The sequence below is a fragment of the Arthrobacter alpinus genome (assembly GCF_001445575.1).
GTDB lineage: Bacteria > Actinomycetota > Actinomycetes > Actinomycetales > Micrococcaceae > Specibacter > Specibacter alpinus_C.
This window is the reverse complement of sequence record NZ_CP013200.1, coordinates 2,133,191-2,190,861: the sequence shown is the minus strand read 5'-3', so window position 1 is coordinate 2,190,861 and position 57,671 is coordinate 2,133,191. Positions and strand designations below refer to the sequence as shown.

At 58.4% G+C, this 57,671-nt stretch carries 41 protein-coding genes and 2 pseudogenes (1 of these 43 cut by a window edge); 20 read left to right on the top strand and 23 right to left on the bottom strand.

Features of this window, described 5'->3' with window-relative positions; translation table 11 throughout:
• Positions 1-1,157: 1,157 nt before the first annotated feature.
• On the top strand, positions 1,158-3,005 hold the full coding sequence (locus tag AS189_RS09605; RefSeq protein WP_062288036.1) for a DUF262 domain-containing protein: 1,848 nt from the start codon (positions 1,158-1,160) through the stop codon (positions 3,003-3,005).
• Between the two features lie 313 nt (positions 3,006-3,318).
• On the opposite strand, the gene AS189_RS20710 is transcribed toward AS189_RS09605, so the two are convergent.
• The gene (locus tag AS189_RS20710; RefSeq protein WP_237759806.1) at positions 3,319-4,215 is read right to left on the bottom strand and encodes a zinc-ribbon domain-containing protein; all 897 of its coding nucleotides are present in this window, start codon (positions 4,213-4,215) and stop codon (positions 3,319-3,321) included.
• 15 nt (positions 4,216-4,230) lie between these two features.
• Positions 4,231-4,842 (bottom strand): annotated as a pseudogene (locus tag AS189_RS21230) (zinc-ribbon domain-containing protein); the annotation flags it as partial.
• Positions 4,843-4,972: 130 nt separating this feature from the next.
• Between AS189_RS21230 and AS189_RS09595 the strand changes: the two are divergent.
• Positions 4,973-6,337 (top strand): hypothetical protein, encoded by a 1,365-nt coding sequence (locus AS189_RS09595; protein WP_129587228.1) that lies wholly within the window; start codon positions 4,973-4,975, stop codon positions 6,335-6,337.
• 1,216 nt (positions 6,338-7,553) lie between these two features.
• On the opposite strand, the gene AS189_RS09590 is transcribed toward AS189_RS09595, so the two are convergent.
• From AS189_RS09590 to AS189_RS09565, 6 genes are all read right to left on the bottom strand, one after another.
• Positions 7,554-8,852, bottom strand: coding sequence for an ISL3 family transposase (locus AS189_RS09590; protein WP_062293345.1), 1,299 nt, complete (start codon positions 8,850-8,852; stop codon positions 7,554-7,556).
• 268 nt (positions 8,853-9,120) lie between these two features.
• Entirely contained in the window at positions 9,121-10,869 is a 1,749-nt protein-coding gene (locus AS189_RS09585) for an ATP-dependent nuclease (protein WP_272946751.1), read from the bottom strand.
• Between the two features lie 8 nt (positions 10,870-10,877).
• Complete coding sequence (locus AS189_RS09580) at positions 10,878-13,964, bottom strand: type III restriction-modification system endonuclease (RefSeq protein WP_062288026.1); 3,087 nt, start codon at positions 13,962-13,964, stop codon at positions 10,878-10,880.
• Positions 13,965-13,969: 5 nt separating this feature from the next.
• Complete coding sequence (locus AS189_RS09575) at positions 13,970-15,844, bottom strand: site-specific DNA-methyltransferase (protein WP_062288023.1); 1,875 nt, start codon at positions 15,842-15,844, stop codon at positions 13,970-13,972.
• Positions 15,845-15,847: 3 nt separating this feature from the next.
• On the bottom strand, positions 15,848-16,513 hold the full coding sequence (locus AS189_RS09570; protein WP_062288020.1) for a DUF4391 domain-containing protein: 666 nt from the start codon (positions 16,511-16,513) through the stop codon (positions 15,848-15,850).
• Positions 16,510-19,779 (bottom strand): helicase-related protein, encoded by a 3,270-nt coding sequence (locus AS189_RS09565; RefSeq protein WP_062293343.1) that lies wholly within the window; start codon positions 19,777-19,779, stop codon positions 16,510-16,512. The genes AS189_RS09570 and AS189_RS09565 overlap by 4 nt, the downstream gene beginning before the upstream one ends.
• Positions 19,780-20,536: 757 nt before the next feature.
• Between AS189_RS09565 and AS189_RS09560 the strand changes: the two genes are divergently transcribed.
• On the top strand, positions 20,537-21,559 hold the full coding sequence (locus tag AS189_RS09560; protein ID WP_062288017.1) for a DUF4192 domain-containing protein: 1,023 nt from the start codon (positions 20,537-20,539) through the stop codon (positions 21,557-21,559).
• 51 nt (positions 21,560-21,610) lie between these two features.
• Positions 21,611-21,847: a glutaredoxin family protein gene (locus AS189_RS09555; protein ID WP_062288015.1), complete on the top strand. Its 237-nt coding sequence runs from the start codon at positions 21,611-21,613 to the stop codon at positions 21,845-21,847.
• Between the two features lie 103 nt (positions 21,848-21,950).
• Here AS189_RS09555 and AS189_RS09550 read toward each other — a convergent pair.
• Positions 21,951-25,153 (bottom strand): annotated as a pseudogene (locus AS189_RS09550) (DNA polymerase III subunit alpha); the annotation flags it as partial.
• 972 nt (positions 25,154-26,125) lie between these two features.
• Here AS189_RS09550 and AS189_RS09545 point away from each other — a divergent pair.
• Both AS189_RS09545 and AS189_RS19375 read left to right on the top strand, forming a co-directional pair.
• Positions 26,126-27,148 (top strand): DUF4192 domain-containing protein, encoded by a 1,023-nt coding sequence (locus AS189_RS09545; protein WP_062288009.1) that lies wholly within the window; start codon positions 26,126-26,128, stop codon positions 27,146-27,148.
• Between the two features lie 50 nt (positions 27,149-27,198).
• Positions 27,199-27,366 carry a glutaredoxin domain-containing protein gene (locus AS189_RS19375; protein ID WP_082634200.1) on the top strand — a complete coding sequence of 56 codons (168 nt, stop codon included), beginning with the start codon at positions 27,199-27,201 and terminating at the stop codon, positions 27,364-27,366.
• 754 nt (positions 27,367-28,120) lie between these two features.
• Here the strand turns inward: AS189_RS19375 and AS189_RS09540 are convergent.
• The 7 genes from AS189_RS09540 to AS189_RS09510 all read right to left on the bottom strand — a co-directional run bounded on the left by AS189_RS09540 (position 28,121) and on the right by AS189_RS09510 (position 36,948).
• Positions 28,121-29,431: a sensor histidine kinase gene (locus AS189_RS09540; protein ID WP_160320815.1), complete on the bottom strand. Its 1,311-nt coding sequence runs from the start codon at positions 29,429-29,431 to the stop codon at positions 28,121-28,123.
• 17 nt (positions 29,432-29,448) lie between these two features.
• Entirely contained in the window at positions 29,449-30,111 is a 663-nt protein-coding gene (locus AS189_RS09535; protein WP_202814121.1) for a response regulator transcription factor, read from the bottom strand.
• A 111-nt stretch (positions 30,112-30,222) separates the two neighbouring features.
• Complete coding sequence (locus AS189_RS09530) at positions 30,223-31,467, bottom strand: hypothetical protein (RefSeq protein WP_082634198.1); 1,245 nt, start codon at positions 31,465-31,467, stop codon at positions 30,223-30,225.
• A 291-nt stretch (positions 31,468-31,758) separates the two neighbouring features.
• Entirely contained in the window at positions 31,759-33,255 is a 1,497-nt protein-coding gene (locus AS189_RS09525) for a GDSL-type esterase/lipase family protein (protein WP_062287995.1), read from the bottom strand.
• Between the two features lie 190 nt (positions 33,256-33,445).
• Complete coding sequence (locus AS189_RS20705; RefSeq protein WP_237760054.1) at positions 33,446-34,537, bottom strand: DUF2156 domain-containing protein; 1,092 nt, start codon at positions 34,535-34,537, stop codon at positions 33,446-33,448.
• 632 nt (positions 34,538-35,169) lie between these two features.
• Positions 35,170-36,108: a rhomboid family intramembrane serine protease gene (locus AS189_RS20700; RefSeq protein ID WP_062287989.1), complete on the bottom strand. Its 939-nt coding sequence runs from the start codon at positions 36,106-36,108 to the stop codon at positions 35,170-35,172.
• A 66-nt stretch (positions 36,109-36,174) separates the two neighbouring features.
• On the bottom strand, positions 36,175-36,948 hold the full coding sequence (locus AS189_RS09510) for a phosphatase PAP2 family protein (RefSeq protein WP_237760026.1): 774 nt from the start codon (positions 36,946-36,948) through the stop codon (positions 36,175-36,177).
• Between the two features lie 132 nt (positions 36,949-37,080).
• Between AS189_RS09510 and AS189_RS09505 the strand changes: the two genes are divergently transcribed.
• Positions 37,081-37,767: a response regulator transcription factor gene (locus AS189_RS09505; RefSeq protein WP_062287983.1), complete on the top strand. Its 687-nt coding sequence runs from the start codon at positions 37,081-37,083 to the stop codon at positions 37,765-37,767.
• Between the two features lie 53 nt (positions 37,768-37,820).
• Here the strand turns inward: AS189_RS09505 and AS189_RS09500 are convergent, their stop codons facing one another.
• A complete protein-coding gene (locus AS189_RS09500) occupies positions 37,821-39,233 on the bottom strand; it encodes a sensor histidine kinase (protein ID WP_082634197.1) in 1,413 nt (470 codons plus the stop codon).
• Between the two features lie 173 nt (positions 39,234-39,406).
• Between AS189_RS09500 and AS189_RS20225 the strand changes: the two genes are divergently transcribed.
• The gene (locus AS189_RS20225; protein WP_062287977.1) at positions 39,407-39,742 is read left to right on the top strand and encodes a hypothetical protein; all 336 of its coding nucleotides are present in this window, start codon (positions 39,407-39,409) and stop codon (positions 39,740-39,742) included.
• Between the two features lie 112 nt (positions 39,743-39,854).
• Here AS189_RS20225 and AS189_RS09490 read toward each other — a convergent pair whose 3' ends face one another.
• A complete protein-coding gene (locus tag AS189_RS09490; protein ID WP_062287975.1) occupies positions 39,855-41,051 on the bottom strand; it encodes an IS110 family transposase in 1,197 nt (398 codons plus the stop codon).
• Positions 41,052-41,441: 390 nt separating this feature from the next.
• On the opposite strand from AS189_RS09490, the gene AS189_RS09485 reads away from it, so the two are divergent.
• The 7 genes from AS189_RS09485 (at position 41,442) to AS189_RS09455 (ending at position 48,241) form a co-directional block, all read left to right on the top strand.
• Complete coding sequence (locus AS189_RS09485) at positions 41,442-42,758, top strand: alpha/beta hydrolase (RefSeq protein WP_062287971.1); 1,317 nt, start codon at positions 41,442-41,444, stop codon at positions 42,756-42,758.
• A gap of 99 nt (positions 42,759-42,857) precedes the next feature.
• Positions 42,858-43,595 (top strand): ABC transporter ATP-binding protein, encoded by a 738-nt coding sequence (locus AS189_RS09480; RefSeq protein WP_062287968.1) that lies wholly within the window; start codon positions 42,858-42,860, stop codon positions 43,593-43,595.
• Entirely contained in the window at positions 43,592-44,494 is a 903-nt protein-coding gene (locus tag AS189_RS09475; protein ID WP_062287965.1) for an ABC transporter permease, read from the top strand. The genes AS189_RS09480 and AS189_RS09475 overlap by 4 nt, the downstream gene beginning before the upstream one ends.
• Positions 44,487-45,458, top strand: coding sequence for an ABC transporter permease (locus AS189_RS09470; protein WP_062287962.1), 972 nt, complete (start codon positions 44,487-44,489; stop codon positions 45,456-45,458). Before AS189_RS09475 ends, AS189_RS09470 begins: the two co-directional genes overlap by 8 nt.
• 1 nt (position 45,459) lies before the next feature.
• Positions 45,460-46,020, top strand: a complete 561-nt coding sequence (locus AS189_RS09465) for a hypothetical protein (RefSeq protein WP_062287959.1) — start codon at positions 45,460-45,462, stop codon at positions 46,018-46,020.
• Positions 46,021-46,136: 116 nt separating this feature from the next.
• Positions 46,137-47,015, top strand: a complete 879-nt coding sequence (locus tag AS189_RS09460; protein ID WP_082634196.1) for a DedA family protein — start codon at positions 46,137-46,139, stop codon at positions 47,013-47,015.
• 713 nt (positions 47,016-47,728) lie between these two features.
• On the top strand, positions 47,729-48,241 hold the full coding sequence (locus tag AS189_RS09455) for a CPBP family intramembrane glutamic endopeptidase (RefSeq protein WP_160320814.1): 513 nt from the start codon (positions 47,729-47,731) through the stop codon (positions 48,239-48,241).
• Positions 48,242-48,455: 214 nt separating this feature from the next.
• Here the strand turns inward: AS189_RS09455 and AS189_RS09450 are convergent, their stop codons facing one another.
• The 4 genes from AS189_RS09450 to AS189_RS09430 form a co-directional block, all read right to left on the bottom strand.
• Complete coding sequence (locus tag AS189_RS09450) at positions 48,456-49,010, bottom strand: DUF6262 family protein (protein WP_129587224.1); 555 nt, start codon at positions 49,008-49,010, stop codon at positions 48,456-48,458.
• Positions 49,007-50,287 carry a tyrosine-type recombinase/integrase gene (locus AS189_RS09445; RefSeq protein ID WP_062287951.1) on the bottom strand — a complete coding sequence of 427 codons (1,281 nt, stop codon included), beginning with the start codon at positions 50,285-50,287 and terminating at the stop codon, positions 49,007-49,009. The genes AS189_RS09450 and AS189_RS09445 overlap by 4 nt, the downstream gene beginning before the upstream one ends.
• Positions 50,288-50,409: 122 nt before the next feature.
• Positions 50,410-51,051 (bottom strand): hypothetical protein, encoded by a 642-nt coding sequence (locus AS189_RS09440; protein ID WP_129587223.1) that lies wholly within the window; start codon positions 51,049-51,051, stop codon positions 50,410-50,412.
• A gap of 407 nt (positions 51,052-51,458) precedes the next feature.
• Positions 51,459-52,289: a tyrosine-type recombinase/integrase gene (locus AS189_RS09430; protein WP_160320813.1), complete on the bottom strand. Its 831-nt coding sequence runs from the start codon at positions 52,287-52,289 to the stop codon at positions 51,459-51,461.
• A 558-nt stretch (positions 52,290-52,847) separates the two neighbouring features.
• Here AS189_RS09430 and AS189_RS19890 point away from each other — a divergent pair.
• The 4 genes from AS189_RS19890 to AS189_RS09415 all read left to right on the top strand — a co-directional run bounded on the left by AS189_RS19890 (position 52,848) and on the right by AS189_RS09415 (position 55,597).
• A complete protein-coding gene (locus AS189_RS19890) occupies positions 52,848-53,087 on the top strand; it encodes a hypothetical protein (RefSeq protein ID WP_129587221.1) in 240 nt (79 codons plus the stop codon).
• Between the two features lie 188 nt (positions 53,088-53,275).
• Positions 53,276-53,497, top strand: a complete 222-nt coding sequence (locus AS189_RS09425) for a helix-turn-helix domain-containing protein (RefSeq protein WP_062287939.1) — start codon at positions 53,276-53,278, stop codon at positions 53,495-53,497.
• A 172-nt stretch (positions 53,498-53,669) separates the two neighbouring features.
• On the top strand, positions 53,670-54,659 hold the full coding sequence (locus tag AS189_RS09420; protein ID WP_160320812.1) for a tyrosine-type recombinase/integrase: 990 nt from the start codon (positions 53,670-53,672) through the stop codon (positions 54,657-54,659).
• 389 nt (positions 54,660-55,048) lie between these two features.
• Entirely contained in the window at positions 55,049-55,597 is a 549-nt protein-coding gene (locus AS189_RS09415) for a hypothetical protein (RefSeq protein ID WP_062287936.1), read from the top strand.
• Here AS189_RS09415 and AS189_RS20220 read toward each other — a convergent pair.
• Entirely contained in the window at positions 55,574-55,783 is a 210-nt protein-coding gene (locus tag AS189_RS20220) for a hypothetical protein (RefSeq protein WP_160320811.1), read from the bottom strand. The two genes, AS189_RS09415 and AS189_RS20220, sit on opposite strands and share 24 nt — an antisense overlap.
• Before the next feature lie 1,429 nt (positions 55,784-57,212).
• Between AS189_RS20220 and AS189_RS09400 the strand changes: the two genes are divergently transcribed.
• Positions 57,213-57,671, top strand: the beginning of a protein-coding gene (locus AS189_RS09400) for a PIN domain-containing protein (RefSeq protein ID WP_062287928.1). 648 nt of this gene lie beyond the right edge of the window; only the first 459 of its 1,107 coding nucleotides appear in the window; it begins with the start codon at positions 57,213-57,215; the stop codon falls past the right edge of the window.

Genomic DNA, 57,671 nt, shown 5'->3' with positions numbered 1-57,671 from the left:
GCAAACGGCCATCAAACAGCAACTCCAGCGCTGCACTGCAGGGCCTCGTCAAGTTTTACTCGCGTTTTTCAATGAAAACCCATGGCAATCCTTGGCATATCAAAGGAGCCCCATAGCCTCGCACTCCCCCGGAAACACGCGGTTTTTGACGTGAAACGATGACGGTTGGCATGAGAGTCTTGAGTTTCTCTTGGTCGCTGGTTCGATTCCAGTCCGGGGCACAAAAAGGGGCTCTGACCTGTGGTTTTACTGTTTCGGCCGGGTGCGCTAAGATGCCAGATCACGCTTAACTCACGTTATTGAACGAAAACCTGATCACGCTTTTGACATTTTCGGGGCGTATTTCGATTCCACTTGAGGTCACGTTTTTCAATTGGTGCGCATAAAAGTGGCGGAGATCCGCGGTTTTCCTAGGCACCAACGATCTACGACAGTGACTGCCAAATATTGGCCCTCCGATCGCCGCCCTCGCGGCATTGAAAGCGGCCGGTTAGCCACAGACTGCCCCGAAACTGCGATGCTGGATTGACCGGCCGATTCGTTCTTTCAGCTCCCGCAATGTGGCCATGGTGCGATGACTCCGCAGTCCGATGATGACCTGTGGCAAGTCCGTTCCCTCGAGCTTGTCTGTCTGTCCGAAAGATTCCCAAAGAAGTGGCGTAAAAGGAAACTTGCAGGGGACACTATCCACTTTGCTGTCCCCCAGCCGAACCCACTCTCCGCAACGAAATCCTGCAATTCTCTATGCAACGGGGCCGTGAAGCCGTTGGCCTCTTCGTGCGGATGCAACCAGAACCACATTTTCTCGTCGTACACGACGTCTCGGAGAAGCAAATCCTCACTGATGCTAGTTGTTTGCATGACTGGTTCGTCCTTGGTCGTCACCATATCCAGGTGCATGCGTTCGAGCTCATTTGGATTCAGAATTGCCTCAAGCGCTGGCCGTGCTGCGAACAAGATCTCGTCCACGATCATCATGTGAACATACTCGCAGCCAGCGAAGACCTGAGAAAGAGCGGCGTCTGCTCAGGGAACGCCGACCGACCGAGTTCGGACACCCAACCGACAGGCCTATAGGGTCCACCATCGATGCCGGTTCTGGTCGACTATCAGCGTTGGTGCGCAAAAGACCTGTCGATCTGATTTAGAGTACTCAAATGGGACATAAAGAACCGATGACTATCGCCAGTGCTTTGCGCCAGATCCAAGACCGAAAACTCATACTGCCTGCGATTCAGCGCGAGTATGTATGGAAACCATCACAGATTATTCGTGTGTTCGACTCTGTAATGCGCGGGTACCCCGTCGGCAGCTTTCTATCGTGGAAGGTGATGCCCGAGACGGTAAGTCAATTCAAGTTCTATGGATTTATGACGGAGTACAGCGCCTTCGACAACCGCCATAACCCGGTCATCGATATTCCCACCGACCGTGAGGTAGTCGCCATTCTTGACGGTCAGCAGCGATTAACCTCTCTCAATATCGGTCTCCGCGGGACATACGCCTACAAGAACCACGGCGGGTGGGCGAATAAGTCGTGGTCCTATCCGGAACGCCGCCTGCATCTGAACTTGGCCAGCGAGGCCCCGGAAAACGAACTTGGCCTTAAGTACCATTTTCAGTTCCTGACGAAAAAGGACGTTGACGCGTCGGCGGACGACGACAGTAAGAAATGGTTGCCTGTTTCCGAGATCTTTGACGCACCCGATACGGCAAAGTTGATACAGCTGCTGGCGAAGTACGAAGTCGGGAATGACCCGAAAGCTTCAGCATTGGTCAGCAAGCTCTGGGAGGCGGTCCATAAGACTGCCAGTCTTCATTTTTACGAAGAAGACGACCAGGACATTGAACGGGTGCTGGACATCTTCGTCCGGGTCAATTCCGGAGGCACCGTTCTGTCGTACAGTGACCTGCTTCTGTCAATCGCCACCGCACAGTGGGAAGGTGATGCTCGTGCCGCCGTTCACGGGCTGGTAGATGCCCTCAACCAGACCGGGAACGGATTCAACTTCTCCAGAGACACGATTCTGAAGTCAGGGCTGATGATGGCTGACGTCGGTGATATCGGCTTCAAGGTGAAGAACTTCACCACGGCGAACATGTCAAAGCTCGAGGCTAACTGGGACGCCATGAGCAAATCGCTCCAGATCGCTGTCGGCCTGCTCAGTGATTTCGGTCTATCAGATGGATCGCTCACCGCAGATAGCGTGTTGATCCCGGTAGCCTACTACGTCCACCACCGTGGGCTCGATCACTCCTACCGCCAATCGCCGAAATCTCGGGAAGACCGCGAAGCTCTCCGGTCATGGGTGTTGAGATCGCTGATCGTACGTGGTATTTGGGGCTCCGGCTTGGACACTTTGCTCCGTGACCTTCGCGAGGTCATTAAGAAGCAGGGCGCTTCCGCGTTCCCAGTTGTTGAGATCGAGCGGGCGATGTCTCTGCGTGGCAAGCCACTCGCTGTTACAGACGCCCTAGTCGACGACATCTTGAATCTGTCGTACGGCAAGGCCCGTACCTTCGCCGTACTCGCTGTGCTGTTCCCACATGTTGACACGCGCCATCAGTTCCACGTGGACCACGTCTTCCCTGCCTCATTGCTTGACAGAAAAGCGTTGCGTCGACAGAAAAACGAGGACGGTACGGCGAGATTGTCTCCTGAAGAGATCGATGACCTACTCGAGCTGAGAGACCGTCTCCCGAATTTGGAACTCCTCCCGGGTCTTGAGAACATCGGAAAGTCGGCCAAAATACCGGAGGAGTGGCTGGCTGCGGAATACCCGTCAGCACACGACCGCAGTGCCTTCCTGGAGCGCAACGCATTACCCCTGTCGCTCCCCCTCTCGGTAGATGAGTACAGGAAATTCTTCGGCGAGCGAAGTGCGAAACTGACTACGCGCATCCACAATTTGCTCAAATCCCAATCCCCAGACCCATCAAATACAAACGCATCAGAACTCGTTGATCTTGACGAGGAACTTTCTGAAGGCGACGATTCCGACTAACAAGCCTTCCCGATGGAATGAAAGACCAATTCATCTCAGATGGGTGTCACCCGCCTTCCAACACAAGGGACCCACACGTGAATAGATCGATTCAGGACTTTGATTGGCTGGCTGTCACATGGCCAATTCCCGTGCTTTCCTTAAAAAGATCGGGCCTCCTCCAAAGAGGCCCGGTTCAACTCTGAACAACGACGCTGGTGCACAAATTAGCCGGTCGGAACGGCCGATTAGATGAAACAACGGAGGTTACGGGGGATAGTTCGCCATGAACGCCCAGGTGCCACCGCGTGGCCCAAGCGAGAACCACCGCGCATTAATACACTGCCCTGCGGCGTGAATTCGGGCATTCCTGACAGACCAATCCATTGGTCCGGTCTCTCACCTTGTCCTGCGTGGCGTGTCCTTTAGCGCATAGCCACCAGCCGGTCACGCCAGAATGTGGCAAAACATCCTCCGGCGTCAACTCACCGTTGAGCGTGGGATGCCATTGACTGGCCAAGTCGGGGCGGATGACGGCAAGAGACGTTGCCGGGGTAACGTAGCGCCCGGAGCACCGTCCGCAACCGGTGCCATCACCTGTCGTCCTTTGCCCGATGACTGCTTCGTAAGCGTGGCCGACCGGGCAGAGCCACCATGCCGACTTCCCCGAGTGCGCCATCACGTTGGCTGGCGTTAGATCTCCGTTTAATTGTGGGTGCCACTCGCCTGCCACCGCGGGATACTTTTCGGCTAGCGACAGCTCCCCGTACTCCCGGAGCCGTAGCGCGGCAATGATCCGTCGTGCTTCGGTTTCAGCTACGGCGACTCCGTAGAAGATGTAACGCCGTGCGGACTCTGCTGCCTCGTCCTCAATTAGACAACATGCCAGCATCTTCTCGAGAGCTGCCGTCGCGACTTCATGTCCTGTAGGCGCCCGCCGCACCAGAGCATCCTGGGGGGAGAGAGCCTTCAGTGGGTGCTCGCGCACCCGGATGACCCGGTATCCAAGCTCCTGCAGCTGGCCGGTCTTGTCCTGGTCGCGGTCTTCCTTGCCTTCGTGCCAGTACGACCCGTCGAACTCGACGGCGATAGTGCCGACAATAACGTCGACCCGGACCTTCACCCCGCCGGCAGTTGCGATCCGACAGTCGTGTTGGACTGGGGCCAGGTGTTCTCCGAGGACTGCCTTGAGCTCGGCGTATAAGCCGATCTCGAGTTCGGAAAGACCCACTAGCTTGCACTTCTCGCAGGCGGCCCCACTGGATCGCTTGAACACCATCGCCCGCCACTCGTGCCCGCTGCTGCAAGTCCACCACACGTTTTTCCTGGCCCCAGACGTTACCTGGCTTGGGGTGACGTCTCCGTTCTTCGTGGGATGCCATTCTCTACTCAGCTCGGGGAAACGCGTGGCGAGGTCGTTGCCATAGCCCACCTTCTGGTTAGCGCAGTATGGGCATCCTGAACGGATCTTGTTCGTGCGGTTCGCCACCACCGCTTCCCATGGGTGGCCGCATGCACCCAGCCACCATGATTTCGAATTGGAGCGCGGCGCGACCTGATCGGGCGTTCGAGCGCCGTTCAAAGTAGGGTGCCAGGTCGCGGCGACCTCGGGGAACTGCGTCTCCAAGTCGTTGCCGAAGCCTACCCTCCTGTTCCCGCAGTATGGGCAGCCACTGCCTGCGGCACGACTGTAAACGACTGCGTCCCAATGATGACCACAGGCACCGAGCCACCACACCTTTTTCTTAGACCCACCAGTCACTTGCTCCGATGTGAGGTCCCCGTTAAGGTTCGGGTGCCACTCCTCGGCAAGTGCGGGAAACGCTTGGCAGAGGCTAACGAATGGCCGCTTAATCATGTCCATCGACACTACACGCCCTTTTCGAGCATGCCCCTCCGCTGGGGCATGCTCATACACCAACAGTCTCGCTCGATGGTTGCGGTGCTTGTGTCAACCACGATAAGCAAATCTCACGCATAATGTAGCCATGAGTTCTCCCTATTTGATCATCGGCGGTGTCACCAGTGCGATGGTGACCAAGATCGTAACCGCAGAGAAGACATATGATCGAAAACTTCTCGAGTCGAAGCCTGACAACTGGCGCAAAATCATTGACCTTCTACAAGAGCCCGATTTGATGGCGGTCATTGTTACCCTGACAGCCAAAAACTACGAGCAAATCGACTCCGAGGAATACGCGGCTGTAGCGTCGAAGCTGTTAGAAAAAGTCTCCTCTGTTCCTCACCTTGTTCTCATTCATGAAGCAGTCCTCGGCGGAGCACGTTCGATGACTGGAAGTGATGAAGAATCTTGGGACGGCGTAACCTGGAATGACACAGCAGCCAGACAACACTTCGGGGATATCGACGAAGCCCTGCGACTCAGAGTCAACAACCGGGTTACAGAGGCTGGCATTCGGCCCGTAACCTACAAGCGAAATCTGGACATATCCGCCCTGGCCTCCAACTTCCTCGACGACAGCCAGAACAACTTGATGTTTCGCATCTACATCCCCAGCGGGAAATTATTCGAAGAAGAATCCAGTGAAATCCTCTCCATGTTCCATAACTGGCTGTTGCAAGTACGCGGCAGGAATATCAGACGTGGTGGCTACCAAACGGCCAAGGGACGCGTAGTCGAGTTCTTCGCCGAAGACAACACCCAGCAACACACCTGGTCGGAAGAATTAGAAACGTTCACTCAGTTCATCTCAATAATCGACAACACCACAGCCGCGACCACGATGATCCAAGGGCTAGGTATCGATCAAGCCATGGCTTCCGCGCTCGTTTCCACGTACTCCAAAAAACTCAAAAGAATCCAACTTGACGCCAAACACGAACGCGAACAAGTAACCCAAAAGATAAATGCTTCCCTCAGAATGAACCAGCTTCAGACGCGGCAAGCCCTTGAATCTGACTTGCTGGAGTACGCTTCTGACGCCTCGTCTGACCTACTAGAAAGGATGCTTGATCAGCTGATCCCGGCCAGTCCTGAAGTGATCCCGCTCCCCGCTCGTTTATCGCAACCACATCAACTGCCGCTACAGATCAACCAACAATTCTTCAACAACGTTGAAGGCGTTGTTGCCCAACACATCAGTGGGAACATCACCAACAACGCTGTCCCAGCCGAGCTCATGTCCCTGATTCAACGATTCGGCAATGAAGAAGCTCAAGCTCTGACTGAAGCCACCCAGGAACTAGCAGATACGAACGCCCCGCCCAACAGACGAATCCAAGCAAAACAGTTCCTGAAAGCATTTACCATGAAGCTCGCCGATAAGGTCACCGATGTGGGAATAACGATCGCGCAGAAGTGGCTAGAGCAACAAACAGGAATCAGCAGCTAACTAGGCCTCTCGATCATCGATTTATTGAACCCACGGCAGGCGGAATGCTCGCACTATCTTGTCTCCGCCAGTCAGTTCAGGTTCGCAGTTTGGTTCACAAATTTATTCCAGATTCAGGCCGGCCGGGACGGCGAAATCGATAGCAAATAGACGTAACATTAGGTAAGTTTATGCTTCAATCCCCCAAAAAAAGTCGCCAAATTGCATCTTTCGCAGGGGCAATCGGCCGCCTGACAGACCGGACTAACCCGACGCCCTGAACAACACATGTCGTTGACGCACGACGGCCCGCTCTCGACAACCAGTGACATACCATCGATGATGCCGATGAACCTGCAAACGGCCATCAAGCAACAGCTCCGGCGCTACGTTACAGGGCCTCGTCACGTTTTACTCACGTTTTTGAACGAAAACCAACCACAGATCATGGCATATCGATGGACTCCACTGGCCTGAAGATCCCCGGAAATTGGCGGTTTTCGGCGTTGAATGGCAACGGTTGGCATGATAGTCCTGAGTTTCTCTTGGTCGTGGGTTCAATTCCCGCCCGGGGCACACAAAAGGGCCTCTGACCTGCGGTTTCATTCCGCGGGTCAGAGTCATTTAAGGCGCAAAACTGCCCAACTCCCCCTTTACTCCCCCAATTCAGCAAAATTTTCTTCAGGAATCACTCCCCCTTTTCAGCAGGGTGAGCTCCACCTTTTCAGCTACCTGGCGGTTTCAGCGGCTTGCATCGACTAGATTTAGAAGCCCGGCAGGACAGATTTCACAACCCGCAGCTGAACCTGTGGCAAGCACTCACGTTCCCCGGTTCCGTTCGAAGGTTAGGGGCTCCGGTTGCACACGGAAACTCAATCTCGGAATAACTCGTCGAGCAAGCCGCGTATGGTGTCAATTGTCCACAAGGAAGAAACAAGTTAGTTTGATGACTTTTGGCAATGCTTCGTGGTTCAAATCTCTTTCCATCGCAGAATAGCGAAAAACGGTTCAACACGACTTAGTTGGCGTAGCTCCCATCGATAAGTTCTAACGATCGCGCGAAAGCCTTGACCACGGCGCGATTTGGCCCTTGAACGTGGTCTCGCCTCCTTACCGCCGAGGCATAGGGTTGACCTGAGTGCTCTGGTCCAGATATCCGTCCGGCTTTCGCGCAAGTCCGACAAGGGCCTGCGGCCCCAAGCTGGCTCTCCGCGGTTCGTGGTGAATTCCATTGTTGTCATGGATGATTCACCGCTGTTCGGGCGGCGCTCCTGAGCATAATACGAGTTGTGTAGTTGGTGCTATTGACGAAGCCACGCCCGGTCCTCTTGATGTGTTTGATGCTGGTGTTGTTGGCTTCGACTTTTCCTGTAGTGGCACCGGTGACGATGAGGACCTCGATCTCTTTCCACCAGCGGCAGATGGTCCGCCACAGCCTGGTCGTCTCGGGCTGCTTTGATTCCTTCACCAGCCGCTCGAGGTCTTCCTTGGCTAGTTCGGCGTCTTCCAAGGAGCCGGTACGCAGCAGTGTCCGCACTTGTTCCTTCACATCCCACGCTGCCTTGAGTTTCCCGGTCGGATCGTCGGTGGCGAAGACTTTCTCCAACCGGGCCCGGGCCTGATCGGAAAGTGAATCGCCGGCGCGTAGGAGCAGCATCCGGTGCGCCCACGCCGGATCCACAGCCCGGCCACGACGACCCCGCACCTGATGGGAGAGTTGCTGGCGGACCTCGGTCAGGGCCTGATTCGCCAGCTGGATCAAGTGGAAATGGTCAACAGAAACGGCGGTTCGGGGTAGCCACATCCTCAAGGCTTTGCGGAATGCTGCTGAGGGATCAATGGCGACGACTTGAACTCCGAGCCGCCACTCCAGGGGGCGTTTGATCAGCCATGCTCCGACTCCTGTGTGGTCACGGCCGTCAACAACGCCAAGGATCTGGCTCGTATCTAGGTCAACAATCGTGGTCATCCACGGTTCAATCCGCTGCCATAGCTTAGTTTCCGGGTCCTTGAAGAAACGGACGGACCGGAAACGGTGTTCATCGATCCCCAGCATCCGCGGGCGCAGCAGATCCACGCTGGGAAGCTTCGTTGCAGCCAAGTTCAGCGCCTTTTGCACCAACCACCAGGAGACGCCGTGAGCGGTGGCGGTTTCCGTTGCGGCGCGGCCAGAGTCAATGACTGCTCGCACGAGAGCGCTACGGAGCCGGCTCGTAGTACGTGACCTGGCCGGGACCTCTATCGTGGCTTCAAAGAACGTTTTGCGCGGGCACAATGACTCGTCGCAAAACAGCCGGCGCTTGGCCCAGACAACTTCCACCGGACCAGCCACAGGGATATCGCGGACGCGTTGTTGCCGGCCGGAATGGCGACGGGTGCTGATGACGCCGCATCCTGGGCACCCGGATTCAACGGTGCTTTCAATATGGATCCTGCGTTGGCCAAAACTCAGCGTCTGGGTTTCTAGGACACGGTAGTCGTCCAGATTGAATATCGTGGTGGCAGCATCAGGGTGCACCAAAGTAAGCTCATTCAAGGCTCGTAGTCCTGTCATCGATGAATGCGTCAGAACATCCATCACAACAGGGCTACGAGCCACCTTTGTTCAAGGACACGAAACCAGAATTCACCACGAACCACGGAGAGCCCCCAAGCTGGCGACCACTGCCCAATGTGCCGATCCCTGGTGGAGTCGGCTGTGCCATCAAAGTAGCGAGTGAGGGTACTTCCTGCGAAAACTGGATTAGTGCAATTTCGGCGACACTCCGGAAAACGCTAGAAAAATCGGCTCCATGTTTCAAACATTAGACAGTCGGCCTGGCTGCCGCAACAAGCTTTGGTATCTCACGCCGGATATTCAGATACGACAGCGGCATATTCATAGGAGGCAGACCAGAGATCGCCGTAAGCATCGCTTCTTGGTTTTTGAGTTTTTTCCACTGACTCTTGTCCCCTAGCAGCCCGAATTCGGTTCGGTTTGCTACGGGGGTTCCCAAGAAGTCGTGAAACCGTTCACGCGGTACCTTGGCACCCACAAGATCCACTTCAATTGCATAATTGAAGCAGAAGAAGCCGACTTTCAGCAGTTCCCTACGCGCCGCGTCCGCGTCCTGTATTAGATACTTGACAATAGTACTCCGCTGCGTTGCATCGGGGAAAAGAGTATTGAGTAACGTGCCGCTCTTTGCTACGGATGCGTACTGCGGATATCCCCTAGTATCCAAACTACTCTCTCGAGTTGGGCCTCTGTACGGCAGAAAGTAGTCCTTGTCCACCACGAACGCACAGGCAATACCCAGTTCAAGGAGGATGTGGTACATATATGGCAGTGAATTTACACCGTCCACAGCGACGATATTCACGCCATTTGCCACCAGATCGAAGCCGCTCTCTTCAAGCAATGTAGCTAGGAGAACCGAATCTATTGGGCTCTCCGTTACAATGACAAAATCCGCAAACATGAATTCAGAGTTCCGACGACGATGAAACTTATAGTATTTGTCCTTGTCGAGTGAATGGTCCGAAAAAAATGCTTTTTCAACCTGCGTCACTTGGATCTCAAGGGCACGCTTCTTGCCTCGGATCCGACGGCAGAGTACGACTTGTTCATGATCCAGAGCATCTACAACTGTCGGCGAATGCGTAGTAAACAGAACTTGAAGTCCTAGTCCGATTAGCGACTTAGTTAGTTGCTGCTGCGCTTGTGGATGCAGATTTTGTTCGGGTTCCTCAACTCCCAAAATGAATGCCTTGCTCTCTATCTCAGCAAGGTAAGCGTAGAGGGCGAACACAGCCATGCTTTGCGTTCCACTTCCGCTGTCGGAAAGGGGAATTGACTGTCCGCCCTCCTTGACTGAAAGCACCAGGTTCGCAAGAAGTAGCTTGTAATCGGGAACTGAAGAGTGCCTAAGTTCGAAACTGAATGGACCGTTGAGCGGGGCAATCTTCTGAAGCTTTCGTTCGAGCCCTGACAGCGAATTTGCTACGAGTTTTCGGCCGAGGAGCTCGACCTCTGGACTTATCCTGTCCCGCTGGCGATTATGAGTTATCCATTCACCAACCACACGCTCCAATAAGCCATGTGCTGGGTCGTGTGCCACAGAATGGTCCCGCTGAGTCGGTACGAACGCATATGAGATTTGTTTACGAAGCGCCTCACGCAAAACCTGAGGATGTATCGGTTGCCACAAAGGGCCCACCTGACATTCCCAACGAGCGTCGCGGCGGTACTTCAATCGCGCTCGAACAGTGCCGGTCGCGTCCAATCGTGGTAGGGCCGGGTCGTCAGCGAGTCCAACTATATCTACCTGGATGATCGTCTGATGTGTACCACCGTAAGAATGACGACCCGCCTCAAAGTCTGCGCGTTCTTCTTCGAAGTTGAAGAACGCATTCAGTGCCCTCAAGATTGAAGTCTTACCTGCACCGTTTTGCCCGACGATTGCTGTAGCCTCACCCAGCTCAATCTCAGCCAAGCCAATCGCACGAAACTTATCAATTCTAAGTCGCGTAAGTCGTATACCACCCGTCAAAGACCCAGCACCAGTTAGCATGTCCACCCTTATGTCGTAACGAGCTGCATCAGCTCGGAGTAGTTGGTGACGACGTCGTAGACAACGTCTTGGTCATTCTTCTCGTTCAGGGACGCGAAGAACTTGCGGGCGCATTCGATTTTTGCATCCTCGACTCCCCTCAGCTGGAGAGTCGAAAGCGAACCCTTTGTCTCCGCAATGAAGTAAACGTGCTTGACGCTGCCCTCGGTATACGCGATCGCCCAGTCGGGGTTGTAGTTGCCAACCGGCGTGGGTATGAAAAAACCCCGGGGCAGTTTCGCGTAGACGGCAACCTCTTTGCTGGTGTCCAGGTCAGCGACGAAGTCACGCTCAATCTTGGAGTCGGTGACAACGTAGTCGTAGATGTGCTTCTTCAACTTATCCCCGGCCTTGGCCAGGTCGTGCTTGGTCTGGTTCGCCGTGAAGATGGCCGAGTCGAAGCGGTCTTCCAGCGTGTCGTAGGTGAGATGCTCGACCACGACGCTCGCCTTTTGCTCGTTGATGAGCCGGGCGGCTTCGGTGATGAACTGCTCCGGGTTAAGTCGGAACTTCGTGAAAGTGCCGGTGGTGACCCCGCGGAGGATCGCCGCGGCAGTGCGACGGGTCAGCTGCGTCTTCTCTGCGATTTCACCCAACAGATCGTACTTGACCTGAGAACCTGCGGTGACTGTTTCGGTGTGGGTTTCCATGCTTGACACGTCGAACCCAGTGCCGCTGGTGAGGTCATCGACTGCCATTGAATCGCGCTGTTCCCCAGCCTGCACCACGTACTGCATCGAGGCCACCTTGAGTTTCTGGTCGAGCCCCGTGATACACCTCCGGATCAATTCCTGGGAATCGAACTCGACTTGGTAGACCGCCTTGTGGTTGATTCGCCGCCACAGTGACTGGAACTCCTTCTTGTCGAGGTTGGCATTGGGCTCAAGCTTTTTGAGCTTGCGATCATCCGGCGGAATCGGCACGTCAATGAGCAGCGCATCAATAAGCGGCCAGACGAACTCGATCACCGGGCGCAGCACCTCAGAAGTTGGCTCGGCCAGCGTACCCATCTGCTGCGCCTCCTTGTAGACCTCGGAGACGGTGTCATCTTCGTTCAAGTAGTCGTTCTTGATCAGGTACTTGTACAACGCCAGTGCAAGCGCTTCCTCGACTATCGACTCACCCGCGTGAGTCTCTAAGGTCTTGCCGGTGAAAAACTTGACGCTAGCCTTGCAGGGCCGCGTAGAAAGCGACTCGGAGATTTCCTTTTGCAGCCCGGCAACGAAGTCGGAGTATGACTCGTCGGTGACCACTGTCAGCTCATTGATGTCATGAACGCGTTCGCCCACTGTTTCCTTGTCCATGCGTTCACCGAGCTGGTCGACCGCAAGACGCAGGCCGCGGCCGATCTCCTGGCGGCGCGAGACGGTGTTGTCGCTCTTCTTGAGCATGCCCATGACGAAGACGTTGGGGTTGTCCCAGCCCTCGCGCAGGGCGGAGTGGGAGAAGATGAACCGCACCGGTTCCTCGAACGAAAGCAATCGTTCCTTGTCCTTGAGAATCAGGTCGTAGGCGTCCGTGTCGGACGATTCGCCCCTATCGTCCCCGCGGCCGCTGAGCTTCCCATCAATTTGACGCTTGGTCTTCTTATCGATCGAGAAATAGCCCTCATGCACGGCCCCGACCACATCGCGGCGCAGGTAGTCCTGATATTTTGCGGTGGCATCGTCGATGTCCAGTTCGCCGAGGACTTCGTCACGGATCGTGGAGTACTCTTCCTCAAAGAGACGGGCATAGTCCCCGAGTGTGTCCTCGCGGTCGTAGTCTCGGTACTTGGCTACCTCGTCGATGAAGAGCAGAGAGAGCACCTTGATGTTCTGACTAAAGAGCTGCCTTTCCTTCTCGAAGTGGGCGCGGACGACTTCGCGAATCTGGATGCGCCTCTTCGTCTCCGCAGTGACGTCGTTGTCGGCGAGTTGCCCGGAAATGACGATGTCGCCGCTGCTCAATTCGATAACGTCGCGGTTCGCATCGATATCGGTAATGAATAGATCCCTGTAGGCCTCAATGCCATTTGAGATGTCATGCAGGTTGGCTCCGACGTCAAGTCGCTTGATCTGCCGCTTGATCGGCCCACCCTTGGTCTGCACCTCGATCTCGATTCGGGCGCGCGGCCTGGCCCCCTTGGCGATCTCGATGGCGTCCAGGTACAGGTAGGCGGTCGACCCCGACAGTCCCTTGACGGTGATACCGCGGACGGCGATCTTCTTGACGAGCTGGTGGTTGAACGCATCAAGGGCATCGAGCCGATGGATCTTAGTGTGCTCAATCTTGTGGGTGGCCGAATAGCGCAGCATCATCAGTGCGTTGAAACGCGACAATGCCTCAAGCGACTTGGCGGCACCGATCTTTTGCGGTTCATCGATGATCACAATCGGCCGGTTGGCACTGATCACATCGATCGGGCGACGCGACTGAAAATCGTCGAGCTCGTCGTAGATGCGCCTGTTGTCCTTGCCGATTGCGTTGAACGCCTGGATGTTGATGATCATCACTTGCACCCCGGCATCGGAGCTAAAGCGCTCCAACTCATGTAGCTGCGAAGAGTTGTAGACAAACGAACGCGGCTTGGTGCCGTAGTGCTGTTGGAAGTGCTCGGCGGTCACATCGAAGGATTTTTTCACGCCCTCGCGAATCGCGATCGAGGGAATGACAATAATGTACTTCGACCAGCCATAGCGCTTATGTAGCTCCATGATTGTCTTGATGTAGACGTACGTCTTGCCCGTCCCCGTCTCCATTTCAACATCAAGGTTCGGGGCGCCGGGTGCGGCTTTGCTGTCCACGAGTGTGGCAGCTAGGGGGAGATTCCGGGATCGCTGCACCCTGTGGACGTTTTCCAGCAGCTGGACACCGCTCAGGGCGATCTCCGCATTCCGCAGTCCTGAGTCCATGACAGAGTTCGCTTCGAACAACGCAGGATTGCTGATCGACCTAACCTTGCCGGGATCAATCCGATAGGACGAACCATCGAGTTTGGGCTGCCCGGCGAAGACATTGACAACGGCGTCGACGGCATCGGTCTGGTATTGCTGGACCTTGAACTGAAGTTTCATCCTGCTCAGATCGCCTTCACGTCGGTTGATGGGGACATCTCGCGGAAGATCTGTTCGGCGTTGATCCGGGCATCGTCGGAGGCAAAACCAGAGTCGCGGAAGACCGCCCGCAGCGGCTCACGCTTGGCGATGGAGCGTATACATTCCGGTGTGATCGTCGGTTCCAGGCATGCGATGAGCGCCCCGTCTTCGACCACGAAGACTTCGTGACCCTCAATATGCTCGATGGCGATCAGCATTGTCAGTTCGAGGCCCCAGTCCAGCATCACTTGGAACAGTAGATCCTCGCCTGAGCGGCCCGGCTTAACACTGCCCTCCAATAGATCGAGTGCAAATTGATCCGTCTCGTCCGGAACGCGGAAGACATCCGACATATTCGTGGTGTCGACGCTCAGGGATCGGAACCCAACGTCAAGGCTGGCACCGGTCAGCCCCGCTTCATCGACAATTGCTTGCCCGGCCCGACGCACGCGTTCCCTCGCCAGCTCAACAATGGTTTCGTACCCAGCCTTAGCTGCCTCGGAACCTGAATCGACAGCTTCGCCTAGTTGCACGAGGATAAATCGACGGGCGGATCCATCAGCAGCATTCGCAGACATGACCGCATGCGCGGTGGAACCACTGCCAGCGAAGAAGTCGAGAACAAGATCGGCATCTCCCGCTACCTGTTCGCAAATAGTGCGGACGAGGGAAACTGGTTTTGGGAAGTCGAAAAGCTTGCCTCCAAGCAGGTCCCTGACTTCCCGAGTCGCAGAGTAATTGTAGCCAATTTCGTCTGAAGGCAGCCAAGTCGAGAAACCGGTCACCGCAGACTTGAGCTCGCTCAGAAACTTCTTCTCGCGGGGCCGACCTGCCGGCGATGACGGCCAGAGGATCTTGCTCTCTGCGATTAGTCGGTTCATCGTCTCCTTACCTTTGCTCCATCCCCTACTTGGGCTGGGCGGATAAGACAACCCCGTCGCTGGGTTCACCAGGTCGTAGTGCAGGTTCGGTCGCCGGTCGGCACTAGCCAAACCTGTCAGGTTCTCACTTGTCCAAGGGCCCCCCGGATCGTTATCAGGATTCTTGTACTTCGACTCGTCGATTCCTCGGCCCTTGAATTGGGAAGCGCTGCTTCTCCCATAAAGCAAAACGTATTCGTGGTCCACCGAGATTCGGCTGTAATTACGACTGTCGGGAGTTGGCCGGCGGCGCCATGTAAGCGCACCCAGAAAAGCGGAAGCTCCGAATACCTCGTCGCACAATGAACGGAGGTTAGCGAATTCATTGTCATCAATACTGATTGCGATAATTCCGTCGTCCACAAGGAGGTTCCTTGCAAGCTTCAAACGCGGATACATCATACTGAGCCAGTCGGAATGGAAACGACCGTTGGAATCGGGGTTGGCTACCAACCCTGCTCCAATTGCATTAACCTGTCCAGACCTTGCGAGAAATTCCTCGTTCGACTCAGCGAAGTCATCGTTGTACACGAAGTCATTACCCGTATTGTAGGGCGGATCAATGTAGATCAGCTTGACTTTTCCGAGGTAAGACTCCTGAAGCAGCTTCAAGGCGTCGAGGTTGTCGCCCTCAATGAAGAGGTTCTTGGTGGAATTGAAATCGACCGACTCCTCGCGAACGGGTCGTAGGGTCTTAGCTATGGGCGCATTAGCAGCGAACGCAGCGGCACGCTTTCCCGGCCAGTCGAGCTGGTAGCGCTCCTGTGGACCATCGACGACTTGAGAGGACAGCTCCTGGCGAAGCAAGTCGAAATCAATGGACTTCTTGGGGTTGCCATCGGCGTCGAGCCCCTCGGTGAAGACGCCGGGGAAGAGCTCGGCGAGCTTCTCGATGTTGGCGTCGGTCAGATCTGGCGATGTCATGCGCAATTTCTCCACGGTTTACCTTTGTTGTTCCAATTCTGCTTGTTTCGTCTTCAGCGCACGGCGCAATTCGATCTTGCGGTTCAGTTGTGGTTCATTGCGCAGCTTCCGCTCGAGCGCGGTGATTTCACGTTCAAGCTTCTGTAAGGTGTTCAGTCTTTCAGCTATTTCGGACATGTTCTCGCCGGCTCGCGCGAACACGGGGGTAAGCGGAGCCAGAAGAGCTGTGTAAAGCGTTGGAAGATTAATTGCGGACGGGAGCACTTGCCTGTCAGAGTTGGCCGGCATCCAATCGGTGGTGAAGTAGGAGCTGAGCTTTGCTGCACTACCACCGAAGTATTTGTGTGCCGCTACCATACGGACACTATTTGCTTGGTCCCGGCCGCGATGAATCTCAAAGATGATCGGAAACGGGATGGCCCTATCGATCGCCATCAGCACCGGATCAGGGACGTCGTTGCCTTTTGCTTCGATGTGGAAGACCTGGATCTCCGGGACCTCGGCATTTCCGGTCAGGTTGACGGTGGTCTCGGCGAGCTTGTAGGCCCAGGTGACTCGCTGCACCTCAGAGACGAACTTCTCGCGGACGGCTGCGGTGACGGTACCTTGATCGTAGAACTTCTCCTTCGGGACGCGCTTTCCAAACTTTGCGGCGGCCGGCCAGCGGTAGAGGCGGACCGTCATTCAGCGTCCCGAGCCGCATCGAGGATGATAATGAACGCGATTAGCTCGAAGTCGTCAAGCCCGGCAATGCTCTGGGACAGCGCGGTGGTCGGGCCCGCGCTGAACAGGCTGTCGATGTCCCGTTCCTCCGTGACGTCGATCATTGAGTTGATAGCGCCGGTGAGCAGCTCGGAGTACTTGCCCATCTCCGAGCCTTCCAAAGTGGCACCGTTGAAGATCCTCACCACATCGGATACCGGTTCATCGTAAGGACGGCACCCCGAGCGAATTAGGTCCAGCAGACGTTTCGCCTCGGTGTGATCGGCAATGACGTGCCCGTCGTCGTCGAGGTAAACGAGGTAATGAGGGTGGAGCCTGTTGCCACGGTTGATCGTTTCATCGGCGTTCACGTTCCGCAATGCGAAGATCGCACCCGGGACCAGGCCCTTCGAGCTATCTGCCGGTACAACGGCGTGGAGGCCCTTGGGCACTGAAGAAAGTTCGCCATATTCTTTGATGTAGCCAAGCAGGTCCATGCGGAAATCGTTGAGGCCCAGGTCGGTGATGGAGACGCCGGTGCGGACATCTTCCAGCTCGATGACCTCGTCCTGAAGCTTGCGGAGCTGTTCTTTGCGGAACACTGCGTCATTGTCCTCCAAGGTGAGGATGTTGTCGTTTGCGCTGCCCGCGAGATCTGCTATGACCATACGGTTCTCCACACGCTCCTTGAGATTGATGTACTCGTCCAGGGAGATGTCCGGCCAGAAGTTCACCAGCTGGATTTGCGCGTTGATCGAACCAATTCGATCGATGCGGCCGAAGCGTTGGATGATCCGCACCGGGTTCCAGTGGATGTCGTAGTTGACCAGGAAATCGCAATCCTGGAGGTTTTGGCCCTCGCTGATGACATCGGTGCCGATGAGCACGTCGAGCTCTGCGGTCTCCTGCGGCATCGTGAGGTGACGCTGCTTCGACCGCGGTGAGAACATCGACATAATCTGCTGAAAATCGTGTCCCTTGCCCAAAGTGGACTTCGCTCCGTGGCTACCTCCGGTGATAAGGGCGGCCTCCAGACCGGCCGCAACGAGTGTAGGTGCGAGCTCGCGGTAGAGGTAGCTGGCGGTGTCGGCAAAGGCGGAGAACACCAACACCTTGCGGTTCTCCGGGTTGATCGGGTGCTTCGCCTTCTCCTCGATCAGTCGCTTCAGCGTTTGGAGCTTGCGGTCATGATCGGGGGTGACCTTGTGCATCTCGACAAGTAGCGCGCGCAGGATTTTAAGGTCGTTCCGCAGGTCGCGTCGCCATGACTCGATGTCGATGTCTTCAGGGTCCACTTGAATCTTTTCCCCGAATGTGATGGCCCCGATGTTCGCGTCATCCGCATCGTCAAGGTCGAGGTCCAGACCGGAAAGGTCGGTTCCGAGGTCGGTACTGGTGGCACCGTGCGTTCCGAGGCGGTCCATCGTCCGGCCCACGGATTCGTCAATCTTGGACAGCGTAAGTCGAAACGCGTCGACCGAGCTTTCCAACCGCTTGAGGAGGTTCACCGTCATGAGTTTCTTGAGGCCCTGCTCTCGGCCTCGCTGGCCGAGGTTCGAGCGTGCGCTACCCGTGGTGACGTTGTAAAGATCTTCGTACTTTCCGATCCGGCTCGGAAAGACGTACGCCAGTGGGGTGTAGACGGCGAGGGTGAGCGCCTGGAGCTGTTCGAAGATCTCATTGAAGTCCGGCACGTCGGACAAATTGGTGAGGGGTTCGCGGATCGACTTTGGCGGCAGCCGGTCGGGGAACGCGCCAATTTCGGTGGTGTCGTAGAACGCCTGGATATGTTTGCGTGAACGGGCAATGGTGACCGAGTCGAGGAGTTCGAAGAAGTCGAAGTCGAGCATCTGCAGGATCCGATCGGACGTGCGATCCTCGGGGGCGAGCTTGGACCAATCGTTAAAGACGCGCTGCGCCTCGCTGAAAACTTTTTCGACCGTGGTGGAGAGGTTTAGTTGCTGGGCGAGGTTCTCTGATTCCCCTTCGTAAGCGAGCTGGAGCTGGTTCTTAAGGTCATTGAACCTGTTGTTCACCGGGGTTGCCGAAAGCATCAGCACCTTCGTCTTCACGCCTTCGCGAATGACTAAGCGCATCAGGCGCTGGTAACGTGATTCCTTCTCCTCGGCGTAGTCGGCGTTACGAAAGTTGTGCGACTCGTCGATCACGACCAAGTCGTAGTTCCCCCAGTTGATACGGTCGAGCCGGATCCCGAGGGATTCGCCACGCGTTCGGGAGAGGTCTGTGTGGGCGAGGACGTCATAGTTAAAACGGTCGGAGGCGAAGATGTTGGTCGTCAGGTTCGCATTGTAATTCGTCCAGTTCTCCGCAAGTTTCTTCGGGCAGAGCACGAGTACCGACTTGTTGCGCAACTCGTAATATTTGATGACTGCGAGTGCGGTGAACGTTTTGCCCAAGCCGACACTGTCGGCAAGGATGCAGCCGTTGTAAGTCTCCAATTTATTGATGATTCCGGTCGCGGCGTCACTCTGGAAATTGTAGAGACTCTGCCAGACCTTCGTGTCTTGGTACCCGGTGCGGTCGTTGGGCAGCACGTCTTCGTTGATATCTTCGAGGAACTCCGCGAACAGGTTGTAGAGGATCAGGAAGTAGATGCGTGCCGGGGAGTTCTCGGCGTAGACACTGGCGATGTGCTCTTGGACTGCTTCGGTGACATCGTTGAGCTGGTCGGTGGTGTTCCAAATTTGGTCGAATAGCTGAATGTACTGGCCGGTCAGTGGCGCTTCATCGATCCGGTGAACCAAGTTCGAGACGGCGTTGCTAGGTTCATAGCCTAAATCGGCTGTGGTGAAACCTTGGAGGGGCATGTATGCCGCAGTGTCGTCCACGACCGCGAATTGTTGCATCGGGTTCCCGGTTGCATTCGATCGGAATGTCACCTTTCGGCGTACCCAGTCGGCGCATTCCTTGGCAATTGCACGCTGTGTAAGCTTATTTCGTAGCTTTATCTCAAACTCCGAGCCGTACAGACTGGATTCTGCCCGGATTGCCTCCGGGATGAAATACTCGCGGCGTTCCTTGCGGAGTTTATCGGTGACCTTCGACGTTTCGAAAGACGGTGAGGTGAAGATGAACTCCAGCTCGGAGACCTTTTCCAACTCCTTGCGTAGCGCTTCGAAGGCGAAAATCGAGAAAGTGGACGCGGCTATTCGTACCTTGGATCCCGGCGTAATCTCCGCCTTGAGATCGTCGCCGAACAGTTCACTGATGTTGTCGATGATGCGCAAGTACAAACCTTCCCCAAATGTAATGACTGAGCAGGCGCCATCAGGGGCATGATTCAACCATTGTAGCTCTGCCGGTAGGATCGCCGACCGTTGGTCAACCTTTTTGATAATACCTGTGAAAGGGTCTGCCGAGCTCATCAGTGTGGTCCGCTTCGTGCTCTATCTGAAGGCCGGTACGACCGGCTGAAATGGCCAACTCCGTCGCCGCTCTAGGCGTTCCTTAGCCGTGGCAAAGAAATCAGACACGGCATAACTTGACCCGCCCAATTCAAAAATCTGCGGACTGCAAGTGAGCCGCTGGCAATCGTCACTCGACTTTCGTACAGAATCTGCCCATCCATTTGGATCCAGGCAATCGGTCATTTCGTAAGACCGAGCCGACACCATGAACGAGCATGAACAAGAATCGGTATCCACGGAAGCAGCCAAGTCACTCTCCAACGGTCAGCCCAAACGAACGCCTCGGTCGATGGACCTCTATGAACACATGCCAAACCACGTTGTGCCTTCTGGTATCCCATCATCGCTGGGCGGGCCCTCCACGCAACCAGGGCGCTACGCGCCGGTCACTCCTCCAAAAATTCTTTCTCGGCGCTCCTACGTCGCTTATCTCCTCGAAACAATTTTTGCCCCGTGCCCGGTACCCCAAGTTGCATTCCGGCCCCTAAACCCAGCGGTGATTCCTCTTACCAGAAGGCACCAACAGAGCAGGCGGCCGCGAACACCCAGCCACCGAACACACAAGAGGAGCAAGATTATGGAACCGATCAGAATCAGCAGCCCGGCCGACGCTATCAGCTACATCGGCCACAGCCTCGGCTACTGGCCGCAGGAAAGCCTCGTCTGCGTCGCCCTCGACGGCGCCGCCCTCGGCCCCACCCTCCGCGTGAACCTCCCCGTCGCCACAGAACACGTAGAAACTTACGCTGAAGGTGTCGCCCACTCCGTCGGTTTCGACAAGGACGCCACCGCCGTTCTCATGGCCCTGTTCACCCGCCAGCAATGGGGCAAGGGACACACCAAGCCCTTCGCTTCACTGATCCAAGAAGTCAAGCGACGCCTCTTGGCCGCCGGGCTAATCGTCCATGACGTATGGATCGCCGGTCCCGAATCCTTCGCCACCTACGACGGCGCCAACCCCACGACCTGTGGCAAAGAGACCCCACTGGTGGCCCTTGAATCCAGCACCCTCAACGCCGAACTGGTCTACCAAGGCAGCGCCATCGGACAGAGTGACACACCCGCCATCCCCGAGTTGTTCACCGCTGTCGACCACGACGCCGTCGAGTCAGCGCTGCGAGGCATGACCACCAACCCCGCCAAGAGCCTTGACGCGGTCTACCGGTTGTGGATGGATCTCATCGACCACGGCGACGAACCCACCGATGAGCAGTTGGCTAAGGTCCTGGCCGGGCTCCAGCACGTCGGACTCAGAGACCAGATCCTGGCCGACATGCCCGGCATCAATGAGCCCATGGGAGCCACTCTCTTTGGCGCCACGGACGAAGCCCCGCAGTGGGAGAGGATCGACAGCTCCGAAAAGCTGCTGCGGCAACTGCTCACCATCGCAGCACCGATGCACGCGGCCGCCCCGTTGACGATGCTCGGGCACATCTGCTGGTGGAAGGGCAAGGGAACGGCCGCGGCGAACTACATGCACGTCGCCCTAACGTTTGACCCCGACTACCACCTGGCCAGGCTGCTGGCCCAGATGCTCGGCGCCGGCGTCGTATCCGGCTGGGCGCAACACAAGAACACCGCGTACCGGGACCACAAATAGCAGTTCCACTGCTATTCAACACCGGAAGAAACAGAGAGTGAGGTGAGGGCCATGAACATCACGGTCTACAGCAAGCCAGGGTGCCACCAATGCAAGTTCACCTGCTTGACCTTGGATCATGCCGGCATCCCCTACAGCGTCGTCGACTTGACCACCAATGCCGCCGCCCTCGAGTACGTTCAGGATCTCGGCTACTCCCAAGCCCCTGTGGTCGTCGTCAACGACCACCACCACTGGTCAGGATTCAACCCCACCGAAATTGAACGGCTCAAGCTCGCCATCCAATAATCATCGCACCCAGGAGATCCAGTGCCGCATGAAGACTTCCTGCGGCACTCCCCTGCGCCACCACCGCCCCGCCTATTCACCCAACCCGCCTTGTGGCTGAAATTTGTGTGAGGTCTTTGGCGTGAGTGGCTTGGAGGGACATGCCTCGCGGGCCGGTGCGACGGGTGGTCCCTTCGATCAGCAGTAGCCGGGTATTGAAGAGAATGGGTGGGTCTACGGTTTCTTGGGCATCAGAGAAGAAGGTTGCGTCGATGCAGCCGGTCCCATCGTCGATGCTGATGAAAACAACGCGTTTTCCGCCGTGCATTGGCGGGGTTTGAGTGGCGACCCTCACCCCGGCGACGCGCACGAAGGTGCCATTGCGCAGGCTGAGGAGATCTTTTGCCTGGGTGACACCGAGCTCGTCCAGGAGGGGCTGGTAGGAGTCCAGGAGGTGTTGCGTAACGTCCAGGGAGAGGATGTCCAGCTCGGCCCGGGTGACGTCGGTCGGGGTCATATCCGGCTCGTGCGCGGTCATGGTGGCCGCGTCGATGGCCGGCAAGGGTAAGGCGAGTTGGCCGAGGATCACGTGCGCCCGTTTGCTGTGGCGGGTCGCTTGGTTCCATGCTGCCAGGTCTCGCCGGCTCCGGTGGTTATTTCCGGTGTAGAGGGAGTCGAGTGCTCCGACCAGGGCCAGGCTCTCAATCGTGGATACCCGGAGCCGGGCGCGTTGTTTGAGGTCGGCCAATGAATCGAAGGGGCGCTGGTGGAGGATACGTTCGACTTCTTTGGCTTGGATGCCTTTCACATCCGCCAGCGACATTCGGATCCCCAAACCACCGTCCCCTGCGGGTTCCACGACGTACTCATCTGTGGAGGCGTTGACATCCAACGGCAGAATCGGGATACCTAGCCGGCGGGCTTCGGCTACCAGGAGTCGTTTGGGATACATGCCGGGGTCATGGGTCCACAATCCGGCCAGGAATTGGATCGGGTAGTGAGTTTTGAGCCATGCTGACTCGTAGGTGGGGACGGCGAACGCAGCCCCGTGGGCACGGCAAAAACCGAACGAGCCAAAGCCCTTCACGACACCCCACACCCTTTCCACGGCGTCGATGGTGTAGCCGCGTTGCACGGACTTGTCCCGAAAGTATGTTTCGACGGCCGGGAGTTTGTCCTCGTTGCTGAGGTGCCGTCTCAGGACGTCGGCGTACGCGAGTCCGCAGCCGGTGAAGATGTCTAGGATGCGCATGAGTTGTTCGTGGAAGACCACGATCCCGTAGGTGCTGCGCAGCACGGGTTCCAGGTCTGGGTGGAGTTGGGCGACGGTTTCCCAGCCGCCGCGCCGGTTCAGGAAGGGTTTGACCATGTCGGCTTGCATGGGACCGGGGCGGAAGAGGGAAATGTCAGTGATGAGGTCATCAAAGACGGTTGGCTGGAGTTTGCCGATGAGTTCGCGCTGCCCGGGTGATTCAATCTGAAAACACCCCAGTGTTTGGGTGGAGCGGATCAGCTCAAAGGTCGGCTCATCATCCAGTGGCACAGCCTCCAAGTCGATTCTCTTTCCTGTGGTGCGGTGGATTTCGGTGATGGCGTAGGCCATCGCGGATTGCATGCGCACGCCCAGAACATCAAGCTTTATCAGCCCCATGGGGTCCATGTCGTGCTTGTCATATTGGGACATGGGCAGCCCCATCCCGGAAGGCTGGACCGGGGTGCGATTCAACAGCGTCGCAGAGCTGAGGATGACACCACAAGGGTGCATAGAGATATGTCGCGGGAGCCGGTCCAGGCGCTCGGTGATGTCCACTAGAAGATCCAGCTGCCGATTCCCCTCGACCCGGTCGGCAAGATCCCGCAGTTCAGGTTTCTCATCGAGTGCTTCCCGGAATTCACTGGCGGAGAACCTCCACAAACCCTTCGCGATCCCGTCAATATCTTCCGGCGCCATACCCAGGGCCATGCCGGCATCTCGGGCAGCTCCTCGGGCCCGATACCCGGATTGCATCGACATCAACGTGACTCGTTCCGGGCCGAAGCGCTCGAAAATGCGATGGTAGATTTCATGCCGCCGCGCTGACTCCACATCGATGTCAATATCAGGCAGGGTTTGCCGCTCCGTGCTCAGGAACCGCTCAAACAAGAGATCGTGCCGGATAGGGTCGACTTGGGAAATTCCCAAGGCATAGTTAACTAGGGAGCCGGCCCCGGAGCCGCGGGCGGCAGAGCGAATCCCCATCTCCCTGATCAGGCGGGTCACCTCCGCCACCGTCAAAAAATAGGAGGAGAAACCCAGTTCGGCGATGGTCGCCATCTCTGCCCGCAACCGGTCCTCCATCGCCACCTGGAAGGTGGAGCCGATCCCCGGATACCGAGTTGTCACGCCCGCCTTCGCCCGCTCCCAGAGCTCCGCCAAGGGATCACCTGTGATGCCGATGATGGATGCCTCCGGCATCACCGGAACACCCCAACCCGTATCAGCGACCGGATCAATCCGACACTGATCCGCCAACGCCTCGGTCTGCGCCAATAGCGCCTTGGCCGACCCTGCACCGAATTGGCCCAGCGTCGTAATTTCTGAAGCCAGCGCCTTCATGACCGAGCCAGCTTTGAGCCAGCCCTGGGCAGTGGGTTGCACCCCGGTCTCATCCAATCTGGTGAGCGCACGCGCCGCATCGAGAACATCTGCAGTCATCGCCCCATCAGGGGCGGCATACCGCACTGCATTGCTTAGTACCGGCACAACCCGTGACTGATCAGCCAAGCGCAGCATCCGAATCGCCTGCGTATGGCTCAGCGGCTGACCGGGCTCCGAAAGATGAGAGACGACCTCAATGCGCAGGACCTGGCGAGGAAGAACCTTTAGCCACTCCAATAACAATGGCAGCCCAGCGCCGCGAGAGCCCACCCGCAGCCCCACATCAGAGGGCGGTCCCAACAGAACCGTCCCAACCCACCCGGATTCGTGCAGCAGTTCAGTGGCAATCTCCTGCTGCGTCACTCCTACCGTTTTGTGCGTGTGGGCTGCAGACACCAGACGGCACAGAGCCGCATACCCGGCACCTTGGTTGCGTCCATGAGCCAAGATGACGACGCGGCCCGTCACAGCTCCCTCGGAGTCCAAGGTTGCCAGTTCCACCCCAAGGATCGGATCAATACCCGCGCTCTGGCAGGCAGCAATATGTTTGGGAACCCCGTAAAGCCCATCACGGTCGGTGATGGCCAGCGCATCCGATCCACCGTCCATGGCGACGGAAGCCAGAGTGTCTGGCCAATCCACCCGTAGTGGGCGGAGAAGGCGGACGCAACATGCAGATGAGTGAACATTCTTGCCTAGCCAAGAATCCTAGACAGCCGCCAGTGAGAGTCCTCATGGGTAAGCTCAAAACTCGTTCGGCAGAACGACCACGGCCCGCAGCAGTTACCCTCCAGACCTCAGTCTCCAAGACCTGAGCGCCAATGCCTTTTTGAATGCGGTTCTGCTCAGTCCACCACGGACGGCGAATAAAGAATCTCAGGGGCAGTTCAGTCATTTGATACCGCCGCGCCCGCCACTGAAACTCCAGCGGACTTCCCGCCGCAGTCGTCCGGACATTCACACGCTCATCAACAACCATCGAACACACCTCTAAATATCAATTCACTAATAGAATACGCGTTCGACAATAGAGTGTGCCACTGACATCTTCAGACGATCACCTCCAACGAGCCAGAAAGAGCAACTACACCACCACCCTCTCATCAGCATTGACCCTCCCCACGACCACCGCCAGTTGCCAACCCAACGCCAACCCCCTCAGCAAAATCAGCCCACCCCACCATGAAATTGCCGCAACCAAAAAATCCTTCACACATCTTTCATCCAGAGCACTTAGCTCTCCTGCTTTGATCCAGACGGCCAGTCATGCAGCAGAAGCTAGCCAGCCCCATGAACACATTTGAAACGAACACTCAACCACAGCGGCAACATCCTGGAACCTCTATCGGTCAGCCACCACCACTGCACAAGCTGATGGACCTGCATGAACACATGCCAAACCACGTTGTGCCTTCTGGTACCCCATCATCGCTGGGCGGATCCTCCACGCAACCAGGGCGCTACGCGCCGGTCCCTCCTCCAAAAATTTTCCCTCGGCGCTCCTGCGTCGCTTATTTCCTCGAAACAATTTTGCCCCGTGCCCGGTACCCCAAGTTGCCCTCCGGCCCCTAAACCCAGCGGTGATTCCTCTTACCAGAAGGCACCAACAGAGCAGGCGGCCGCGAACACACAGCCACTGTTCACACAGGAGGAGCAAGACAATGGAACCGATCAGAATTAGCAGCCCGGCTGACGCCATCAGCTACATGGGGCACAGCCTCGGGTATTGGCCGAAGGAAAGCCTCGTCTGCGTCGCCCTCGACGGCGCAGCCCTCGGTCCCACCCTCCGCGTGAACCTCCCCGGCACCGAAGACATCGGCGAGAGCTACGCCGAACGCGTCGCCCACGCCGTCGGTTTCGACCACGACGCCACCGCCGTCCTCATCGCCCTGTTCACCCACCAGCCGTGGGGCATGGGACACCAAAAGCCGTTTGCTTCCATGATCCGGGTACTCAAGCGACGGTTCTTGGCTGCCGGGCTGCTCGTCCATGACGTGTGGATCGTCGGCCCCGAATCCTTCGCCCCGTACGACGGCGCCAACCCCACCTCCTGCGGCAACGAGACGCCGTTGGCTGCCCTTGAATCCAGCACCCTCAACGCCGAACTGGTCTACCAAGGCAGCCTCATCGGACAAAGCGATGCACCCGCGATCCCCGAGTTGTTCGCCGCTGTCGACCACGACGCGGTCGAGTCAGCAATGCAAGCCATGGCCACCAATCCCGCCAAGAGCCTTGACGCCGTCTACCGGATCTGGGTGGATCTCCTTGACCACGGTGGCGAACCGACCCATGGCCAACTGGCCGAGGTCCTTGCCGGGCTGCAGCACGTCGGGCTCAGGGACCAGATCCTGGCTGACATGCCCGGCATCAACGAACCCATGGCAGCCACCCTCTTTGGCGCCACGGAAGAAGCCCCGCAATGGGACCGGATCGGCTACTCCGAAAAGTTGCTGCGGCAGTTGCTGATCATTGCCGCCCCGACCCATGCTGCGGCGCCGTTGACGATGCTCGGGCACATCTGCTGGTGGAAAGGCAGGGGAACGGCCGCTGCGAACTACATGCACGTCGCCCTGACGTTTGATCCCGATTACCACCTAGCCCGGCTGCTGGACCAGATGCTCGGCGCCGGAGTCGTGTCCGGCTGGGCACAACACAAGAACACCGCCTACCGGAACCACCACTAACAAATCCCCGGAGGCCGTCCCGCAAGAAACAGAGAGTGAGGTGAGGGAAAATGAACGTCACGGTCTACAGCAAGCCGGGCTGCCAGCAATGCAAGTTCACCTGCCTGTCCTTGGACCATGCCGGCATCCTCTACGAGGTCGTCGACCTGACCAGCAACACAGCCGCCCTCGAGTACGTTCAGGACCTCGGCTATTCCCAGGCCCCCGTGGTTATCTGAGGAAATCTACTTGCGGCTATTGGTGGCGTGATGCGCGATGTACTTGACGTCATCGACGCATCTAATATTGATTGCCACCGCGATTGATGACAGGAGTGTGTTGAGTAGGGTTCGCTCCACCCTCGGCTTGCGACACAATCAAACTTCGTGAGGTCGTTGCTCTCCTGCCTGTTCCCCAAGCAGGAATGCCAGACCATTGGAACACGTGAACTCTCCGACTCTGCTGTTGGATTCGAGGTCTAGGCCGAGCTGTATTGAGAGAGCCAGAGCAAGATCGGATCGTTGTAGGCCGACCGTTCCTCTGGCTTCCGGACCATTCATTTTCCAATCTGAATGAGGCGGATGGGAATACGGTGGGAACTCTTAAACACGAAAACTCCCTGTACCGCGGCCAATCGTGCCCGATGTGGGAGTCGACCAGACAATTTCCCTCGCAAACACTGGGAAGTGGTGAGATCCTAAGGCTTTACGGCTCGGTATGTCGCCGTCCAGACCTGTCCGGCTTGAAATATGTTCCCGACGGGAACACATTCATTGGTTGATCCCCACCTGCATTTCCGTGACATCTATGGCTGTCTGAAGCAGGCCCCCTTCGCCCGATCGTGCGGAAGGACCCCACGCCGGTCATGGTGTTAGGTATAAAAGGTGCTGTCCCGATCGACCCAACGGCGTCACGTTCCTCGATCACCTGAATCCGTCCCGCAGAACGTTTCTTGGGTTCTTGCGGCGATCACCTGGACGCAACGCTGTGGGCTTATGGTACCCGCGGTGGCGCCGATCCGTTGTCCGCGGAGTGCCCATCGAGCGGGATAGTGACTCGCGCGAGGGTGCCGTTCCCCTCCTCTGGTCGACTCAACAACTGCAGCTCGCCACCCAGACGCTCAAGCGTTCGCGCCGTGATCGCCAGGCCTAGGCCTGTGCCGGGAGTATTCTGGCCTGCCTCGCGATGGAATGCGTTCAGCGCCTTCTCGGGTTCGCGGATTCCCGGTCCGTTGTCGCGCACGTCAATCTGGATCCAGCTCGGCCCCCTGCGTGCGCTGACCTCGATGGGGCCTGCGGATCCGGCATAGCGGATGGCGTTGTGTACCAGGTTCTGCAGAACGATCCGGGTTCCTGATTCGGGGACGGAGGCATTCCCCGAATCCCCGAGATCCCAGAGGACGTCGGATCCCTCTGCGTCGTCCATTGCCACGATGTTGCCGGCGACGAGCCTGGCGACATCTTCAAGCGGTGCCAGGCGGTCAGCTTGGGGAGTTTCGTCACCGAGGACCAGGAGTTGCTCACAGAGTGCGCGCAGCCTGGCAAGTCCCGCCCGCAGCGCATTCTGCCGCTGAATACGGTCCGTATCCGTTGTGGCAGCCAGTAGATGCTCCGCTTGAAAGGAAACCGCGGCGACTGGCGTGCGCAGCTCATGGGCCGCTTCCGCGGCGAAGCGCCGCTGCCCCTCGAGAGCCTTGGAAGCACGCTGATGATGAGATTCGAGCGCATCGAGGAACCCGGACAATTCCTTGGGGACGCTCGTGCGCGGCAAAGGAGCGAGGGACCCGTCGCCACGTCGTTCGAGTTCACGACGCAGTGCGTCGACCGGTTTCAGTGCCCAAGCAACAACGAGCCAGGCCACCAGTATCAAGGGCAGCGCACCTAGCATGATCGGCATGACAGTGGAGAGCATGGTCTCGTTCACTGCATCTTGGCGGACGGCGATCGGCTGGGCTACAGCGATCCTGCGCCCGCCTGAGAGGGAATGGACCATGACCCGTTGCGGGCCCTGCTCCGTTGAAATGGTCGTGAGTCCTTCGGAAGTGATCGTGGGTAGGCTGTGCGACATCCCTTTGTTGTCAAGCGCCTCAACCACGAGACCTGATTGGTTGGCCGCCTGTGAGAGGTCGTTCTGGGCGAAGTCGACGCCCGGCGCCTTGACGATCTCCGCCACACGGGAGAGGAGCCCGTCCTGCGATTCCTGGGCCTCGACGAACGCCCGATGGTACGACCACGTGGCCGCGGCAGCCGTGACCAGCAAGACGAACAGGACAAGTGCTGTGACCAATCGGAATCGAAGGGACATGGTCCGGCGGTGCATGCTCATCGGCCCCTCGGAATCATCCAGCCAAGGCCGCGCACATTGCGGACGCAGTCCGCCCCAAGCTTTCCGCGCAGGCGCTTGATGATGAAATCGATGGCGTTCGACTCGATCTCGACCTCGCTACCGTATACCTGGGACTCCAGCTGGTCGCGGGATAGAACGACGCCCGGGAGTCTGATGAGGGCACGTAGAAGCGCAAGCTCGCGCCGGGTCAGTTGAACGGGGGCGCCGTCGTGGCTGGTCGCTGACGCGGTCGCCTCGTCGAGAGCGATGGCTCCCGCACGCAGGACGGCCGTGCCGTGCGACGAACCTCGCCTGCCTACCGCACGTAGCCTGGCATGTAACTCCTCATAGGCGAACGGCTTCACGAGGTAGTCGTCGGCGCCGGCATCCAGGCCCATGACCTTCTCCGACACCGCGCCCCGAGCCGTCATCACAATGACCACCGGCCCCTGGTCGCCTTCGTTGCCGGCGCGCAGCCTGCGGAGCACCCCGATCCCGTCCATCTCAGGCAATCCCAGATCGAGAAGTATGACGTCGAAGGAGCCCAGCCGGGCGAAGTCCAAAGCAGTCCTTCCGTCTGCCACCACCTCAACGACATGTGCGTCGTCGGCAAGTTGCTGCGCGAGTGCCGACGCGATCATCGGATCGTCCTCCGCCATGAGGATCCTCATCGTGTTCCTTTCTATTGCCGGTCGCTGATGCGCCGTCCTACCCCAAAATGGGGCACGACGGCGTGACTAACATCAATGGTGAAGCAATGACCTCCCTGCTTACTGGGAGGCGATGACAGCCTGCAGATTACGCGTGGCCTTAAGGCAGCTGGCCTGGTCCGGTTGATCGGCTCGCAGGGAGGTGAGTTCATCGTCGACGGCGCTGTCCATCACGGCCCAGACGGACGGCGACTTAGGTTTGAGGCCGGCCTCGGAGCTGTCCCAGGCGGTCTCGAGATCCTTGACACGGGCACGCGCCGCGGGGAGGTCTCCTGCCTCGATCTTGGCAGTGACGTCGTCCACGATGGTAGAGAACGGCGAGAGGTCACCGAGTGGCCCTTGATTCGCCGTGATCGGACCTGCAGCCGCTGAGCTTGCCGGCGCCCGCGCCACTTGGACCCCCATGACCGTGGTGGCCACCACGACAATCGCGACAAGGCCGGCCCCCGCCCAAGCGACATCCCGCAGCCGGCCCCCCGCGGCGGTCTGCCCCTTAGTCAGGACCCCGTGGCGCTGGACATGGACCTGTTCGCGGGCTACAAGGATCACGATGACGGACAGAAATAGGACACTGGTGATCGCCGATCCGACTCCCATGCCACCGTAGTTGCGGTCTTGGGTCAATAGGTCACCGACGGATGCACCAAGCGGCCGGGTCAGTACGTAGGCCAGCCAGAACGCGGCTACCGCCGGCGCGCCGGCACGAACTGCGATCCAACACGCAACAATGAGGGCGCCGAAGATAATGGATCCCATCAGGAAGCCGAGCCCGAGCGCCTCTGTCGCGAGGTCGCCGGCTGCGGTTCCGAGGGCGAATGCGGTGAGGATTGCGGCCCAGTAGAACGCCTCGCGCTGGACCGTGTCGATTGAAGTGATCGCGAGCGTGCGTTCCTGGAAGTACCACGCAGTAAAAACGCCGATCAGCAGGGCCGTGAAGATCGCGGTGGAGACGTACAGGCTAACACCCAGCGTGTCGGTGAAGAAGTCAGTGATTTGGGTGCCCACAATGCTCACGAGCACGACCGTGAGCCAGTAGATCCAGGGGGTGTAGCGCCGTGTGCGGAACTGGAGCACGAGCGCCACGGCCAGGAGGAGGAGCATCATCCCCGTGGTGATGAGCGGCCCGAGGCCAACGTTCACAGCAAGGTAGTCGGCGAATGTCTCGCCTACCGTCGTTGAGAGGATCTTGATCGTCCAGAACGTCGCGGTGATGATCGGGACTTTCATCCAGCGAGATCTTCCCGATCCCGGCGCGGGAGCAGAAATATGTCGGTCCGGTAAACCGAGCGGTAAAGACTTGCTCATTGAGTTCTCCTTCTGTGTTCGAGAGGACGGTGCCGCCCGCAAATATTGTGGTCTTTCCAAATGAGATGAAAATGAGCGCCTCACCAGAAGCACAGCCTCCGCTTTCGCAGTTCGAGACTGCCGCCCTTGGTAAAGGACCTTTCCGTCGTGGAGCATCGATATCTGGTGAGGCCAGCACGAACCGGGAAGGGTCGGGACTACTGCGTCGATCACTGATGTGGGGTTCTAGACGATGGCCTTGGGGGGCAGTCCCAAGTCATGGTTCGGCGGCGCGCGTTCGAAGATGACAGCCTACTTTCCAAGGGCTTTGATCAGGGTGGCGGTGTAGGTGAGGGCTACGAGGTTGTTTCCTGTTTGGTTGAGGTGCACGTTGTCTTTGTAGTTGTTGCTGGCGGTTGTGGCCATGCCGGCGACACTGATGTGGATGAAGCCTTGTGATTTGGCGGCCTGGGTGATCACTTGGTCAACGTGCCGTCTGTTGGTGTGGTTCGGTGCGTTCGTGGACATTACGCCATTGATGATGAGTGTGCTCTTTGGGTAGAGGCGGTGAAGTTCGGCCCAGGTTTTGGTTGCGTGGGCGATGATGTCCTGGTCGGTGGCATTGGAGCTTGCATCATTGCCGCCAAGGGTCATGAAAATGGCCCCGGGGTTCCCTTGAGGTAGGAGTATGCGCAGGGAGCTGAACACGTCATCTGGTGTTCCCCCGGTCGCTGGGGTGGTGCGGGTGTATCCCCAACCGCCAAAACCTAATTCGATTTTCTTGGGGAAACCAGCGGCACGGGCACCCTGCTCGGTCCAGGAGTCCCCCGCGAGCTGGGAGTCTCCGATGATGATCGCGGTATTTTTGTCTACCGTGGCGGCTGAGTAGAGTGCCTTGGTTTGGGGATCCCAGATTGTTTCGATTCTTTGAAAAGCCGTGTGAATACCGCGGTCATCGACCCAGGAATCCTTGACTGGCCAGCCCAAGCGTTCAGGGTTTGCGGCCCAGTTCTTGTAAGTGTCGGGGTCAACGATTTTCGCGCTACCGGTCGGGCCCGTGACGAGGTAGCCGTTAGCGAATCGCTGTGCCCAACCGTTTCCTGTGCTGATTTGCTCTCCTGCAGGGAAGCCGAGGCGCCCCGTTGGTCCGCCCAAAGCAATGAATCTGCTTTCAATCTCTCCTCTGGTGGTGATGTGGGTACCTGACGAAGGTGAGGAATAGATGATGCCGTTCTGGAATTTTTGGGCACGTCCGTGACCGCTGGAGTATTCGTTCGTTGTGGGGAATCCAAGCGGGCCCCCTGCTGTTCCGGACGTGAGCCACTTGGTGCGGATTGCTCCCATGAATTCATGGGTTCCGGTGGCGGGAGTGTAGAGAAGTGTGCCGGTGGTGAAGGTCTGGGTGCTTCCCTTCCCCGGCACGGGCGTGGGGTTTCCAGACGGGAGCCCGAAGGGCCCTGTGGGACCGCCGGAGGACAACCAGTGATCGCGCAAGGGACCGTTTGCCACGTAGACGGCTCCGGTACTTTGTGACCAATAAATGTCGCCTCCGGAAAATGACTCGTGACAGCTGAAGGTACCCACTACACTCGCGCATGTCGTGGTGGAGGTGGTGCTGGCCAGGACGGTGTGCGCGGCGGCGGAGTTGTAGAGGGAGAGAATTTGTCTCTCAACCGTCAGGTGGCGCAGGAGGGCGTCCGTGTTGGCACTAGTCAGAGACAGCATCAAGACGATGCTGATGGTGCAGGTTCTTATGGCCTTGGCCAGGGTTGAGGCACTGAGAATAGTTCTCCCACTTCTGTAGTTCATGTTCTCATCCTCGGTGGCCTGCTCGCGTTGCCCTGAACTCGCCTACAACAAGCTCCTGCGCAAGGCGGAGCCGTGGGTAATGAACACTGGGCTGAGCCGTGGCGCGATTCAGCGTGGGCATGGATGGATGGGCGTAGAACCGCCAACCAGAATGCTTCAGAAGCAACCGCTGTGGTGCAGTGGAGCGGTTTCATTGCTGAACCTCTTGCAAGCACGGGGTGGGGTGAGCAGTGTGTGAGCCGGCGCTGGGTTGAATGTCGGTTCTTTTGCTGCTTGTCCTGGTGGGGTGGCGGATGATTTTTCCGGCAAGGCTGAGGCTTTGCAGAAAGGAAACGTTGGGCAGGTAGGCGCGGCCGATGGCGTTGGCGATACTGGGCAGTGCTGCAGCGTCGGGGTAGGTCATGAAAAGGGGCTCATAGCGTGGCCGGAATTTTGATTTGAACAGCAGCAGGGACGTGAACCCGTAGACGGGTTCAAGGAGGGTGCTAAGTCGTTCGAGTAGCCGGTCCAGTCCTGCCCTTTGCTGGTTAGGGGTGATTGCTGCTTCCTCGGTGCTGTGGAGTTCGATGCGGGCTAGGGGTGCGCCTGAAAGGCTGAGGAATTCGTAGCCGTCGGCTTTGAAGGATAGGGCGGCTGAGGCGATGAGGAATTCGATGCTGGCACGGAAGCCGGTGGTGCGCCGTCGCATGAAGTCCAGGGTCCAGCCGATGACGGCACCGTCCCGGTAGACCGGCAGCCAGGAAGTGAGGGCGTGGACGGTGTGCTGGTCATCGATGGCCAGCAAACAGCGTACTTCTGGGTCGTTGAGCTCCTCGAGGCCACCGAGCGTAAAGCCCATTTCTGGCATCCGCTTATCGGCGACCCATTCTTCGGAGATGGCGTGAATTTGGTCGGCAATGGCCAAGGGAGCCTTAGCATAGGACACCCACTGGGTGTGGATGCCTTCATTGGCCGCTTTGTTCAGTGCTGTGCGAATGTCTTGGAACTTCTTGCCTTTGAAGGACAATCCCGGCAGGTCCAGAATGGTTTCCTGGGCTACCTGTACCGATCCCCACCCAAGATCCACGGTGACCTCCTTGGTGTTCTGGGGTACGGAGTAGAAGCAGGGGGTCCAACCCCTATCCGCGGCGTGGTGGGTGAACTCCTCGATCGTGGCGCGTAGTTCCGCAGGCGGTCCCACAGGAGGGCCGAGTGTCAGTGCGATGCCTGAAAGGACCCGGTAGGCAATGAAGCTGTTGCCGGAACTGGAGAACCAGTAGCTGTTCCCGTTCCACTGTGTCATCCACGACAGCGAAGAACCCTCGGTGGCCCTGAGGATGTTCCGGGCACGATCCGAATCGGCACCATGGATATTGTGGGCTGGTCGCAGAAAGGATCCGAGGATCATGACTGCGGTGATGATCCAAAAGGTCGTGCCGACACCTTCGTAGAGGACCACGGCGGCACCACTGTGGGGGAAAAATGCGGGCGGAAGATCCAACGTAAAACCTAGGGGGAGGAACCGATCGGGCAAGTCGGCCAGCAGCTCCGGGAGCGATGGAACAGGTGTGAACCCCGGCGCCAGAGCCAGCCCCACCGTCACATAGATCGCGGACAGGATTGCGGCGGTGGCCAGCACAGCCTGGGTGAGATGGCGGTAGGTTTTCGGTGGTGCGCTGACGTGAAACAGTCCCCGTGTCGCCAGGAGCAGAACCAGCAACAGTATCGGCAACAGAAGAGGCAAGATCAGGCTCACCGGATGATGAAAGGCGGCCACATCAATGGCGCCCAACCCTTCATTGGGGGAATTGTTTGGCCCGGTGGGGGTCAGCGCTGCGGCGATGTAACTACCGGCGAGGATGGCGAGGGCGCCTTGGATGATCATGGCCGCGTACCAGGCGAAGCGGCGGCCGCGGCGCAGCCCGTCAGCGACCACTAGCAACAACACCGACGGAAGGATTGACATGAAAATGCCGCCAGCACCGGCACGCAGTTGCATCTGGGCTGCAGCGCAGTCCCCGGCTTGGGCGGGGTCGGTACACAGTGCTTGCAGGGTTTGCGGATCCACGGCCTGGATGTTGGTGAAAAGGTACCGCAGCACGGCCAAGGGCCGACGGCGTGGGGCAGCAACCCGGCCAGGACTGGCCCTATTGCGGAGGTGGCCATGATGAGGGCGATCAGGACCCTGGCCTCACGGCGGGAGGTGACCGGAACACCAACGCGGGGGGCTCGTCCTAGCAGCAAGGGGCCAATCACTACCCCGATGGTGGCCGCAGCGAGCCTGATCAGGTCCGGGAAGGAACCACTGTAGAAGGCCAGCAGAATCAATACCGCGAACATCGTGAGCCGGAGCCGACGGCGCCACAGCGTCCCCAACGTCGCGGTTGCCGCCAGAGCCGCACCGCACACCAGTGCCGAGGGCCCCAGGAAGGCATGGGTCAACAGTTCCGCCGACCAGCTGCCCATCAGATTCCGGCCAGCATAGACAATGCCGATCGCAACAAGGATTCCCATCACCTGGGTCGTGAGGCCGGCGACAGCAAAATGGACGCTGCCCAACCGGCGCTCAGCCGGAACTCCTACCAGGAGCAATACGACAGTCCCGATCAGATATCCGCCCAGTCCACGCTCCCAGAACGCTCCCGTAGCGAGTGTCCACCATTGCCCCGGCAGAGAAGAAGGGGTGACAACCATCGCCGAACGCAGAGGTCCGCGAAGTCCGGTCAGGACGGTGCCCGTCAGCAGCCCCGGCACCCACAAGAGCACCAAGAAGATCACGGTGACCGGGGAATGAATCCACGTCTGCCACCACGCGGTTCGATGGCCAGCATCCGACTCCCAGAGCCGATCCTTGGACTGCTCGTGTACCTTCACTGCCGTCCCTCAACTTTTCCTTGTGTTCTTGTTCCGAAACCTGTGGTGCCTTGAGTATCAAGGCAATCAGGGGTGGTCCTTGGCCGTTTGCTGCTCCGTGTGCCGCCCGTCCTGATTGAGTTGACCCGGGACCGGGTCGGGCGTGCGGTTCCTGGTGCCGAAGCGGTGGGCGATGAGGTTGTTCCAGACAGGCAGCCAGGCCAGAATCGCGGCGCTGGCAATGAAGACTGAGGCGATGACATCGCTGGGGTAGTGCACCCCCAGATATAGCCGGGTGAAGGCGACGACGGCCACGAACACGGCCCCAACGGCCATTGTCACCATTTGGGCCCGTGGGGTGCGGGCTACGACGAGAACGAATGCCCAGACCAGGGCCACGGCGAAGGCTGTGTGTCCGGAAGGGAAGCTGTCCATGCCGTGTTCGGGGATCAACGCCTGCACGGCATCAGAAGGTGGCCGAAGTCGCTCTACGATGCGTTTGCCCACTTCCGAGGCAAGCCAGCCGATGCTGACCACTGAGACGAATGTGAGGGTGCTGGCCAGGTTACGGCGCGCCACCGTCAGAATCAGGCAACTCGCCAGCACGATGATGACGGCGCCGGCAGGTCCCAGGCCATAGTGGATGGCCAGTGACAGTGCTGTCAGGGCAGGGTTGCGGTCCTGTGCCAGTGCCGTGTCCACACCGAGTTCGGCTATTTTGGGCCCTGAGCCCTTGATGGCCATCCCGGCTGCAGCGGTTACTGCGAAGACTAGCGAACCCACGAGAAGCCACAACCAGGAGCGAAAGTACCTCCATGGATACGGTTCGGCGGATCGTTGCTCGTGCGAAACGATCATCATGGTCTTCCTGACTTTGTACGGGCTGAGGATCACAGCATGACAGGGTGTTCCTGAGAGCTGACTGAGGAACCGTGCTCTCAGTTACTTCTCAGCTTCAGCCGGGCATACTGCTTGTACGCGGAAAGGACACAGATGCGCATCCTATTAGTGGAGGACGAGACAATGCTGGCCGAGACGGTTCGCCGCGGCTTGACGAATGAGGGCTTCATTGTTGAGGTCATCCACGACGGGGTCAGTGGATTGTGGGCCGCAACGGAAAATCCGTACGATGTGATCATTCTGGATCTGATGCTGCCCCTGAAAAATGGCTACGACGTGCTCAAGGAGCTGCGCGGGCGCAAGATCTGGACACCGGTGATGATGCTCACGGCCAAAGACGGCGAATATGATCAAACCGACGCCTTCGATCTGGGCGCTGATGACTACTTGACCAAACCGTTCAGCTTCTTGGTCTTAGTCGCTAGGCTGCGGGCGTTGATCAGGCGTGGAGCCCCGGAACGGCCAGTGGTCATGACGTTGGGGACCTTGAGGATGGATCCGATGAACCGCAGCGTCCACCGCGGTGCTACGGCCATTTCCTTGACGGCGCGCGAATACGGGCTGTTGCAATTTTTGATGCGCCGGCACGACCAGGTCGTCTCCAAGGCCGAGATTCTCGACAATGTTTGGGATCCTGCCTTTGACGGCGGTGACAACGTGGTGGAGGTTTACATCGGGTATCTGCGGCGCAAAATCGACGCCCCGTTCAATCTCTCCACCCTGGATACGGTCCGCGGCATGGGATACATACTCAGCGCAGACCGCCCCAGCGACTCATAAGACCCCCACGGTCGGTCTCACCATTTCTTTGGCTGCAGGAAGAAGTGACCGGCTCAGCTCGTGGTGCACGGTGGCAGCAGTAGCTCGAAGCGGCACTGCCCGGCAGGTGTTTGGGACGCCGTGATCGTGCCGTGGTGGGCGGTCATGATGCCTTTGGCGATGGCCAAGCCCAGTCCGCTGCCGCCGCTTTCTCGTGAGCGGCTCGCATCGAGGCGCACGAATCGTTCAAAGATCCGGGCCCGGTCGGTCTTGGGGACAGGGTCGCCGTCGTTGTCGATGAGCACACGCACCCCGTCCGGGCCGGAGGACAGGCTAACGGTGATGCTGGACTGGGCATGGCGGTTGGCGTTCTCGAGTACATTCCGCAGTACCTGCCCGAGGCGGCGTGCATCGCCGGTAACCTTGGCGGGGGTGAGACTGGCGCTGATGGTGTGGGGGCTCAGGGAGCGAAGCCTGCGAATTTCTGCATCCAGGACATCGTCGAGGTCCACATCCTGGGTCAAAATGTGGGCACCATCATCGTTGGCTTTGGCCAGGGTCAGCAGGTCATCGACGAGGTAGCTCATCCGTGCCGTCTCCCCGCTGAGCATTCCTTGGAGCTCGTGCCACATTTCACCGCTCGGGTCCGCGGCCGCGATTTCCAAGCCGGCACTGATCGTGGCCAGGGGGCTGCGTAATTCATGGCTGGCGTCGGAGACAAACCTGCGCTGTTCACCGTCGGAGACTTGGAGCCGGTCGAGCATGGTGTTCATGGTCAGGGCCAGTTGGTGGATTTCATCGTTGGTGGCCGGCACCTCCACCCGTTCGCTGAGACTTCTGGCATTGATCCGTGCCACCTGTCCCCGAATCCTCTCGACCTGCCGCAGGGACCTGCCCACCAAAATCCACACCGAACCCCCGACCACTATCAGGAGCAGGGGTGTGGCCCCGAGCATGAACGACGCAACTGTACTCACGGTGTCCGCCTGGACCTGGACGGTCGAGGCGACCACGACGGTGTAGACGCCCGTGCTGGTTTGCACTCCGGTGGCGACGATGAGGAACTCATCGGTGTCGCCGATGCTTTGAAGACTGGACACTGTCTGGCCCAACGTTTGGCCCGGTCTAGGACGCAGTTCCGAGAGCACTGTGGTGCCGACGGATTTTTCCGACGACGCCACCACCACGCCGTCAGGGCTGATGATCTGAACGTACTGGCCGCTGTGCGCGGTGTTATTCAGGGCTTGCCCGGCCTCGGAGACGTCTTGGCTGGTAATCAACGCGGCCACATCGGCTGCCTTGGCTTTCGCCGCCCCTTCAGTGGTCGCGATCAGGGATTTTTGCAGCAGAAATAGCAACAGCAGCCCTCCAACGAGCAGGGCAAGGGCTACGACGATGACGGCCGTGGCTGTGGCTCTTTTGCGCACGCCCCAGAGGTGCTTCCCTTCGTGGTGTGGCGCGTGTCTCCGCAGGAGGCGTGGGTTCATGGTTCCACTGTGCCCTTGCCGGTGTCGTTTGCACAATCGCCGGATCCGTCTTCTCAGCCTCCCCATAAGGAGCCTCAGCGTCCTCTCAGGGCCGAGCTGGCACAGTGGAATCATCGCCACCCAGCCAGGATGGCAGCGGATGTCGCAGAGATCCGTGAGGAAAGGAAGCAGCAATGACCAAAAGTTCGGAAACGACTCTCAAGGCTCGGATCGCCAGGATGGACATGAAAAAGAAGGTACTCATGGGTGCGGTCGGTGTCATGGCCTTGGCCGGGCTTGGCGTTGGAGCAGCCAGCGCAGCCACCCCTGTACCCGCACCACTGTCCTCCTCAAGCCAATCGACCACCGATGTCTCAACGCCCGGCGACATCCCGGATGTCCCCGGTGCCACGGAGGCCACGGATCCGGCGGATACTTCCGGTGCAGCCGAGACACCGGGCGACACCGGTCCCGACGTCCAGCAAACCGGAGACCACACAGACCCCGCCGACCTGCCAAGTTCCCCCTAAACCGGCAGGGCCACTGGCTCAATCGGCTGGTCCAATGGCCAGGAACCAGGAAGGAGGCGCCACTGAATAACCACACGTGGCCCGCACTTGGGGGGTGCCCCTATGTATTTTGTCAAGCAGCTTTTAGCTCCGGAAGATCGTAAAGGGTTTTGTCTCGAAGCAGGGCGAAGAGGACTGTGAGTCGGCGGTGGGCTAGTGCGATCAAGGCTTGGTTGTGGCGTTTCCCTTGGGCGCGTTTCCGGTCGTAGTAGGCGCGGCTGGTGGGGTCGAATCTGATCGAGGCGAAGGCCGAGAGGAATAGTGCTCTTTTCAGGCGTTTGTTCCCTGAATGGCTGACGCGTTCGGATTTGATCGAGGTACCTGACTGGCGTGTTGTTGGCGCTAAGCCTGCGTATGAGGCCATGGCGGCGGCGTTAGCGAAGGTTTTGCCGGAGATCTCGGCAATGATGATCGCTGCGGTCCTGACGGCGACCCCTGGCATGGATGTCAGGACCGGGTAAAGAGGGTGGGCCTCGACCATTTTCTCCAGGTGAGTGGCCACATCGCTGCGTTGGGCATGCAGGGAGATCAACTGATTGGCGAGGTGTGGGATCACTAGTGCGGCAGCGTCGGTGCCGACCACGATAACGCTCTGTTTCTCCAGTGCGGCAAGGATTGTCGTTGCCCACGCGGTGTGGCGTCGGGCTCCGTGCTTCTTGAGTTTCGCAGCGATCCGCGCTTTGCCGGCCTGCCTGAGTTGGGTCGGTGTGGGCCAGGTCGCGAGGACTTCAAGAACGGCGTCGTGATCCAACCAAGGGCCAATGACGCGTTCCAGGGGTGGGTGAATCTGGGTAAAGAGCCCGCGGATTCGATTGCTCGTTTGCGTGATCTGGCGTGCCAAGTCCAGATCGAAACCGGTGAGCATGGCTAACGTGGCTTCGTCCTCGTCAGCGACCTCGATGCTGCGCAGGGTGTGAGGCATGGTGCGGGCCGCGTCCGCGATGATGAACGCATCCTTCTCATCGGTTTTCGCCGATCCCGGGTACATGTCCGCGATTCGACGCATCGATAACCCGGGCAGGTAGGCCACCGGGATACCCAGGTGTTGAGCGAGTGCGACGGCTAACGCGCCGATGGTCGCTGGCTGGTCCACGACAACGAGAACCGTGCCCTTGGCGCTGAGGTCTTGATAGACGGCGGTGAGTTTGGCTTCGTCGTTAGGAAGCGTTCTGTTCCAGATTTTCGTGCCATCTTTGGTAACAGCGCAGGCCCAGTGGTCGGTTTTGCCGACATCGAGGCCTAGAAAGATCTGCACGTCATTAGTGATCATGGCTAGTGCTCCTTTGAACTAGTTCTTGTTCAAGGCCGACCAACCGCCGGTAGCAAAGTCTTACATCCACGTTATGACAGGCGTCCATATTTTGGCGCCGCGCCCCTAATCAGCAATCACCTCGCTGCCATCCCAATCTCGGTGGCAACACCCCCCGGATCATTGGATAGACAGGGGCAAGACACCATGCCGAGATTGGTCGGCCGACAATCCCTATGATCCTCTTTCTAGGGACTATCAAAAAGATAACGGGCTGCCGCAACGAATCAGAATGGCCCGGACAGGATCCCCCGTCCTGTCCGGGGCATTCACCCTGACACCAGCCCATTTTTCAGCCTTCAGGATGCCGGACGTCATACCCTCCTCTACTAGCCACTGGAAGCGATTGCCATGGATATCATTTCCACTATTGATCTGATCTCCGGCCCGTTTCCGGTCTTGCTGGCTGTTGTGGCGTGTGCATCAGGGGCGTGGCTGATGCTGCGCCGTCGCCGCGGATGGATCCTCAGCGTAGGGTCCGCTGTAGTTCTGGCCGCCGCACTGGCTTGGGCCATCAACTGGTACGTGGTCCATATAGCCGGGCTGAGCGCCTATGACCTGCCCCTTGAGGTGATCGCTTGGATTGGTGTCGCACTCTTCGCCGTGCTCCTCATGGTGCTTAACCTCGTCCGCAGTCGCCGATGGCGCAAGGCCTTGGCCCCGGTAGCCATGGCTCTGGTGGTTGTTGCCGTCGCCGCGCAAATCAACCTCTACTATGGCGCGTACCGCACCATCGGTGATGTCACAGGCGCCAGCACAGCGAACATCGCACCCTTGGTACGACCCGGGCCCAAGACATCATCAGGGCATAGCCTCATCGTTGCGACCACTGGCCCGGTGGTGAACCATTGGGTGAAACCGGCTGGGCTGGCAGGAACCGGCACGGTGAACTCGGCGCAGATCCCGGGCCACGTCTCCGGCTTTACCGGCCGGACCGCCTACGTCTATCTGCCTCCGGCCTACCAAGCCACGAATCCACCGCTGCTGCCGGTGTTGGTCCTCATCCCGGGACAACCCGGGTCCCCGGCCGACTGGCTCAAGGCCGGCCAATTGCAGCAGGTCATGGACGCTTTCGCCACCTCTCACCAAGGACTGGCCCCGGTCGTCGTGATTCCAGATGTAAACGGATCCGCCTCCGGGAACACCATGTGCATGGACTCGCGGATCGCCAAGGCGGACACCTACCTCGCCGTGGATGTCCCTGCCTGGATCAAAAGCACACTCAACGTTGATCCGAACCCGCAGTACTGGGCCATCGCCGGATTCTCCTTTGGTGGCACCTGCGCGCTGCAAATGGCCACCCTGCACCCGAAAACATACCCCTCCGCCATTGATCTCAGCGGTGAGGCAGAACCGGCACTCTCAGCCGACCGGAACGCGACCATCAACACGGCATTCGGCGGCGACACGGCAGCGTTCAACGCCGTCACCCCCCTGGCGGTGATGGCAAAAAGCAGGTACACGGATAGCTGGATGTTCCTCGCTGCAGGTGCGCAGGATGGTCGCTTCACCGGTTACATGCATCAGATTTCCGCAGCAGCCCGGGCGGCAGGGATAACTGTCATGACGTACAGCGTGCCAGGCGCTGGCCACTCATGGGAGGTGCCAGTGAATGCCATGAACCCGGCGCTAACCTGGCTGGCACCCCGGCTCGGACTGGCCCCATAACACCTCAAAAGCTGCCCGCCGACGGATTCCGGGGTCCGGATCCATGGATGGGCACTCTCTCAGCTTCCTCTTAGCTTGTGGCACGTAGGCTCCGGTGCTATGAGCAATGATGCGATTGCGACAACGGGCTTGGCCAAGCGGTACGGTGCCCAGCAGGCACTGAACGAGCTGACCCTGTCAGTGCCCGTCGGCGAGATTTTTGGCCTGCTGGGCCACAACGGGGCGGGAAAAACAACAATAGTCAATATCCTGACCACACTGTTGGAACCCACCTCGGGAACGGCCCTGATCGGTGGCCATGACATCAGGTCGGCAGCCAACCAGGTGCGCCGCACCATCGGGTACCTGCCCGAGAACGTCCAGTTCTATGACAATCTCACGTTGGGTGAAAACCTGAAGTTCTTCGCCCGCCTCTCAGGCATCCGCACTCCAGGGACGCGGATCCGGGAGGTACTCGGCTTTCTGGACTTTGCCGGCCATGAGGGCCAGCGGATGAGCACCTTCAGCAAAGGCATGCGTCAACGCGCGGGCATCGCCCAAGCCATCCTCCACCAACCCTCCGTGCTGTTCCTGGACGAACCGACCTCCGGGCTGGATCCACAGGGCGTAGCAAAACTGCGTGAGATCATCATTTCCCTGAACACCGAGCTCGGCATGACAATTTTCATGAACACCCATCTGCTCGCGGAAGTGACTAAGACGTGCACCAGCATCGGTATTCTCAGCTCCGGTACCCTGATCTACCAGGACTCCGTTGCCGCCACCCTCGAGTCCTTCCCTGGCCAGGACTCGTTGGAGGATATCTATCTACACATTGAAGCCGGTCACCGGCCATGAACCGATGGACCGCCGTCATCGGCCAGGAGCTCCTCTGCACTGCGCGTGAGCGGCTCCCTCAGTTGTTGCTGGCGGTCTTCGTAGGAATGATTGCCGCGTCGGCGTTCATCGGATCCTCGGCGCGGGCGAGCGTGACGGGGGTCTACCGTGAGGTGCTCAGCCAGGGCCTGACCACGGCACCGAACCCCTTTGATACGTTCTCGCCACTGTATTACGCACGCAATACGGTGATCTATATTGTGCTCATCGGGGCACTGCTGGCCATTGTCATCGGCGCCCGCTCCACTTTGAGGGACAGGCAGGCCAGAACAACAGATCTAATACTCTCCCGGGATGTCCACACCTCCTCCTATTTGGGAGCGAAACTCACTGGTTTGGCCTTATTCGTTCTGCTGTTGCTGGCGGCCGCGACAGTGATTAACATCGGATGCGTCAGCGTCGTCACTGGCCATATTCTTTCCCTAAGTGACGGCGCACGGATCGCTGGCCTGTACGTCCTGGCGTGGTTGTTCATGGTCCCGTTCGTGGCACTGGGCATGCTCGCCGGCCTCTACTCTTCCTCGGCCACGTCGGCACTGCTCATCCCGATCGTGCTCTGGAGCGTGATGGTTTTCATCCTGCCGCTGTTGGGGACCGCGGCCCATCCTGTCTCCCTGCTCAACCCCGTCGCCGCGCCGCCAGCAGCCCAGACCGGATTCTTCGCCTTCACGAGCAGCCTGCTTGGCCCGCTGTCTGTGGGCGAGCAATTCAAGCACGTCAGTGCACTGATCCTCACAGACCCGCAGGCCACCGGCACCATGACCGGTGGCTTCCTGACCATCAGTGCCTTCGCCGTGGTCGCCTGTATCGCCGTCGCCTTGACCCGGCGGGACCGGATGAGGAGCGAACTCCATGACTGAAGTACTGGTCCTAGCCCGCAAAGAACTCACTGATCTGCGCCGCAACCGGTTCATGCTCGTGCTGTTCATTTTCCTGGCCGTCGCCGTCGTCTTGTCCGTGGTCGTGGCCGCTGCGGATTTCCGGCTCACGATCGCCGACTACAACCACTACGTCGATGCCCTGACAGCGGCAGGAAGTGCCGCCACAGCCCCGGCCCCGCAACTCTTTCCCCTACAAATGCTCCGAGGCGGGGTCGAGTACCTGGAAATCATCGGGAGCCTGTTCGCCGTCGTCCTGGGCTATTCGATCATCACCAAGGAAAGAGGTCGGGGCACGCTTCATCTGATCTTTAGCCGACCCCTAGGACGGTATGCCTTCGCGGGAGGAAAAATCCTCTCGCTGGCCCTGCTCTGGGCAGTTACCGTGACTGGCCTGTTCCTCGTTGTCACCGTCACCTTGCTGCTGGTGGGAAACGCGCCCCTTCAAGGCAGCGACTACCTCCGCCTTGCTTTGGCGGATGCCCACACCATCGGCTACCTCATCATGTGGTCACTGCTGGCCATGGCCCTGGCATCGTTGACCCGGCGCACCGGCACCGGATTGATCTTGGCCTTGGTTCTGTGGCTCATCATTGTCCTGATCATCCCCCAAATCGGGGACACCATGGACCCTGACAACCAGATTCCCGGCGGCCTGTTCGCAAGCCTGCAAGTCGATAAATCCCATGAACAATCCGTCATGGCCCACTTCACCGGCTACGAAACGACCCGGGACCTCATCGAACAAACCTCGGTAACCAAACACTACGAACGCGCCACCTTCGCCTACCTGGGCATCAAGATCGACTACAACCAACAACCCCTGGGATTTATCTGGGCCGGCACCTTCAACAACACCCTTTGGCTTCTGGCCGGGCTGGTCATATCCGTCAGCGCAGCACTGCTGACCGGTACCAAGAAAACTATTCTCCGAAAGGTCCCCTGACATGAAAACCCTCCACCGCTGCGCCAGCCTGTTGGTCGCGGCACTGATCACTCTTGGCTCCCTGGCCGCCTGCGGCTCAAGCACACTGCCCAACCAGCCGGTAGGGACAGCCTCAGCTGTCACTGTTCTTCCCGTTCCCACGAACCCGATGAAGACCACAGGCACCAAGCCAGGGCTTACTGTCACCGGGGCGCTGGCGGAAAACAACGTCGATCCCCAATCCAAGGCGGCGGTCCCCGACCGGCTGCAATTCGATCTCACCAACACCAGCACAGCACCCATGACAGGGCTAGAGGCCTATTACACGATGAAAGACACCACCACGGGCAAAACCGAGTCGTACTATCAAAAGCTCGACGGCATCACGCTCGCCCCCGCTCAGAAGGAAACCGTGTACTTCGACAACGGGACCAGCCCCGGCCACTACCCGGAAAACAAATACAGCATCTACCGAAACTCAACCAACCAAGTCATCATCACCATCACCGCAGCCGCCACCGGATACGTCCCCGCAACAGGGACAGCCACCAAATCAGCCGGAACAGGAGAAAAGGTCGACTAAGCCACGTCCACACTTGCACGTCGCCCTTTCAAAGACTTCGGGCAGAGCTTCTCAGGTTCCTCTTAGCGCCTTCGTGGAAAACTGGAATAGACCGGACAGGGAAGGTAAGAATAGTGATGAACACGATCATTGACACGATCCTGCAGGTGACCCCTGGGGTCGCCTACCTCCTCATCACTGCGCTGGTCTTCGCCGAAGACGCATTGTTCATCGGCTTCATTCTTCCCGGAGAAACGGCCGCAATCATCGGCGGCATCCTCGCCAGCCAGCAGCGCCTACACCTGTGGCTCATCACGATCCTGGTAATACTTGCAGCCATCATCGGGGACACCGTCGGTTACGAGCTTGGTCGGCACCATGGGCCACGGATACTCAACCTCAAGTTACTGCGCAAACGGCGACAAAAACTGGACGACGCCCGTGATTTCCTGGCACGACGAGGCGGAAAAGCAGTCTTTCTGGGCCGCTTCACCGCCTTCTTCCGAGCCGTCATGCCCGCACTAGCCGGCCTGTCCCATATGCCGTACCGGCGCTTTTTCATCTTCAACGCCGTAGGCGGCATCATCTGGGGCGCCTCCGCAGTCCTGCTCGGATACTTCGCTGGCAACGTCTACCTCACCCTTGCAAAAACTATCGGCCACTCAATCACTTTCGCGATGCTCAGCATCACCATCCTCGGACTCATCACGTGGCGCATTCGAAAACAACGCATGCACCACACGGAACAAAAGCTTCAATCGACTCTGGCGAAACACCGGGAGAATTCATCTGCCTTGATTCTCACCCATGAAGCCACCATGCCCTCCAGCGAAACATACCCATCAACCAACCATCCAGACGCGCCCACAACCACCGATCTCGCCAGTCCACTTGAATACTTCGTTGTTCAGCCATCGCAGGAGCAGAACTGTAACCTTGTCACCAAGAAATCCAGCATGATCGAACATCAAAGTCCTCGCCGATGTGAGCGAGATCCTCAGCCACACATGAAATGAACTGATTCCCGTCAATCTGCGCGTGGCTTGTGAAAAGTGAAATATCCGTCGCTATGCTTTAGACGGTTGCCGCAGCGGACAGTATTCTTCAGGTTAAATCCGATTTGCCCGGCGTGACACGTCGAAAATGCCCGGCACTGCACCGCCAAGGTCAAATAGCGATTCTGACTGATCCCTGTGCTGTCGATGCCCGTGGTTGAGTAAGTGTTCGGCCCATGGCCGCGCAATTGCCGAATTTCGCTTGCACACCGCCTCGGCTGGGCACAGCTATCATTTTCCTGGCAGACGGCTCTTCCTCAAGGCAGCTAGCAAGATCCTCCGAACAACGTCAGCCGGCCTTACGTGCATTTCCGTCCCATCTTCTATCAAGACACGACTACACCACGGTGGAGTTCCCGAAGGGCACTAGTGAGTTTGCAGCAGATTAAGATTAAGCTGGTCCGTTTAGGGACCAGCTTGGCATGGATACTGGCCCCATTTTTGGCGCTTCCAGCGTTCGTTGGTCTGGGACTGCTGATTCACATCCCGCTAGCCGCTCTCCCGGGATCCACGTCAAACCGGAGGACCTCGGTTCAAGCATCTCGATGGCGCTTGTCTTTATCGTGGTCTCCCCCTTGCTAGTCATGGCACTTCAACTTGGATCCAATAAGGATGCAATGTCGAACGGCGACCTAAAATACGGAGTGCGAAAAACCGTTCGCGTATTTCGATCCGTGGCAATCGCACTGGGCGTACGCAAGTACACCCGTTCCGAAATCTCACAGCTACTTGTCATCTGCGTAGCAACCATCACAGTCTTTGTCGCTTTAAACAATTGGCTCTCACACCTTCCACTCCCGGCAGGCTGGGCCGCGTCACCTGACGACGATCGTTTGCTCGCAATTGCACAGGCTACGCCATTCATCCAGGCTGTCCACGGATTCTTCCACGCCCCACTCTGGGAAGAGACGCTCTTTCGTGGTCCCATCGCGCTAGCGGTTTTCGCCGTCAATAGTGGTGCTACGCGTAGATACCTCAACAAGACTCTTGGGCTCGTGATCTTGGTAGTCATATCTCTCGTCAGTACCCTCACTTTTGGACTTGCACACGCACCCTACAACGGCCTTAATGTGGTTCTAGCCGGGGGTTTCGGAGCGGTGGCGGCCGTCACTACCATCCGGTACAGATCGATACTGCCAGGGGTACTCATCCATGCCTTTTACAACGCGATGGTGCAGATCGCCTGAGCAGCGCCCTGGCGAGGCCGTTCATGTTCACCGGCAACGGGTCTGCCCCCGACAGCCTGAATTCATGCGCTAGGTATTCAAACGGCTGCACTCATGGCAGGGCAAGAGAATGGCATGAGTGCGAATCTTCCGCCAGTTATCCACAACACCCGCACCGGTTCAGGTCTTTAAGGCTCAGGCCCCGCCACGAATCCAAGCTCTAGGGCGCAGCAGTTTAGGCAATCGTCCCTCGGCGTTCGGCGGTGAGGTCGTCAAGCAGGTCATCAATGCGATGGCTGAGTGTCTTAACCTGCTGAGTCAAGAGTCGGTTATTCTCGGTGAGCCCTTCAAGTTCAAGGTTCTCAGCAGTCGTCAGGGAAGTTTCTTCCGCTGGATCCGCCGCACAGATTTGTTCCCCGAGACAGTGCTCATGCCGCTTCTTCAGTTCGGCAAGATCTTGGCGGAGCCGTTTGATGGTCTGATGCGCCAGCGCTATTTCCGTCTGAAGTGCTGTTCGCCCGAGGGCGCCGTTCGTCGGGAGTTTTTGTCCTGGGGTGCGGGCATCGGCCTGGGTCTGGCGGGCGGCTTCGAGCTGGTGCAGAAGGGTCTCGTGGGAGTAGATGAAGTTGCGGCTGACGCCTGCGGCACCCGCAACGGCTGTGATGCTGATGAGTGTCCCGTCCAAGAGAAATCTGTTGATGGCAGATGCCGTGGCGGCCTGTTTTCTGTCGGCTTCCCGCTGACGAGCTGCGACCATATTTGCGAACGGGGCGCCCTCCATTCTTGTCATGATCGATCCTTGACGGTCAGAGGGAGGTGCTGGCCCGGTCGCGCTATTAGCCGGGATGTTCGCAGGATGGTTGCCGCCTCGGTGATTGCCTGTCTGTCGGGTTCTGGCAGGAGGGCAAGGTCGGTGCGCATGCGGTCCACGATTTGCTTGAAGTCGTCTACTTGGCCGTCAAAGTTCGCGATGGCGTAGGGCGGGGCGTTGAGGCGGCGGGCTTGGGCTGCGTTGGTTTTCAGCTCCACGAGGTGTCGTTCGATATCGGGAAGGTAGGAGGGATCTGGGCGGTAGAACGTGCATCCGGAGCATTGAAAGCGGATGGGGCAGGCGTTGCCGCCAGCCTTGACGTTGGATGGCTCGGTGCACCCGCCGTAGGGCACTGCGATGGAGGCGAGGCCGCGCCGCCCGGGTGAGAGGCCTATTTTGTCGCCGTTTCGGTCATAGGTGAGAGGGGCGAGGAGGTTTGCAGCGGCACGTTTGCGGGTGTCGTTGACTTGGTAGTAGCCCATGGTGGTGCGGACGTCTTCGTGATCGAGTAGATCCCGAAGTTCGTCCGGGGCGGTTCCGTTGTCGACATGTCTCTGGGCATAGGAATGGCGGAAATCGTGAGGACGGACCTCGTCAAAACTGAAGTCGACCGGGACGCCGTGGAGGTCTTTGATGGGCCCTTCCATTGTCGGGACGTCGTGGATAAGCCGCCGCAGGGCGCCATAGAGCAGTCCGTAGCTGGCGCACGTATCCGTTCTGGTGGGCTGTGGGCTGGGAAACAGCCATTGGGATTCAGCCACGGGACCGTTGATCCTACTGTCGAGCCAGTTGGTGATGGCCTCAGCGGTTTCCTGTTGAATTGCGAGTCTGCGGTTCAGCCGTCCTGCTTTGTGGTTGTCATAGACAAGTATCCAGTCGCCGTGCCGGTCGCGCTGGAGACAGCCCCGGTGGAGACTGACCACTTCGTTGGGGCGTCGGCCTGTGTCGATGAGCACGGCCAGCATGGCTATGGCCATGTCTCTGTTGCGGTAGGGGGTGAGGCCTTGAAGATTGTTGCGCAGATGTGCGACGGCGGCCACCGGCAGCGCCCGGCCGTGGTCGTTGTCCTCACGGTAGGTGCGGAAGTGGGTTGGGGGTTTGTGGAGGCGAGGGTTGTAGCTGAAGGCGCGGGGAACGTGGTCCCAGATGCTGGTGCGGTGCCCGGATTCCAGGATGTGTCGCCAAAGACGGAAGACGCCCTTGGCACCGCCGTAGTTGGGCCATTGCTGGTTCATCACGTTGATGATCGCGCTCATATGGGAGGGCCCGAGAAGGCGTGGATCGTGTCCGCGATCGGAGCAATGCCGGGCGAGGACTTCCGATGCTAGGACAGCGATGCGGTATCCGGTCAGGACATTCCCTCGTGTGGGCAAGATGGTCAGCAGCCAGTTTCGGTAGCCTTCGCGGAGCCAGGGCTGCGTAATCCGGGACAGGTCCAAGGGGGCTTCTCAAACATTTCCCGCCTGCTCGAGGCCGTCGTGCGCAGGTTGAGGTCGTTGAGGTAGATCAGGTTTTCACTGTAGAGATCGTAGCCCTCATGGCGGCGTTTCTGCTTGACAAGGACTTCGCGGATGAAGCGGTACACCGACCGGCTGTTCGCGTTGACCGTTCCTGCAGTCCGCTCGATGGTGGCAAGGAGGGATTCGGAATTCCACTTGGCGCCTTTGTTGATCAAATTCCGATAGGTCCTGACCTGCAAGGGCCCTTGGTGGAGGTCGAGGTGAGCCTGGATGACGTACCGGATTTCGGTTTGCATTCGCTGACTCAATCGGCCGATCCTGAGCATGTACGGAGGGTCCACGGGGTCCGATAGCCATTGGAGGGCACTCTGCTCGTCGAGGATCTCTCCGCGGCTGCGTCTGGCAGCGAGCTGGTAGCGGTGGTTCGAGCACAGACGCAGGTCAACCCGGGGGTTGTCCGCGCTGATCGGGCACCCCGCGGCAGCGCAGGGTAAGAACGCGTTAGGTACGGAGGTAGTGGACTTGAGCCAGGCTTGGACGTCGTCATGGCTCTTATTCACTTTGAACAGGGCGTAATGAGGCCGACACAAGCCATGGCTGACTTGATTGCGGCCGCAGCGGATTCCGTCACGCGCGAGAACGCAGTCCCTCTGGATGGGAGGGCCTTGCCCGGCTTTTGGATCTCCAGTGGCGGCAACTCTTGGCTTCTCACCGTTTTGCCGGCAGCTGTGGCATGTCCGTTGGGCGTCCAGGATAGTTGGGCACCCGGTCCGTGAGCAGGTTACGACGGAAAACCTGCCAGAATCCGGCAATGGCGCCAGAATTCCGGTATTTGCATCCCATTCCCCCGCAAGCCAGTCGGAGGGAAGCTGATCTTCCAAAAAAGAGATCCAGCAGCGTTGGTCCGGCTGGGAATGCGGCTTCAGTGGCGTAACGCGGGCGGCACCGGACGCGCTTTGGCTAACCATCAGCGGCCCTTCTCGTCACCGATGCCGGGCAGGGAAGCGTTACTGACGGCTGCGCGCAGATCCTCGGCCCGTGAATGGGCATATATGCTGGTAGCTTCCAGTGAAGCGTGTCCAAGCAGGACCCGCACGGTGTCCAGATCCAGCCGTGGAGTGTCGATGCCTCGTAGCCACATTGTGGCCCGAGTATGGCGGAGCATGTGAGGACGGATCCTGCTCGAGACGGATACAGAGATGCGTTGGAACAGATCCACTACGCCCGCGTAGCTCATGGCAGTGCCGCGGGAACTTCGGTAGAGATTGACGAAAACGTGAGGGTTGCTGTCGAGCCCCAGGATGTCCCGGCGGTCCAGAAGGTAGTCCTCATAGGAAAACACCACCCGGTCAGGAACCGGTACCCAACGAGGCCCGGTTTTCGCCCGAGCCCCGTTGAGGACCTCGTTCGAGCGGACATGGATATGTGGGCCCCGAATCCGACAGCCCAGGCCGGAATTTTCGGCCAGGAAATGGACGTCCTGGCGGAAGAGTGCCAGTGCCTCACCAATCCGCAGGCCTGTGAAGAACAACAAGTCGACCAGGAAACGGTCTCGAGCGACCAACTCAAGATTCAGAAGCACTGCCCGGGCTCGCGGGAATTCGATCCACTCCGGGGAAGCAGTCTCCTGGTGGCTGCGGGCCTGCAGTTCAGGGACTTTTACCTGGCGAATCCGTCCCTGTTCACCACCATAGACGCCGGCAGCAATGTACCGGGGTTCATAGATCAACCCGGACAAAGCAGGCTCAACCACGGCGGCGGCTTCGGCCCACTTAAAGAACTCGACCACAGCGGTCATCCAAGCGTCCACCGTGGCCGGCCTCCGGGGACGCGGCAAACCCTTCGCGCCTGAACAGGGAGTCGCAACCACAACGGTTTTCCATTCGACGAGATCAGTGAGGCGCACCTTTCGCCAGTCTCTACCGGAAGCGACAGACCAGCTCAGATAAGGCGCAAGGCGGAGTCCATAGGCTCGGATGGTGTTCGGCGACTTCCCCACCGCGGCAAGGAACCGCAACCAGCGCGTTGCCTCCTCATGAATGTCACCCTCGGATGATTCGATCACCAGCATCGCGTCGCCCGTCGAAGGATGCACAGCGCGGCTTAGCATGAAAGTAAGGACGGAAGGTGCCATGGCAATATCACTACCAAGACAAAACGTCGGCAGGCAGATCATCTGACTAACGTGAGGCAATCAGGAGATGAATCTCAACGCGCATGACAGTCAACCAGCACCGTCAGATAACCATCGTCGTGGTCAGCGACCATCACCACTGGTCAGGATTCAACCCCACCGAGATCGAACGACTCCGGCTCGCCATCCAGTAGCCAGCCTCAACAGGTGATCCAGTGCCGCATGAAGACTTCATGCGGCACTCCCCTGCGCCACCACCATCCCACCGATATTTCCTCCAACCCACCACCGCAGCCGAATCCCACCACGACCAATTCCGCTGGCAAAAGCACCCCCAAATACCGTGCTGCTGCCGCTACCAAAAATCCCTTCACACTTCTGGCACCGAAGCGGGTTGCCGTCACGGCCAGCGTGACGGCAAGTCATGGGGTATCCGGGTCGGATCGCTACGGCGAGGCGTGACCAAGCAAACCGGCCCCGAATGCAACACCATGTTCACACCCGCCAGCAAACTGGAGCTCTTTTGCGTGCCACGCCAGTATTGGGTGAGGTCGCCACCGTCATTCTTCTGACATAGCAACGGCAGTCATGTAGTTCCAAGGTCTTTTCGCCATGGAAAGGGGAACGTCCACGTTGAAGAGGAGATTCTAATGAGCGAGCAAATTGGCCATATCCCTTCCACCGCAGCAATCGCGGAGGAATGGCTGACCCCACGAGACATCTGCCGGGAACTGCAGATCCCAGAGCAGACCTTCTACCAGTGGCGCGTCAAACACCTTGGGCCACGGGCCCACCGGATTGGCCGACACCTGCGCATCAGCCGCAGCGACCTGAATGATTGGCTCTCGACGACAGAGGATCACTTTGCCTAGAGCGCGTTTGCCATTGGGTACTTGGGGGCAGATCACTCGCAAGCAACTCAAGCCAAAAATTTGGCGTGCCCGCGCCAAATTTCGCTCCTTCGATGGTGCAGTCCGCCGGTACGAAGCGTGGGGACCGTCTGGCCCAAAGGCAGAGGCGGCACTGATTCACAAGCTCACGCTTTTGATCCCAGCCAATGAGGACGAGATCGGACCGGAGATGCAGTTGCGCGAGCTTTCACGGATTTGGTGGGCTGAATTTGAAGACCTGGGCCGGGCTGCCAACACCAGCAAACGGTATCGGGAACTCCTGGACACCCACATCCTGCCAGGCACCGGTGAGCTGACTATCAGAGAAGCCAATGTCAATTCCCTCGACAGGTTCCTCAAGACCATCCGAACCAATAGCGGCGCCACGACCGCGAAGATGTGCAAGACCATCCTTTCCGGGATGCTCAGCCTCGCCACACGGCACGGCGCCATCAGCGCCAACCCTCTACGAGAAGTCGCCAAAATCCCCATCGTGGTGAAGGAAGTCCGAGCCCTGACCCTGGACGAAGTTATCGCCCTTCGCAAAGGCGTCTATGCGTGGCAGCAACCCACCGGGCGCCCCAACGGACTACACGAGAAGGACATCCTCGACGTCGTGGACTTCATGCTGGCCACCGGCGCCCGCATCGGGGAGGCACTTGCCATTCATTGGACGGACGTGGACCTCGACGCCGAAAAACCAACGGTGACGATCAACGGTACCGTCATCAAAGTCAAGGGCACTAGTGGGCTGCAGATTCAGGACCATCCGAAGAGTTCCAATTCTCGGCAAAGGTACTTCCTGCCGTCATTTGCCGTCGAAATGCTCCGCAAGCGTCAGACTGACACTGCACGAACCAATGACCTGGGACTTGTCTTCGCCTCAAGTGTGGGGACAATCCGTGATCCCAACGGATTCCGTAAGCAATGGCGCGAAGTCCGAGAAGCCTTGGGTTACGACTGGGTCACCCCGCACACGTTCCGTAAGTCAGTGGGTACCATCCTCGCCAACACCCAGGGCATTGCTGCTGCCACGGCGCAGCTCGGCCATTCAAACGAGAAGATCACCAGCAAGCACTACGTCCAGAAGACACATGAGGCGCCGGACAACACTGAGGTACTGCAAGCATTCGGCGATGAATGAAGGGGACTGCCCCGGGTTTCGTTGACTCTCTCAAGCAAAGCCGGGGCAGTCCCCAGCTTTATAGAGCTGGATCCACTCGGGGTGCAGAGGGTCTGGAGGATACAGGGGGGCCACTCTAGGACTGTGCGCTTGAGTGGGGAAGGGCCGGCTGGCTGCGCGGCCACAGACACTAGGTCGGCTCCTTGTTCTCCACAAGTGGTGCGGTGAGCGTGAAGCTCACTTACCCGGCACCGCTGTGGCCGAAGCGCTCACCGTGAAGCTCACCGCCCCGCGCTCCGGTACATGCGGTCAGGGCACACCTTTTGGACGCAAGAAAGTCCGCGGAGTAACAGTTAGTTGTGCAGGTTCTTGCCCTCCGACGGTGCGCTAGACTACCGACAGGAGGGCAAATGATGACGGAATACAAGAAGCCTAGGGGGCTGCTGGCTTACATGACCCCGGGCCTCCTCGCTTTTATCGTCGGCTCTGTGGTTGTCATCGTTTTCTCATTTTTCGCATGGTTTTTCAGCGACGCGCAAGTCCATTATCGGAATGCTGACAGAGATCGACCGAACAGCGCCCCTAAGCAACCCTTAGAGCCTGTTGAAGAGATCGAATACACAACGCCACCCAGGCAAGGCTTACGGTCTCTTGAGGAGATAGAACGAAAAACGCTCGCCAGGGAATCCCTACAGCATGTTGAGGAGAACTACGAGCCCTCGGACCAGGAGATCGAAGAGGCGAACCGAGAGTCGTGGGAGAAAGTTTTCGGTAAGGGGTGGTCATGCCTCTATGCCCCGACGATGAACGAAAATTGGCACGACGACGTGAGCTGCACTGACGGAGTAAACGCGCATCGCCCAAACCTTCTCGCCGACTGGGGATTTGTAACCGAAGACGACATGCGCGCCGCTGCTCAGGAATATGAGAGCTACCTAAACTCCGGCGGCACGCCCTAAGAGGTTCCTGCCGTAGGGATCCCAGTACTCACCAGCGGCCCGGATCACAGCCTCGCGCTCTGCGGTCCAGGGGAGCGGCAGACCTGCCGTCGGCCCGGGGTGCCAATCGCGATCATCCACCCAGAGGACGGAGCGACTCTCAGCGCCCTCCGGCTCAATGGCCCAGTATTGATGAAATCCGGCCACTCGGATTTCATAGACCTTTTCGCTATCGCGGGAGTACTCGCGCAGTGGGCCATCGCGCTCCAGTGCTAATTCAAAGTCGCTGGTAGGGGCCTGATTCTGGCGATTTTGAGCGCGCGGTGGGCGCTTCTGGCGGTGTGTCTGGTGGCTTTGGCGATGTTGTCTATTCTTGCGATCCTGTAGAGACTGATGGCCAGGTTTCTGAGCGAGGCCATGAGCCTGGGGGCGTTGCCGGTGCGGACCATGGACTTGTCCTCAAGAAAAACTACGTCCCGTACCCAGTGGAGCCGGTTTTCTATAGTCCAGTGCCCACGGACGGGACTGCCCCGGGTTTCATTGACTCTCTCAAGCAAAGCCGGGGCAGTCCCAAGCGCCTGACAACACCGAGGTGCTGCAGGCATTCGGCAAACACCTAACCGACTAAGTTTGAGCCATCCAATATGGTGCTGTGTGGACCGCCAACAGACTATTCCCAGTTGTCCCTGCTGTGGTCAAGACAAGTATGCGTGCTCGCCACTGAACCGCCGGCCAACTTCAAAATGACGTAGGTATATGGGACCACAAGAATCCGTCTCGATGAGCGTTCCACTTTGCATGGGATCGGCTATGTTCAAACGATGGCAAAACAGATCTTACGATTCAGTTTCTCAATCGATGCCGGGCCAAATTCAGGTCTCCTTTGCGGAGGATGGCGGGTTTGGTGTACCGGCGAGGACACGTACATTACGGCCAAGAGTCTCAATGGGACATGGAAGACGTCCCTTCATGGTGATGAGGCGTGGCGGACGGCCGTCACTGCGGAGAATATGCATTCAGAATTTCCCGTTTTCACTCCAGGTGAAGATCGAGCACCATGGAAGTACGAGGTTCCCACGTTCCATGATGGAAAGCGCCTGGCTTTCGTGGTCGCCGTGGCTCGTTCAGCAATGCTGCCGGGTCAAAAAGACCAGAAAGAGGTTCAGATTGCGACTCAAGATGCATGGAATGTCATACAGTTGGCTAGAATTTGGATGACGGAGCCGGGAGTGAGTCTCGAGGGTTTGGACTTCATCGGGGAACCATTATCTCTGAAGAGTGGCCGCCGTGTTTGGCTGGACACTGTGGCCGAAATAGTTCCTGGATGGAGCACTAGTCCCGAAAATCCAGCGGTAGGTTCAATGGTCGAAGTTATTACACCCGAGTCCCATGGATCGCTGTCTCCTGGACTGCTCGTTAAAGGGATCCAGTTGGGCTGAAGGTGACCGCGATGGGTTCTTCGAATCAATAGTGGCACTTCCATCGACGCCGTCCGGGATTCGTAGACGGAGGTATTGCAAGCGTCATCGGCTGTCCTGCTCGTCCCGGTCCCTCTATCGCCTTCATAAATGAATGGGCGTGTGGCCATCAATTATCACAGTGTGTACAAGTCAATTTTGGGAGCACAATGCGGGCAATGGTAGTTGACACGACTACGCTTCAGCGTAGAAGCACGGAGCTGAAAGGCTTCCAGTGGACACTTGTCCTGAACGCCTCACGCAGTGGACAGTTCTTGCTGGCCGTGCCTGAGGTTTGCCTCCTCGAAGCCAACCGTCAAGTTCAAATCAGTCTTGACCACGCGGCCACAGAAATAAAACGAGCAGCGTCGTCAATCAGGCTCACGGACGTATCAGATGAATTGAAATCATTTCATGAGCGCTTCCAGGAAGAGGCGAACGCGGAAGCGGAAAAGTTCATCCTCAATGCGACGACAAGAATCCGCGAGCATGGAGGTCGAGTCCTTCCCCTACCTGACGTATCCCACTCAGTGGTCGTTCAAAAAGAGTTGGGGTTTGTGAAACCATTCTCCGAAGATGGCTCCGGCTACAGAGACACGCTGATTTGGCATAGCTTGCTGGACTTGGTTAGAAGTGAG

Coding starts and splice junctions, on each gene's coding strand:
- AS189_RS09605 (WP_062288036.1), top strand. CDS start 1,158: ATGGGACATAAAGAACCGATGACTATCGCCAGTGCTTTGCGCCAGATC.
- AS189_RS09595 (WP_129587228.1), top strand. CDS start 4,973: ATGAGTTCTCCCTATTTGATCATCGGCGGTGTCACCAGTGCGATGGTG.
- AS189_RS09585 (WP_272946751.1), bottom strand. CDS start 10,869: ATGCTAACTGGTGCTGGGTCTTTGACGGGTGGTATACGACTTACGCGA.
- AS189_RS09580 (WP_062288026.1), bottom strand. CDS start 13,964: ATGAAACTTCAGTTCAAGGTCCAGCAATACCAGACCGATGCCGTCGAC.
- AS189_RS09570 (WP_062288020.1), bottom strand. CDS start 16,513: ATGACGGTCCGCCTCTACCGCTGGCCGGCCGCCGCAAAGTTTGGAAAG.
- AS189_RS09560 (WP_062288017.1), top strand. CDS start 20,537: ATGGAACCGATCAGAATCAGCAGCCCGGCCGACGCTATCAGCTACATC.
- AS189_RS09555 (WP_062288015.1), top strand. CDS start 21,611: ATGAACATCACGGTCTACAGCAAGCCAGGGTGCCACCAATGCAAGTTC.
- AS189_RS09545 (WP_062288009.1), top strand. CDS start 26,126: ATGGAACCGATCAGAATTAGCAGCCCGGCTGACGCCATCAGCTACATG.
- AS189_RS19375 (WP_082634200.1), top strand. CDS start 27,199: ATGAACGTCACGGTCTACAGCAAGCCGGGCTGCCAGCAATGCAAGTTC.
- AS189_RS09540 (WP_160320815.1), bottom strand. CDS start 29,431: ATGTCCCTTCGATTCCGATTGGTCACAGCACTTGTCCTGTTCGTCTTG.
- AS189_RS09535 (WP_202814121.1), bottom strand. CDS start 30,111: ATGGCGGAGGACGATCCGATGATCGCGTCGGCACTCGCGCAGCAACTT.
- AS189_RS09530 (WP_082634198.1), bottom strand. CDS start 31,467: ATGAGCAAGTCTTTACCGCTCGGTTTACCGGACCGACATATTTCTGCT.
- AS189_RS09525 (WP_062287995.1), bottom strand. CDS start 33,255: ATGAACTACAGAAGTGGGAGAACTATTCTCAGTGCCTCAACCCTGGCC.
- AS189_RS20705 (WP_237760054.1), bottom strand. CDS start 34,537: ATGACACAGTGGAACGGGAACAGCTACTGGTTCTCCAGTTCCGGCAAC.
- AS189_RS09510 (WP_237760026.1), bottom strand. CDS start 36,948: ATGATGATCGTTTCGCACGAGCAACGATCCGCCGAACCGTATCCATGG.
- AS189_RS09505 (WP_062287983.1), top strand. CDS start 37,081: ATGCGCATCCTATTAGTGGAGGACGAGACAATGCTGGCCGAGACGGTT.
- AS189_RS09500 (WP_082634197.1), bottom strand. CDS start 39,233: ATGAACCCACGCCTCCTGCGGAGACACGCGCCACACCACGAAGGGAAG.
- AS189_RS20225 (WP_062287977.1), top strand. CDS start 39,407: ATGACCAAAAGTTCGGAAACGACTCTCAAGGCTCGGATCGCCAGGATG.
- AS189_RS09490 (WP_062287975.1), bottom strand. CDS start 41,051: ATGATCACTAATGACGTGCAGATCTTTCTAGGCCTCGATGTCGGCAAA.
- AS189_RS09485 (WP_062287971.1), top strand. CDS start 41,442: ATGGATATCATTTCCACTATTGATCTGATCTCCGGCCCGTTTCCGGTC.
- AS189_RS09480 (WP_062287968.1), top strand. CDS start 42,858: ATGAGCAATGATGCGATTGCGACAACGGGCTTGGCCAAGCGGTACGGT.
- AS189_RS09475 (WP_062287965.1), top strand. CDS start 43,592: ATGAACCGATGGACCGCCGTCATCGGCCAGGAGCTCCTCTGCACTGCG.
- AS189_RS09470 (WP_062287962.1), top strand. CDS start 44,487: ATGACTGAAGTACTGGTCCTAGCCCGCAAAGAACTCACTGATCTGCGC.
- AS189_RS09465 (WP_062287959.1), top strand. CDS start 45,460: ATGAAAACCCTCCACCGCTGCGCCAGCCTGTTGGTCGCGGCACTGATC.
- AS189_RS09460 (WP_082634196.1), top strand. CDS start 46,137: ATGAACACGATCATTGACACGATCCTGCAGGTGACCCCTGGGGTCGCC.
- AS189_RS09450 (WP_129587224.1), bottom strand. CDS start 49,010: ATGACAAGAATGGAGGGCGCCCCGTTCGCAAATATGGTCGCAGCTCGT.
- AS189_RS09445 (WP_062287951.1), bottom strand. CDS start 50,287: ATGAGCGCGATCATCAACGTGATGAACCAGCAATGGCCCAACTACGGC.
- AS189_RS09430 (WP_160320813.1), bottom strand. CDS start 52,289: ATGACCGCTGTGGTCGAGTTCTTTAAGTGGGCCGAAGCCGCCGCCGTG.
- AS189_RS19890 (WP_129587221.1), top strand. CDS start 52,848: ATGAAGACTTCATGCGGCACTCCCCTGCGCCACCACCATCCCACCGAT.
- AS189_RS09425 (WP_062287939.1), top strand. CDS start 53,276: ATGAGCGAGCAAATTGGCCATATCCCTTCCACCGCAGCAATCGCGGAG.
- AS189_RS09415 (WP_062287936.1), top strand. CDS start 55,049: ATGATGACGGAATACAAGAAGCCTAGGGGGCTGCTGGCTTACATGACC.